Annotated in this window: 46 protein-coding genes and 2 pseudogenes; 8 read left to right on the top strand and 40 right to left on the bottom strand. The window is 61.6% G+C overall.

Going from position 1 to position 57,671, the window contains the following annotated elements; translation table 11 throughout:
• Positions 1-389: 389 nt before the first annotated feature.
• Positions 390-1,466, top strand: coding sequence for a 3-deoxy-7-phosphoheptulonate synthase (locus EZI54_RS12890; RefSeq protein WP_131482299.1), 1,077 nt, complete (start codon positions 390-392; stop codon positions 1,464-1,466).
• A 68-nt stretch (positions 1,467-1,534) separates the two neighbouring features.
• Here the strand turns inward: EZI54_RS12890 and cysG are convergent, their stop codons facing one another.
• The 21 genes and pseudogenes from cysG to leuC form a co-directional block, all read right to left on the bottom strand.
• Complete coding sequence (gene cysG, locus EZI54_RS12885) at positions 1,535-2,905, bottom strand: siroheme synthase CysG (RefSeq protein ID WP_131482298.1); 1,371 nt, start codon at positions 2,903-2,905, stop codon at positions 1,535-1,537.
• Positions 2,906-2,947: 42 nt separating this feature from the next.
• The gene (gene serS, locus EZI54_RS12880; RefSeq protein ID WP_131482297.1) at positions 2,948-4,225 is read right to left on the bottom strand and encodes a serine--tRNA ligase; all 1,278 of its coding nucleotides are present in this window, start codon (positions 4,223-4,225) and stop codon (positions 2,948-2,950) included.
• Between the two features lie 137 nt (positions 4,226-4,362).
• Positions 4,363-5,718: a replication-associated recombination protein A gene (locus EZI54_RS12875; protein ID WP_131482296.1), complete on the bottom strand. Its 1,356-nt coding sequence runs from the start codon at positions 5,716-5,718 to the stop codon at positions 4,363-4,365.
• Complete coding sequence (gene lolA, locus EZI54_RS12870; RefSeq protein WP_131482295.1) at positions 5,718-6,359, bottom strand: outer membrane lipoprotein periplasmic chaperone LolA; 642 nt, start codon at positions 6,357-6,359, stop codon at positions 5,718-5,720. The genes EZI54_RS12875 and lolA overlap by 1 nt, the downstream gene beginning before the upstream one ends.
• A 14-nt stretch (positions 6,360-6,373) precedes the next feature.
• A pseudogene (locus EZI54_RS25450) lies at positions 6,374-7,915 on the bottom strand (DNA translocase FtsK); the annotation flags it as partial.
• Positions 7,916-8,428: 513 nt separating this feature from the next.
• A pseudogene (locus tag EZI54_RS25445) lies at positions 8,429-8,827 on the bottom strand (DNA translocase FtsK 4TM domain-containing protein); the annotation flags it as partial.
• A gap of 174 nt (positions 8,828-9,001) precedes the next feature.
• Positions 9,002-10,225: an O-succinylhomoserine sulfhydrylase gene (locus EZI54_RS12860; RefSeq protein ID WP_131482293.1), complete on the bottom strand. Its 1,224-nt coding sequence runs from the start codon at positions 10,223-10,225 to the stop codon at positions 9,002-9,004.
• 18 nt (positions 10,226-10,243) lie between these two features.
• A complete protein-coding gene (gene purF / locus EZI54_RS12855; RefSeq protein WP_131482292.1) occupies positions 10,244-11,767 on the bottom strand; it encodes an amidophosphoribosyltransferase in 1,524 nt (507 codons plus the stop codon).
• 6 nt (positions 11,768-11,773) lie between these two features.
• Positions 11,774-12,340, bottom strand: a complete 567-nt coding sequence (locus EZI54_RS12850; protein WP_131482291.1) for a CvpA family protein — start codon at positions 12,338-12,340, stop codon at positions 11,774-11,776.
• 97 nt (positions 12,341-12,437) lie between these two features.
• On the bottom strand, positions 12,438-13,124 hold the full coding sequence (locus EZI54_RS12845) for an SPOR domain-containing protein (RefSeq protein WP_131482290.1): 687 nt from the start codon (positions 13,122-13,124) through the stop codon (positions 12,438-12,440).
• Positions 13,125-13,383: 259 nt separating this feature from the next.
• Positions 13,384-14,649 carry a bifunctional tetrahydrofolate synthase/dihydrofolate synthase gene (gene folC / locus EZI54_RS12840; RefSeq protein ID WP_131482289.1) on the bottom strand — a complete coding sequence of 422 codons (1,266 nt, stop codon included), beginning with the start codon at positions 14,647-14,649 and terminating at the stop codon, positions 13,384-13,386.
• The gene (accD, locus tag EZI54_RS12835) at positions 14,633-15,565 is read right to left on the bottom strand and encodes an acetyl-CoA carboxylase, carboxyltransferase subunit beta (RefSeq protein WP_131482288.1); all 933 of its coding nucleotides are present in this window, start codon (positions 15,563-15,565) and stop codon (positions 14,633-14,635) included. The genes folC and accD overlap by 17 nt, the downstream gene beginning before the upstream one ends.
• Before the next feature lie 55 nt (positions 15,566-15,620).
• The gene (trpA, locus tag EZI54_RS12830; RefSeq protein ID WP_131482287.1) at positions 15,621-16,433 is read right to left on the bottom strand and encodes a tryptophan synthase subunit alpha; all 813 of its coding nucleotides are present in this window, start codon (positions 16,431-16,433) and stop codon (positions 15,621-15,623) included.
• An 18-nt stretch (positions 16,434-16,451) separates the two neighbouring features.
• A complete protein-coding gene (gene trpB, locus EZI54_RS12825) occupies positions 16,452-17,660 on the bottom strand; it encodes a tryptophan synthase subunit beta (RefSeq protein ID WP_207389209.1) in 1,209 nt (402 codons plus the stop codon).
• Between the two features lies 1 nt (position 17,661).
• On the bottom strand, positions 17,662-18,282 hold the full coding sequence (locus EZI54_RS12820; RefSeq protein ID WP_131482285.1) for a phosphoribosylanthranilate isomerase: 621 nt from the start codon (positions 18,280-18,282) through the stop codon (positions 17,662-17,664).
• A complete protein-coding gene (gene truA, locus EZI54_RS12815; protein ID WP_131482284.1) occupies positions 18,279-19,184 on the bottom strand; it encodes a tRNA pseudouridine(38-40) synthase TruA in 906 nt (301 codons plus the stop codon). Before truA ends, EZI54_RS12820 begins: the two co-directional genes overlap by 4 nt.
• 90 nt (positions 19,185-19,274) lie before the next feature.
• A complete protein-coding gene (locus EZI54_RS12810; protein ID WP_131482283.1) occupies positions 19,275-22,388 on the bottom strand; it encodes a FimV/HubP family polar landmark protein in 3,114 nt (1,037 codons plus the stop codon).
• A 428-nt stretch (positions 22,389-22,816) separates the two neighbouring features.
• A complete protein-coding gene (gene asd / locus EZI54_RS12805) occupies positions 22,817-23,932 on the bottom strand; it encodes an aspartate-semialdehyde dehydrogenase (protein ID WP_131482282.1) in 1,116 nt (371 codons plus the stop codon).
• 119 nt (positions 23,933-24,051) lie between these two features.
• Positions 24,052-25,125, bottom strand: a complete 1,074-nt coding sequence (gene leuB / locus EZI54_RS12800) for a 3-isopropylmalate dehydrogenase (RefSeq protein ID WP_131482281.1) — start codon at positions 25,123-25,125, stop codon at positions 24,052-24,054.
• A 23-nt stretch (positions 25,126-25,148) separates the two neighbouring features.
• On the bottom strand, positions 25,149-25,802 hold the full coding sequence (gene leuD / locus EZI54_RS12795) for a 3-isopropylmalate dehydratase small subunit (protein ID WP_131482280.1): 654 nt from the start codon (positions 25,800-25,802) through the stop codon (positions 25,149-25,151).
• An 11-nt stretch (positions 25,803-25,813) separates the two neighbouring features.
• Positions 25,814-27,232, bottom strand: a complete 1,419-nt coding sequence (gene leuC, locus EZI54_RS12790; protein ID WP_131482279.1) for a 3-isopropylmalate dehydratase large subunit — start codon at positions 27,230-27,232, stop codon at positions 25,814-25,816.
• A gap of 147 nt (positions 27,233-27,379) precedes the next feature.
• Between leuC and EZI54_RS12785 the strand changes: the two genes are divergently transcribed.
• Positions 27,380-28,246: a LysR family transcriptional regulator gene (locus tag EZI54_RS12785; protein ID WP_131482278.1), complete on the top strand. Its 867-nt coding sequence runs from the start codon at positions 27,380-27,382 to the stop codon at positions 28,244-28,246.
• Here EZI54_RS12785 and EZI54_RS12780 read toward each other — a convergent pair.
• From EZI54_RS12780 to EZI54_RS12735, 10 genes are all read right to left on the bottom strand, one after another.
• Entirely contained in the window at positions 28,240-29,427 is a 1,188-nt protein-coding gene (locus EZI54_RS12780; protein WP_242674455.1) for an MFS transporter, read from the bottom strand. The two genes, EZI54_RS12785 and EZI54_RS12780, sit on opposite strands and share 7 nt — an antisense overlap.
• A complete protein-coding gene (gene aroC, locus EZI54_RS12775) occupies positions 29,424-30,530 on the bottom strand; it encodes a chorismate synthase (RefSeq protein WP_131482277.1) in 1,107 nt (368 codons plus the stop codon). The genes EZI54_RS12780 and aroC overlap by 4 nt, the downstream gene beginning before the upstream one ends.
• A gap of 25 nt (positions 30,531-30,555) precedes the next feature.
• Positions 30,556-31,491, bottom strand: a complete 936-nt coding sequence (prmB, locus tag EZI54_RS12770; protein WP_131482276.1) for a 50S ribosomal protein L3 N(5)-glutamine methyltransferase — start codon at positions 31,489-31,491, stop codon at positions 30,556-30,558.
• 38 nt (positions 31,492-31,529) lie between these two features.
• Positions 31,530-32,603 carry a patatin-like phospholipase family protein gene (locus EZI54_RS12765; RefSeq protein ID WP_131482275.1) on the bottom strand — a complete coding sequence of 358 codons (1,074 nt, stop codon included), beginning with the start codon at positions 32,601-32,603 and terminating at the stop codon, positions 31,530-31,532.
• 5 nt (positions 32,604-32,608) lie between these two features.
• Positions 32,609-33,517 (bottom strand): DUF4892 domain-containing protein, encoded by a 909-nt coding sequence (locus EZI54_RS12760; protein ID WP_131482274.1) that lies wholly within the window; start codon positions 33,515-33,517, stop codon positions 32,609-32,611.
• Positions 33,514-34,425, bottom strand: a complete 912-nt coding sequence (locus EZI54_RS12755; protein WP_131482273.1) for an alpha/beta fold hydrolase — start codon at positions 34,423-34,425, stop codon at positions 33,514-33,516. Before EZI54_RS12755 ends, EZI54_RS12760 begins: the two co-directional genes overlap by 4 nt.
• A 14-nt stretch (positions 34,426-34,439) precedes the next feature.
• Positions 34,440-34,790 carry a PilZ domain-containing protein gene (locus tag EZI54_RS12750; protein ID WP_123634379.1) on the bottom strand — a complete coding sequence of 117 codons (351 nt, stop codon included), beginning with the start codon at positions 34,788-34,790 and terminating at the stop codon, positions 34,440-34,442.
• Between the two features lie 141 nt (positions 34,791-34,931).
• Positions 34,932-35,942 carry a DNA polymerase III subunit delta' gene (holB, locus tag EZI54_RS12745; RefSeq protein WP_341352854.1) on the bottom strand — a complete coding sequence of 337 codons (1,011 nt, stop codon included), beginning with the start codon at positions 35,940-35,942 and terminating at the stop codon, positions 34,932-34,934.
• Positions 35,943-35,982: 40 nt separating this feature from the next.
• Positions 35,983-37,983, bottom strand: a complete 2,001-nt coding sequence (locus EZI54_RS12740) for a transglutaminase TgpA family protein (protein ID WP_131482272.1) — start codon at positions 37,981-37,983, stop codon at positions 35,983-35,985.
• Positions 37,980-38,972: a DUF58 domain-containing protein gene (locus EZI54_RS12735; RefSeq protein WP_165495748.1), complete on the bottom strand. Its 993-nt coding sequence runs from the start codon at positions 38,970-38,972 to the stop codon at positions 37,980-37,982. The genes EZI54_RS12740 and EZI54_RS12735 overlap by 4 nt, the downstream gene beginning before the upstream one ends.
• A gap of 140 nt (positions 38,973-39,112) precedes the next feature.
• Here EZI54_RS12735 and EZI54_RS12730 point away from each other — a divergent pair, with 140 nt between their 5' ends.
• Positions 39,113-39,730 carry a hypothetical protein gene (locus EZI54_RS12730; protein ID WP_131482270.1) on the top strand — a complete coding sequence of 206 codons (618 nt, stop codon included), beginning with the start codon at positions 39,113-39,115 and terminating at the stop codon, positions 39,728-39,730.
• A 211-nt stretch (positions 39,731-39,941) separates the two neighbouring features.
• Here EZI54_RS12730 and EZI54_RS12725 read toward each other — a convergent pair whose 3' ends face one another.
• Both EZI54_RS12725 and EZI54_RS12720 read right to left on the bottom strand, forming a co-directional pair.
• Entirely contained in the window at positions 39,942-40,766 is an 825-nt protein-coding gene (locus EZI54_RS12725; protein ID WP_131482269.1) for a DUF6160 family protein, read from the bottom strand.
• 146 nt (positions 40,767-40,912) lie between these two features.
• A complete protein-coding gene (locus EZI54_RS12720; RefSeq protein ID WP_131482268.1) occupies positions 40,913-41,476 on the bottom strand; it encodes a hypothetical protein in 564 nt (187 codons plus the stop codon).
• A 165-nt stretch (positions 41,477-41,641) separates the two neighbouring features.
• Between EZI54_RS12720 and pabB the strand changes: the two genes are divergently transcribed.
• Positions 41,642-42,928 (top strand): aminodeoxychorismate synthase component I, encoded by a 1,287-nt coding sequence (pabB, locus tag EZI54_RS12715; protein ID WP_242674454.1) that lies wholly within the window; start codon positions 41,642-41,644, stop codon positions 42,926-42,928.
• Between the two features lie 6 nt (positions 42,929-42,934).
• On the opposite strand, the gene thrH is transcribed toward pabB, so the two are convergent.
• A complete protein-coding gene (thrH, locus tag EZI54_RS12710; protein WP_131482267.1) occupies positions 42,935-43,543 on the bottom strand; it encodes a bifunctional phosphoserine phosphatase/homoserine phosphotransferase ThrH in 609 nt (202 codons plus the stop codon).
• A gap of 218 nt (positions 43,544-43,761) precedes the next feature.
• On the opposite strand from thrH, the gene EZI54_RS12705 reads away from it, so the two are divergent.
• Positions 43,762-44,496: a phosphoadenylyl-sulfate reductase gene (locus EZI54_RS12705; protein WP_131482266.1), complete on the top strand. Its 735-nt coding sequence runs from the start codon at positions 43,762-43,764 to the stop codon at positions 44,494-44,496.
• A gap of 74 nt (positions 44,497-44,570) precedes the next feature.
• On the opposite strand, the gene cysB is transcribed toward EZI54_RS12705, so the two are convergent.
• The gene (cysB, locus tag EZI54_RS12700; protein ID WP_131482265.1) at positions 44,571-45,545 is read right to left on the bottom strand and encodes an HTH-type transcriptional regulator CysB; all 975 of its coding nucleotides are present in this window, start codon (positions 45,543-45,545) and stop codon (positions 44,571-44,573) included.
• 217 nt (positions 45,546-45,762) lie between these two features.
• Here cysB and EZI54_RS12695 point away from each other — a divergent pair, with 217 nt between their 5' ends.
• Together EZI54_RS12695 and EZI54_RS12690 are read left to right on the top strand one after the other, a co-directional pair.
• A complete protein-coding gene (locus EZI54_RS12695; RefSeq protein ID WP_131482264.1) occupies positions 45,763-46,539 on the top strand; it encodes a sulfite exporter TauE/SafE family protein in 777 nt (258 codons plus the stop codon).
• Positions 46,540-46,770: 231 nt separating this feature from the next.
• The gene (locus EZI54_RS12690) at positions 46,771-49,464 is read left to right on the top strand and encodes a winged helix-turn-helix domain-containing protein (RefSeq protein WP_131482263.1); all 2,694 of its coding nucleotides are present in this window, start codon (positions 46,771-46,773) and stop codon (positions 49,462-49,464) included.
• Positions 49,465-49,765: 301 nt separating this feature from the next.
• Here EZI54_RS12690 and dinG read toward each other — a convergent pair whose 3' ends face one another.
• The 5 genes from dinG to EZI54_RS12665 form a co-directional block, all read right to left on the bottom strand.
• A complete protein-coding gene (gene dinG, locus EZI54_RS12685) occupies positions 49,766-51,901 on the bottom strand; it encodes an ATP-dependent DNA helicase DinG (RefSeq protein WP_131482262.1) in 2,136 nt (711 codons plus the stop codon).
• On the bottom strand, positions 51,901-52,689 hold the full coding sequence (locus EZI54_RS12680; RefSeq protein WP_131482261.1) for a general secretion pathway protein GspB: 789 nt from the start codon (positions 52,687-52,689) through the stop codon (positions 51,901-51,903). Before EZI54_RS12680 ends, dinG begins: the two co-directional genes overlap by 1 nt.
• Before the next feature lie 4 nt (positions 52,690-52,693).
• Positions 52,694-54,493 carry an ExeA family protein gene (locus EZI54_RS12675; protein WP_131482260.1) on the bottom strand — a complete coding sequence of 600 codons (1,800 nt, stop codon included), beginning with the start codon at positions 54,491-54,493 and terminating at the stop codon, positions 52,694-52,696.
• Positions 54,494-54,628: 135 nt separating this feature from the next.
• A complete protein-coding gene (locus tag EZI54_RS12670; protein ID WP_242674452.1) occupies positions 54,629-56,113 on the bottom strand; it encodes a DUF3336 domain-containing protein in 1,485 nt (494 codons plus the stop codon).
• Between the two features lie 46 nt (positions 56,114-56,159).
• Positions 56,160-56,924, bottom strand: coding sequence for an MlaA family lipoprotein (locus tag EZI54_RS12665; protein WP_131482259.1), 765 nt, complete (start codon positions 56,922-56,924; stop codon positions 56,160-56,162).
• 161 nt (positions 56,925-57,085) lie between these two features.
• Here EZI54_RS12665 and EZI54_RS12660 point away from each other — a divergent pair, with 161 nt between their 5' ends.
• A complete protein-coding gene (locus tag EZI54_RS12660; RefSeq protein ID WP_131482258.1) occupies positions 57,086-57,493 on the top strand; it encodes an acyl-CoA thioesterase in 408 nt (135 codons plus the stop codon).
• The last annotated feature ends 178 nt before the right edge of the window (positions 57,494-57,671 follow it).

The raw sequence follows: 57,671 nt of genomic DNA, 5'->3' as shown, positions 1-57,671 counted from the left end.
ACAGCAAAGCGTGCAGCTGACTATTGCAGCACGCAAGGCCATGGGAGTCCAGCATCCCCGGCCAACGACCTGGCAAAGAGCAACAACGGGACCATTCTAACCCTACGTCAATAGCCGGTATCGCCCCATGTAAGAATAGGCCAAAAACCGGGACGGGAAACCGTGGCCGAGTGCTTTGGCTGCCGTCATCACAAACACGGCCTGACCAATTGCATTGGCCAGTTTAATATCGCAGTATATTTGCCCCTTGATTCATCATAACAACGCCGGTAGTCCAGTGAGAGAGCCGAATCCGGGAAACCGGGCCATCTGACGACCGCCTATCTCATGATGCGACAGCTGACTTCAGGAGTCTGTCGCAAGCTGCTGATTTTGGAGAAGACAACGTCATGTCTGACAAGCAGATCGAAAACACCAACGTCGCTGCCCAGGAGCCGCTGATCACCCCGGACGCGCTCAAGCAGGAGATTCCCCTGTCAGAAACGGCAGCGGAGACTGTCGCCACCGGCCGTGAGACCATCAACAACATCCTGGATGGAAAGGATCATCGGCTGTTTGTCGTGGTGGGCCCCTGCTCCATCCACGACGTGAAGGCCGCCCGCGAATACGCCGAAAAGCTCAAGGTGCTGGCCGACGAAGTCAGCGATACCATCTACGTCGTGATGCGCGTCTACTTTGAAAAGCCGCGCACGACCATCGGCTGGAAAGGCCTGATCAACGACCCGCACCTGAACGATTCCTTTGACATCGAACAGGGCCTGCATATCGGTCGCCGCCTGCTTCTGGACATCGCCGAACTGGGCCTGCCGGCAGCCACCGAAGCACTGGATCCCATTTCACCGCAGTATCTGCAGGACACCATTTCCTGGTCCGCCATTGGCGCGCGTACTACGGAATCCCAGACTCACCGCGAGATGAGCAGCGGCCTGTCCATGCCGATCGGCTTCAAGAACGGCACCGACGGCAGTCTGGATGTGGCGATCAACGCCATGAAATCCGTCTCCCATCCGCACAGCTTCCTGGGCATCGACCAGAAAGGCCAGGTTTCCATCATCCGCACCAAAGGCAACCGCTACGGACACGTCGTCCTGCGCGGTGGCGGCGGCAAGCCCAACTACGACTCGGTGAATGTGGCCCTGTGTGAGAAGGAGCTGGAGAAATCCGGTCTGCGCCAGGCGCTGATGGTGGATTGCAGTCACGCCAACTCCAGCAAGGATCCGGCAATCCAGCCACTGGTAATGCAGGACGTCGCACACCAGATCCTGGAGGGCAACCGCTCCATCATGGGGCTGATGGTCGAGAGTCACCTGAACTGGGGCAACCAGTCCATTCCGGAAAACCTGGACGACCTCAAGTACGGCGTTTCCATTACCGATGCCTGCATCGACTGGGAAACCACCGAAAAAGCCCTGCGTGACATGCACGAAAAATTGAAGGACGTCCTGCCGAAACGCATCGGGAAGTAGCGTCCCAGCCGTCAGCGAAAGGCGCCTTCGGACACGTTGGCGCCCTTTCTGTCTGTGGGGAAAGGCGGTTAGCGAGCGCCAATCCAGTCGAGTTTTTCCCGCAGGCTCACCACATCGCCGATGATGATCAGTGTCGGTGCCTTGACCTCGCTGGCCGCAACCCGGTCCGCAATCGTTTCGATCGTACCGGTCACCACCACCTGGTCCGGTGTGGTTCCCTTCGACACCAGCGCCACCGGCATCGACGGCGCCATACCGTGAGCGACCAGTTCCCGGGCAATGACCGGCAAACCCACCAGCCCCATATAGAAGACCAGGGTCTGGTTGCTCTGGACAAAATCCCGCCAGGGCAGATCGCAGGTGTCGTTCTTGAGGTGCCCTGTCACGAATCGAACGGACTGGGCATGATCCCGGTGCGTCAGGGGAATACCGGCGTAAGCGGCACATCCCGAGGCCGCCGTGATGCCGGGCACCACCTGGAAAGGCACGCCGGCTTCGGCCAACGTCTCGATCTCTTCGCCACCCCGCCCGAAGATAAACGGATCGCCGCCCTTGAGCCGGACCACCGTATGCCCCTGCTGCGCCAGCTCGACAAGACGCTGGTTGATTTCTTCCTGGGGGACGGTGTGCTTCGAACGCTGTTTACCGACGTGGATCATCTCGGCATCGGCCCGCACCCGGTTCAGGATTTCCCGGGAGACCAGCCGGTCGTAGAGCACCACGTCGGCCTGGGCAATCACCCGCAGCGCCTTGAGGGTCAGCAGGTCCGGGTCACCCGGGCCGGCCCCGACCAGGAAGACCTCGCCCTGCGGTCCCCGTCCTTCGGCAAGGCTCAGTGCCTCATCGAGTTCGGCGTTGACGGCCTCTCCGGACATCTGATGAGCCCGACTGACCAGCGGGCCGTCCAACAGGCGATACCAGAAACTCCGGCGCTGATGGGGCGTACCAAGCACCCGGTTCAAATCGCCCTTGTTGAGCATCGATTGCAGTACATCGGCCAGACCTTCCGGGAGGAGCGTATCGAGACGCTGGCGCAGCCAGTTTGCCACCGTGGGCCAGCGCCCGCCGGTATCGACGGTAATACGCAGCGGCCCGCGCTGCACGGTTGCCGGGAACTGGACCCGCGCCCGGGGATGATGCCCCGGCATCCAGACCGGCAGATCCGTGGCAATCCGGGACAACCAACGCTCGTCGTCGCCGGCATCCCCGGTGTCGATCAGGATCAGCCCAAACTCATCGGACGATAAAACGGCATCGCTGGCCGGTTTCGGGCGGCATTCGCTGGAGGCGGGCGCCTCGTCCGGCAGGCTCTCATGACCGAGCCAGATGACACGGGCCCCCTGATCAGCGCAATAACGGGCCTTGGCAAGCAGCCGGGGCCCGCTGCCAAGGCAGCCGACGACAGGTTGGTCGATACGAAGGGAAACTGTCAGGCTCAACTCTTTCTCTCCTTTCCCTCGCCACCCGCGTCGGCAGGTGGCTTAAGGCGCAATAACGTCCAGGCCACCCATGTAGGGCTTGAGGACCTCAGGCACGCGGATGCTGCCATCCACCTGCTGATAGTTTTCCATGACGGCGATCAGCGTCCGGCCAACAGCCAGTCCGGAGCCGTTCAGGGTATGGACCAGCTCGGGCTTGCCGGTCTCGGGGTTACGCCAGCGCGCCTGCATACGACGCGCCTGGAAATCCCGTGTGTTGCTGCAGGACGAGATTTCCCGGTACTTGCCCTGCCCCGGCAGCCAGACCTCCAGGTCGTAGGTGCGGGCGGCCGCGAAGCCGATGTCACCACCGCACAGCTCGACCACCCGGTAGGGCAACTCCAGCTTCTGCAGGATGGCCTCAGCATGGCCGGTCAGCGTCTCGAGGGCCTCCTCGGAATCCTCGGGCCGCACAATGTGGACGAGTTCGACCTTGTCGAACTGGTGCTGACGGATCATGCCACGCACGTCACGACCGTAGGACCCGGCCTCGCTGCGGAAACACGGCGTGTGGCAAACCATGCGCAGCGGCAGTTCTTCCGCCTTGAAGATGGTGTCGCCCGCCAGGTTCGTGGCCGGCACTTCGGCCGTCGGGATCAGGTACAGCGGGTTGTCGCCGTCCATGCGGAAGAGGTCTTCCTCGAACTTGGGCAACTGGCCGGTCCCATACAGCGTGTTGGCATTCACCAGGTACGGCAGGTAGGTTTCGCTGTAGCCGTGCTCGTCAGCGTGGGTGTTGATCATGAACTGCGCCAGGGCACGATGCAGGCGCGCAATCGGACCGCGCATCACGGCAAACCGTGACTGGGCCAGCCGTGCCGCCGCATCAAAGTCCAGTCCGCCGATGGCATGGCCGAGATCCACATGATCCTTCGGCTCGAAATCGAACGTGGCCGGAGTGCCCCACTGGCGCACTTCAACGTTGTCGTCCTCATCTTCGCCTTCCGGAACGGTCGGGTCCGGCACATTGGGGATTCCCGACAGGAAGTCGTTCAGTTCCGCCTGCAACTCACGCAGTTGATCTTCCGCCTCGCTGCGCTGGCGTTTGAGGTCATCCACCGCTTCCAGCAGGGGCTGGATGTCTTCGCCGGCGGCCTTGGCCTTGCCGATGGATTTCGATCGCTTGTTCTGCTCACTCTGAAGCTCTTCGGTCCGGACCTGAAGGGAACGGCGACGGGACTCCAGCGACTGGAATGCCTCAATGTCGAAGGTGTAGTGGCGCACGGCGAGTCGCCGCGCAATGTCTTCAGTCTGGCTTCGAACAAGTTTGGGATCGAGCATGATCGTCCTGTTAACTTCGGGTGAATAGAACGCACCGTGCAACGCCGGCGCTGACGTTGCGCATAGTATACCTTCAGGAAATTCCTGTACCACCGGGGACAGCGACTCTCTTTGCGCCGGCAGCTATCAGGACAGGATCAGGACGGAGACTGTGGGGACGGATAACGCTGCTCGGTGCTCGCCTCGTTGCGGGCATCGAGCCTTTCCCGTTTTTCCCGCAGTTTGATTTCCAGGCCGCGGGGAACCGGGTCGTAATAACGTACCCCATGGATCGCCTCGGGTAAATAGGCTTCACCGGCGGCAAATGCATCGGGCTCGTCGTGGGCATAGCGGTATTCGGCGCCGTGGCCCATCGACTTCAACAGCGATGTGGGCGCATTGCGCAGGTGGACCGGCACCTCGTAGTCCGGCTGCTGCCGGATATCGGCGACGCACTGGTTGTAGGCCCTGTAGACGGCATTGCTCTTCGGAGCCAGCGCCAGGTAGGTCACCGCCTGGGCCAGTGCCAGTTCGCCCTCGGGCGATCCCAGCCGCTCCTGGGTATCCCAGGCATCCAGGCTCAGGCGCAGGGCCCGCGGATCGGCGTTGCCGATATCCTCGCTGGCAATACGGACCAGACGCCGGGCCACATAGACGGGATCGGCGCCGCCATCGAGCATGCGGCACATCCAGTAGAGTGCGCCGTCCGGATCGGACCCGCGAACGGACTTGTGCAAGGCCGAAATCTGCTCGTAAAACACGTCACCGCCCTTGTCGAAACGGCGCAGGCTCGATTGCATGACCTGTTCGAGCACCGCTTCGGTCAACTCGGCGGCGCCCTCGTCGTTGGGTTCGGCGAGATCGGAGGCCACTTCCAGCAGGTTCAGTGCCCGGCGGGCATCTCCGTCGGCCGCGGCGGCAATGATATCCAGCAGATCCTCGGGCACCTGAAGCCGGTTGGCCAGTCCCTCGTCGCTGGACAGGGCCCGACGCAACAAGGCCTTCAGGTCGTCGGCCTCCAGGTTCTTGAGCACATAGACCCGCGTGCGCGAGAGCAAGGCGCTGTTCAGTTCGAACGAGGGGTTCTCGGTGGTCGCGCCGACAAAGATCACGGTGCCGTCTTCGATATGCGGCAGGAAGGCGTCCTGCTGGCTCTTGTTGAAGCGGTGGACCTCATCCACGAACAGCAGGGTATCGCGGCCCTCGACCTGCTTCCGGTTACGGGCACGCGCTACCGCATCGCGGATATCCTTGACGCCACTGAGGACGGCGGACAGGCTCTCAAAGGCGATGTCGGCGGTATCCGCGAGCAGCTTGGCGAAGGTGGTCTTACCCACGCCAGGCGGCCCCCACAGGATCATGGAATGCAGCTGGCCATCCTCGACGGCGCGGCGCAGCGGTTTGCCCGGTCCGACCAGGTGCTGCTGACCGGCGTAATCGGCCAGGGTGCGCGGCCGCATCCGGGATGCCAGCGGCTGGAAACCGCGAGTTTCCTCGAACAGGCCGCCCTGCATTACTGGGCGCTCTTGATGACGTCCACCGAATCCGGGTAATCGAGGTGGAACACGCTGTTGTCGACAGGCTGGTTCACCTTGACGTCCTGGAAGCTGAGAACGCTGATCTGATCCAGGGAATCCCGCAGGCGCATTTCGGTCAGCACATCGTCACGGAAACGCAGGCGCAGCGACAGGAACAGTGAATCCTGGCTGCGGGGTTTGAGGATAAAGTCATCGGCGCCCGCCGTTTCCTCGTCCCGGGAGACATCGTAGGCTTCTTCGAGATTATCCACCTGCCCACTCAAGAGCAGCGCCGGGGTGGAGGACATCTGCTTTTCCATCGGCTTGATGGTGACCTGCTCCAGGTCCGGATCGTAGACTTCGACTTTCTTACCATCCGCGACGATGGTCTGGGAAAACGGGCTCTTCGACTCCCAGAAAAACAGCCCCGGACGCTTGGCCTTCAGGTTGCCGCGGGTCTCCTGAACCTTGCTGCCGGTGCCATCGACCACTACCTGGATAAAATCAGCCTGGTAGGTGCGGTACTTTTCCAGCTTGCCGGCCAGTGCCTTGGCCGCCTGGGCGTCCGCCCAGGCCGGTGATGTACTGATCAGCAGGACAGCCAGAACGGCCGATACGCGGCCCATAAACGTCTTCATGCGATTAACAACTCCTAGTCTCGCGGGGGTGGCGGTGCCAGCACTTCCCGGGCACCGTTATGACCGGCGGCACTGACGACGCCTGAAGCTTCCATGGCATCGACGAGGTTGGCCGCCCGGTTGTAGCCAATCTTGAATTTGCGCTGCACGGAGGAGATGGACACACGACGACCCTCGGTGACGAAAGCCACCGCCTCGTCATAGAGCGAGTCGCCTTCACTGTCCCCGCTCCCTTCGGACAGCGACGGAACGCCCGGCAACTTCTCACCTTCGGCGCCGTTGAGCACATCGTCCACATAGACGGGTTCGCCCCGGTCCTTCCAGGCACTGACGACACGGTGTACCTCGTCGTCATCAACGAAGGCCCCATGGACCCGAACCGGCAGACCGGACCCGGGCGGCAGGTACAGCATGTCGCCGTGGCCGAGCAATTGCTCTGCCCCGCCCTGGTCCAGCACCGTCCGGGAGTCGATCTTCGACTGCACCGAGAACGAGATCCGCGTGGGGATATTGGCCTTGATCAGACCGGTGATGACGTCCACCGACGGGCGCTGGGTCGCCAGGATCAGGTGGATACCGGCGGCCCGCGCTTTCTGGGCTATCCGCGCGATCAGCTCTTCCACCTTCTTGCCGACGATCATCATCATGTCGGCGAACTCGTCGATCACGACGACGATGAACGGCAGCGGCTCCAGCGCCGGACGATCCTCTTCGCCGTTCTCAAGGTACTCATCAGGCTTCCAGAGCGGGTCCGGAATCGGCTCGCCCGCCTCGATGGCGTCCTTCACCTTGCGGTTGAAGCCCGCCAGGTTGCGGACACCGAGCGCAGCCATCAGACGGTAGCGGCGTTCCATCTCGGCGACACACCAGCGCAGGCCATTCGCCGCTTCCTTCATGTCGGTGACCACCGGCGCCAGCAGATGGGGGATGCCGTCGTAGATGCTCAGTTCCAGCATCTTCGGGTCCACCATGATGAAGCGAACCTCGTCGGGCGTGGCCTTCAGCAGCATACTGAGGATCATGGCGTTGACGCCCACCGACTTACCGGAACCGGTGGTACCGGCCACCAGCAGGTGCGGCATCTTGCCCAGGTTGGCAGTCATCGGATTGCCACCGATGTCATTGCCCAGCGCCAGCGTCAACGGCGAACTGGATTCCTCGAAAGCACGCGACGACAGCACCTCACGCAGGCGCACCATCTCCCGCTCTTCGTTGGGGATCTCGATACCGACGACCGACTTGCCCGGAATGACTTCCACCACCCGCACGCTGATCACCGCCAGGGAGCGCGCCAGGTCCTTCGCCAGGTTGGAAATACGGCTCACCTTAACGCCCGGCGCCGGCTTGATCTCGAAACGGGTGATTACCGGACCGGGATTGACCTCGACCACTTCAACGCTGACCCCGAAGTCGGAGAGCTTTTCCTCCAGCAGCTGGGACATGTGCTCCAGCGACTCCTTGGAATAGCCCTTCTTCTTGTGGGGATCAGCCGGATCCAGCAAGGTGATTGGGGGCAACGGGCTGTCGATGTCATCGAAGAGCGAAGGCTGGCGCTTGGTGTCCTTGTCCCTGGGCCCGTCGTCCTTGCGCTTGAACGGTGAAATCTTCACGTTGCGAGCGTCCGCCGCCGGCTGTTCCGGCGCGGCTTTGCGGGCGGCCGGCTGGGGTCTGGGCGCAGGCTCATCATCGGTAGCGGAAAAGCCCGCCTCTGCCGGCGCGTCCAGCCGGGCGGTGGCAGCCAGCCCGTCTACGCTGGGCTCAATCCTGGTCGGCAGGGGCTCGTATTCGCCGTCATCCGCCTTGCTGCGCCGGAACCATCCGCGGATCCGCTGCATCAGCGAGGGTTTTTCCTCCCCATCGGCCGCGACCCGATCATTGACCAGCGGCGGCTCGCGGCGGGCAGCGGACGCCGGCTCGGCGTTCTTCGGCGGCTCCGGCGTGTCTTCGTCCGACTCAACATTGGTGTTGAAGTTGGTCTTGATCCAATCGGCAAAACGCAGGGTGTAGTCCCCCAGCGCATCCATCATCCCGAACCAGGACAGCCCGGTGAATACAGTCAGGGCAAACAGGAAGATCGCCACCAGCACCAGCGTCGCGGCCGGCAGGTTGAATGCCCCCACCATGGCATCGGACACCTCGGCCCCGAGCACGCCACCGGCGCTGGCATCCAGACCCATGATGGAATACAGGGACAGCAGGCTGGTGGCACTCAGCAGAATCAGGATGAAGCCGCCAAAGCGCAACAGGAAAAGCGGCCAATGCAGCTCAACGGAGTCGTTGCGGTGCTTGACCAGCAAGAAAGCGTAGAACGCCACCATGGCGGGAAACAGGAAAGCCACCTGACCGAAAAAGTCGATCAGCAGGCTCGCGATCCAGGCGCCGGTCCGCCCGGCGTAGTTGGAGACCGACACCTCGTGGCCGACACTCGCCCAGCCGGGATCGCTGGCGCTATAACTGACCAGTGCCATCAGCAGATAGATGCACAGTGCCGTCAGCGCGATCAGCGCCCCTTCGCGCCCGCCCTGGGCAAGCAGCTTACGGAAGCGCTGCTGCTTCTCTGTCAGCTGGGTCTCTTGCCCGGCTTTTTTTCGTTCTGACATGGATTGGCTACGGCTCATTTCAGAGCAGGCTTCCTTCTGTTATTAGCGCGTCAATGCGTCCAACCCTCGGGCCAGGTCCGCCTTCAGGTCTTCGATGTCTTCCAGGCCCACCGAAATCCGGATCAGGTTCTCGGTGATACCGGCTTCCGCCTTGTCCTCCGGAGACAGCCGGCCGTGTGTCGTGGTCGCCGGATGAGTCACCGTGGTGCGGGTGTCGCCCAGGTTTCCGGTAATGGAAATAATCCGGGTCGCATCGATCACCTGCCAGGCTTCGGCCCGCCCGCCCTTCACACGGAACGACAGGACGCCGCCATACCCCTTCTGCTGCTTGCCCGCCAGGACATGCTGGGGGTGCGACGCCAGGCCCGCATAGAATACACGCTCGACTGCAGGATGTTGCTCCAACCATTGCGCCAACTCTAACGCACTGGCGCAATGGGCGCGCATACGGATTGGTAACGTTTCCAGTCCCTTAAGAAAGACCCAGGCATTGAACGGGCTCATGCTCGGCCCGCCCGAACGCATGAAGCCGTACACCTCTTCCATCAGCGCGCTGGAGCCAACCACCACACCGCCGATGCAGCGACCCTGGCCATCCAGGTACTTGGTCGCCGAATGGATCACGATGTCCGCACCGTACTCGAACGGACGCTGCAGGATCGGCGTACAGAAGCAGTTATCCACCACAAACAGGGCATCGTTTTCATGGGCCAGATCGGCCAGCTCCTGCAGGTTGGCCACTTCACACAACGGGTTGGATGGCGTTTCCAGGAACAGCATACGGGTTTCCGGCCGTACCGCCGATTTCCAGGCATCCATATCGGTCAGTCCGACGAACGTCGTCTCGACGCCGAATCGCGCCAGGTACTTCTGGAACAGGACGTTGGTCGTCCCGAAAACGCCCCGGGAACAGACCACATGGTCGCCGGCCTGCAACAGGGCCATGCAGGTACTCATGATGGCGGCCATGCCGGAAGCGGTTCCGATGGCGCGTTCGCCGCCTTCCATCGCTGCGATGCGTGCCTCGAAGGCCTGCACGGTGGGGTTCGTGAAGCGGGAATAGATATTGCCCGGCTCTTCGCCACCAAATCGCGCAGCCGCCTGGGCCGCACTGCCGTAGACAAAGCTCGAGGTGGCGAAAATGGCATCGCTGTGCTCCAGTTGCGCCGTCCGCACCTGCCCTGCCCTCACGGCCAGCGTATCCACGGAAACCCCTTCCAGGTCGGATTCCGGGATAAATGCGTGCTCTTCTCGGATCTTGCTCATCGCCTTGGGCCCCGTGACTCAGTCTTCGTCGTTGTGGAGATCGATAATAGCGTTATCGGACGACATCTCCGGGTTTTTCTTCGCCTTGTTACTTTCGCCCCGCTGGGTTTCCAGGTTGGCGAGGTAGGCCGCATCGATATCGCCGGTGATGTAATTACCGTCGAACACCGAGCACTCCCAGGCCTCAATCTCGGGGTTCACGTCATTCACGCAGGTGATGAGATCGTCCAGGTCCTGGTAGATCAGCCAGTCGGCGCCGATCAACTGCTGGATTTCCTCAACGGTACGTTCATGGGCAATCAGCTCGCTGGCCGCCGGCATATCGATACCGTAGACATTGGGATAACGGACGGGCGGCGCAGCCGAGGCAAAATACACCTTGCGCGCGCCGGCATCCCGGGCCATCTGCACGATTTCCTCACAGGTCGTGCCGCGTACTATGGAATCATCCACCAGCATCACGTTCTTGCCCTTGAACTCCAGGTCGATCGGGTTCAGTTTCTGGCGCACGGACTTCTTGCGCATCTTCTGGCCAGGCATGATGAACGTGCGGCCGATATAGCGGTTCTTGATAAAGCCTTCCCGGAATTTCACGCCCAGGCGATGAGCCATCTGCATGGCCGATGTCCGGCTGGTGTCGGGAATCGGCATGACCACGTCGATGTCATGGTCCGGCCGCTCACGCAGGATCTTGTCCGCCAGGGTTTCGCCCATGCGCAGGCGGGCCTTGTAGACCGACACCTTGTCCAGGATGGAATCCGGACGGGCAAAATAGACGTGCTCGAAAATACACGGGATCAGGTGCGGTTCGCGGGCGCACTGCTGGGTGTAGATCGTGCCGTCGGTTTCGATATACACCGCCTCGCCCGGTTCGATGTCGCGCACCAGTTTGAAGCCCGCTGCGTTCAGCGCGACGCTCTCGGAGGCGATCATGTATTCCTTGCCGGCTTCGGTTTCGCGGACGCCGTAACAGGCCGGACGAATCCCCCGGGGGTCCCGGAAGCCGACGATGCCATAGCCGGTAATCATGGCAATCGCCGCGTAGGCTCCGCGACAACGCTCATGGACCGCACTGACGGCGGCAAAGATCTCGTCCTTGGTCGGGTTCAGCTTGCCCAGTTTCTGCAGTTCATGGGCAAAGACGTTCAACAACACCTCAGAATCGGAATTGGTGTTGATGTGGCGCAGATCGGTACGGAACAGGTCGCGGCTCAGGTCGTCGGCATTGGTCAGGTTGCCGTTGTGGGCCAGCGTGATGCCATAGGGACTGTTCACATAGAACGGCTGCGCTTCGGCGGAGCTGGAGGAGCCGGCGGTCGGGTAGCGCACATGACCAATACCCACATTACCGACGAGGCGACGCATGTGCCGTGTCCGAAAAACGTCACGAACCAGGCCGTTATCCTTGCGCAGATAAAAGCGATCGTCCTGGAAGGTTACGATGCCGGCCGCATCCTGCCCCCGGTGCTGAAGGACCGTCAACGCGTCATAGAGCGACTGGTTGACGTTAGAGGTACTTACGATACCGACAATGCCACACATGGGTGTTTACTTCTCCAGTACAGATATCATGGCTTCGTTGCCCGGTTGCGCCTGGACCGCCTTGGCGGACTCGTCGGCGGGTCCGAGGAAACGTTCAAATTCATCGCCCAGCATGCGCCGGGACCACTGCTCGACCATCGCCAGACGACCAATCATCACCGACTGCCTCCACCAGGTATCCTGGGAGAGCGGTGTATAGCGGACGAAAGCGATGGCAACAATAACGACGAGCAGCCCCCGCAGCAAACCGAACCCCATCCCGAGCACACGATCCGTGGCGGAAAGGCCGGTGACAACGACAAGCTGACCAATCAGATTATTGATAACGGCGCCCACGATCAGGGTACCAAAAAACAGGATTGCAAAGGCAGCAATCAGCCGGACCAACGGCGTCTCCACCGTGCTTTCCAGCAGCATCTGCATCTGCGGATGGAACGTGCGGGCGATAATGAAGGCGGCAATCCAGGTGACGAGTGACAGCGCCTCCCTGACAAACCCGCGCTTGAGGCTGATCAGGGTCGAAACAGCAATGATGGTAATGATGACCCAGTCTATCCAGATCAGCGCGTTCATGGTCGACCCACTAACGAATTCAGGAAGCGCGGATTCTATCAGGAAACCGGGTCACACCAAACCTTGACGACGCTGCCGGATCGCGGTTGCCCTACCCTCACCGATCGCCGGACATCACCAGACTGTTGAGGTTGAATGCCTTATCCAGCCTGGATTTGGCGGATTTTGCCTCATCCTCGCTGACGAACGGTCCGGAGAAGACCCGCGTCAGGGTGATATCGCCTCGCTTGACGTTTTCGGTGTACGCAGCGTATCCCTTGTCGCGGACTTCGTCGCGCAGGCGCAGGGCATTCTTCTCGTTACCGAAACTGCCCAACTGAACAAGCCAGGCGCCTTTCATGGTCTGCTTGTATTCGGCATCTTCGGTCGGCTCGGGCTCGCTGGGCGTCGCGGCGTTTGCCGCGGCCTTGGCCGTGTTCCCGGAAGGTGCCGGCTGGGGCTTCGGGGCCGGTTCCGGCGCGGGCGCGGGTGCGGGCGCAGTCTCCTGCTCTGCCGTCGGGGCGCTGCCCTCACTCGGCGTCGCCACCGTCGGCGCGGCGGCCTTGGGCTCTTCGATGGTATAGGCGGGAGCGCTGTCCTGGGAGGCTTCCTGGTCACCGGATGAAGCAGACTGCTGGCCAACCTGGCCCTGGATATCAACCGACGGGAAGGCGGGCTCTTCGGGCAGTTTTATTTTCTGGGTGGTTCGCTCTGTGTGCGGTTCATCGAACAGCATCGGGACAAAGATAACAGCCAGTGATATCAGTACCAGGGCGCCGACAATGCGCTGCTTCAGACCATCCACAGGAAGCGTTCCTCTCTGTTGGGGGAGATTCTGACCGGATACTAACGCCCACGGCTACAGAACACAAAGCCGTGCAGAGCGCATGACGGAAGTTTAAGGTTCTGAAAAGACCCGGAAACAGGGGCCGTGTTATCGCCCCACGAGCAGGGTTCGGCCCTGTTCAGGCCCGGGAAAACGGGGCACCGATACACACCATGCGCGGGCGTCATACCGGCCCCCGCTGCACCAGTTCAACGCCAGGAAACCCGTCCTGCGCCGCTCAGCCCGGCACCGCACTGCGAGCCTCGGCCACCGTAAAGAAGGAACCAAACACGATAATACAGTCGTTTTCCCCGGCCACCTCACGCGCTGCTTCGATGGCCTCGGCCACGCTCCCGGCCCGTTCGACAACCGCCTTGTCGCCCACAACCGGTTCGACCCGCCGGACCAGCGTATCGATATCCAGCCCCCGCGGCACATCCAGCGGCGCCAGGAACCACCGATCGACCACGGCCGCCATGGCGGCAACGACGCCCGCCGTATCCTTGTCCGAGAGGCAGGCGTAAACGGCATGAACCTTTCCTCTAACCGACAGCGCCGCGATACGCTCCCGGAGCCAGCGGGCGGCATGCGGGTTATGGCCGACATCGACATAGAGCGCCGGTGACGACAGCAGTTGCTCAAAGCGCCCGGCGACCCGCACATCGGCCAATGCCCGATGGATCGCTTCGGGAGACATCTCTGGTTCAAGCAGGCGAATGGCCTGCACTGCTGCGGCCAGGCTGCGCTCGGGCAGCGTTGTTCCGGGTAACGCAACCTGCCAGCCCGCCGTCACCACACGGCGCAAACCGGAATCATCCGATTCCAGCCGGTAGGCTTCCCCAAAACGGTAAAGCCGGACCTTTTGCGCCGCAGCCTGCTGCAGCACGGACCGGGGCGGATCTTCGTCGCCGTAGATCGCATTCTGCCGGTAGCGCAGGATGCCGGCTTTCTCGAAGCCGATCTGATCCCGGTCGTCGCCCAGCCAGGCGGTGTGATCGAGGTCCACGGATGTGATGATGGCGAGGTCGGCATCCAGCACGTTGACTGCATCCAAACGCCCCCCGAGACCCACTTCCAGGATCCAGTCTTCTATGCCGGCATCCCGGAACAGCAGAAAAGCGGCCAGGGTGCCGAATTCAAAATAGGTCAGACTGACATCGCGGCGCGCTGCCTCCACCGCCTCGAAGGCACCTACCAGAGCAGCGTCCGAAACATCCTCCCCGTTCAGCCGCACCCGCTCGTTGTACCGCTGCAAGTGCGGCGAGGTGTAGGCACCGACTTTCCGGCCGCGGGACAGCAGCAGGCGTTCGATGGCCGCGACCGTCGTCCCTTTCCCATTCGTCCCGCCGACTGTGATGATCCGGGCTTCCGGCTTTCCGGGAAAGAGGCGGCGCAGGACCAGTAACACCCGGTCCAGGCCCAGATCAATTTCGGTGGGATGCAGCGCTTCGAGATAGGCGAGCCACTGATCGACAGTGGCTCCAGGCTCAGGCGCTCGGGGCATCGGGGATGTCTGCTTCGGCGCCTTCAGCATCGACACGCGTCACTTCTTCGGGCTCGGGCGCCTCCTGGCCGGTGAACTTGGCCAGCACGGAAGCGATGCGATAACGCATGTCGTGACGCTCCACGATCATATCGATGGCGCCATGCTCAAGCAGGAACTCGCTGCGCTGGAAGCCTTCCGGCAGCTTCTCCCGCACCGTCTGCTCGATAACCCGGGGGCCGGCGAAGCCGATCAGTGCGTAGGGCTCGGCAATATTCAGGTCGCCCAGCATGGCCAGGCTGGCCGACACACCGCCGAATACCGGATCGGTCAGCACCGAGATGAACGGAATACCCGCTTGCTTCATGCGCTCCAGCGCCGCCGCCGTCTTGGCCATCTGCATCAGGGAGAGAATGGCCTCCTGCATACGCGCGCCGCCACTGGCCGAGAAACAGACCAGGGGGATACCTTCTTCCAGGGAGACGTTCACGGCCTGCACAAAGCGCTCGCCGACAACCTGCCCCATGGACCCGCCCATGAAGTTGAACTCGAAGGCACAGGCCACCAGCGGCAGCCCCAGGGTGCGGCCTCGCATCGCAATCAGGGCATCCTTCTCCCGGGTGCCTTTCTGGGCCGATGCCAAACGATCCCGGTAGCGCTTGCTGTCCTTGAACTTGAGGCGATCCCACGGCTCCAGATCGGCACCGATCTCCTCACGGCCGTCTTCATCCAGAAAGATATCCAGCCGGCGGCGTGCCGTGACACGCAAATGGTGCGAACACTTCGGACAAACATCCAGGTTCTTGTCGAGTTCCGGCTTGTAGAGGAAGGCACCGCACTTGGGGCATTTCTTCCAAAGCCCTTCCGGCACACTGGTTCTCTGCTTGGAGTCCGAGCGAATCATGCTCGGCATGATCTTGTCCAGCCAGTTACTCATGATGTCTTCCCGTTATTCGTTCCTGTTGGGCCTGTTCCGTGCCAAACGCCCCGTCTCAGGACGCCAGTTCGTCCAGGGCTTCGCGCATCGGTTTCAGGAGGCTGACCAGTGAGGACTTCAACGCCTCAATGTCATCCTGATTTTTGGCAATTGTATCGACCAGGATACTTCCCACAATTACACCATCGGATACCCGACCCACGGCAGCGGCAGTTTCGGCGTTGCGAATACCGAAACCGACACCCACCGGGACAGAGGTCAGTGCATGAATCCGGCTGACTTTTTCGGCGACATCGTCAACATTCAGTTGGGCCGAGCCGGTCACACCCTTCAGGGAAACATAGTAGATGTAGCCGGAGCTGTGTGCACTGATTGCCCGGATACGATCCTCGGTGGTCGTCGGCGCCAACAGGAAAATCGGGTCCAGCCCGCGCTCGGCAAACAGCGGAGCGACATCCTCTGCTTCTTCCGGGGGCAGGTCCACGGTCAGGACACCGTCCACACCGGCTGCCTTTGCCGCATCGGAGAAGACTTCATAACCCATGGCCTCAACCGGGTTCAGATACCCCATCAGGACAATCGGGGTCTTGTCGTCACGGCTGCGGAAGGTTTTTACCATCTCCAGCACCTGGCGCAACGAGGTCCCGTGCTTGAGCGCCCGCTCGCAGGCCAACTGGATCACCGGGCCGTCGGCCATGGGGTCCGAAAACGGTACCCCAAGCTCGATGATATCGGCGCCGGCCTCGACCAGCGTGTGCATCAGTTCGACGGTCCGGTCCGGATGTGGATCACCGGCCGTGATGTAGGGAATCAGTGCTTTGCGGCCCTGCCCTTTGAGTGTCTGCAGTACAGTTTGAATACGACTCATGCGATTCCCCAGATCCAGTTAAACCTCAATACCATCGAGCTGCGCGATGGTATGGATATCCTTGTCGCCGCGACCGGAGACGTTGATCACCACCATCTGGCCCTTGTCCATGGACGCCGCCAGTTTGGTCGCGTAGGCCACCGCATGGGCGCTTTCCAGCGCCGGCATGATGCCCTCGACCCGGGTCAGTTGGCGGAAGCCCGCCAGGGCCTCGTCATCGGTCACCGAAACATACTGGGCCCGGCCGATATCCTTGAGCCAGCTGTGCTCGGGACCGACACCCGGATAGTCGAGGCCGGCACTGACCGAGTGGGTTCCCGCGATCTGGCCGTTCTCGTCCTCCATCAGGTAGGTCCGGTTGCCGTGCAACACGCCCGGACGGCCGGCAGAAAGCGGCGCCGCGTGCTGCCCAGTTGACAGCCCCAACCCACCGGCTTCCACGCCGTACATGGCCACACTCTCATCGGTCAGGAAGGGATAGAACAGGCCAATGGCGTTGGAGCCGCCACCTACGCAGGCCACCAGCGCATCCGGCAGACGCCCCGCCTGCGCCAGCGCCTGGCGACGGGTCTCACGGCCAATGACCGCCTGGAAGTCGCGTACCAGCATTGGATACGGGTGCGGACCGGCGACCGTGCCAATGATGTAGAAGGTATCGTCGACGTTGGTGACCCAGTCCCGCATGGCTTCGTTCATGGCGTCCTTGAGGGTTTTGGTACCACTCTCGACGGCGTGCACCTCTGCCCCCAGTAGTTTCATGCGGTAAACGTTCAGCGACTGCCGCTTGACGTCTTCCGATCCCATGAAGACGTGGCATTCCAGACCCAGGCGGGCACAAACCGTAGCGGTGGCGACACCATGCTGGCCGGCGCCGGTTTCCGCAATCACACGCTTCTTGCCCAGGAAACTCGCCAAAAGCGCCTGACCAATGGTGTTGTTCACCTTGTGGGCGCCGGTGTGATTCAGGTCTTCACGCTTGAGCCAGATCTGCGCGCCACCGGTCTCCCGGGTCAGCCGTTCCGCGAAATAGAGTGGGCTCGGGCGACCGACGTAATCCGCCAGATCCTTGTCGAACGTGGCCTGGAATTCAGCGTCGTCACGCAGCTTGAGATATTCCGTCTCCAGCTGCATCAACGAGTCCATCAGCGTTTCGGACACAAAGCGGCCACCATAGGCTCCAAAATGGCCCCGGGTATCCGGCAACGCACGCAGCATCTCTTCAGTCAGCTTAACCGACACGGTTCACCTCTCTGATAAATTCAATGATACGGGACGGGTCCTTGATTCCCTTTTCCCGTTCAACGCCTCCACTGACATCGACCGCCCAGGGCCTGACGGCCGCCACGGCGCCCGCTACGTTAGCAGAGTTCAAACCACCGGCCAATATCAAGGGTTTGGGACGCTCATCGGGAATCAGCGACCAGTCGAATGTCTGTCCGGTCCCGCCGAAACGGTGTGGGTCATAGGCATCCACCAACAGACCGGAAGCTTGATGATAGGTCCGGTAGGCGGCTTCGATATCCGCCCGCCCCTGTACCCGGACCGCTTTCATCCAGCGGCGCCCGAACTGCTCACAGAAGCCGGGCGTCTCGTCGCCATGAAACTGCAGCAGCGACAGCCCCACGCTGTCCATGACACGACGTACAAGCGACGCTTCCGGGTTGACGAACAGACCAACGCTTTCAACGAAGGGCGGCAATTCGCGGACGATGGCCGCCGCCTGTTCAATGTCGACGGCCCTCGGGCTGGGCGCATAGAACACCAGGCCGATGGCGTCCGCCCCGGCCTCAACGGCGACCAGCGCATCTTCCAGGCGTGTGATGCCACAAATCTTGACCCGCGTTCTCATTCCAACGCACTCCGTTGTTTCCTGAAGACCGGACCTTCAACCAACGCCTGCTGCTCCGCCGTAAACCACGGCTGCATAAACTCGGGGCCGGGCGCCTCGCTGGGAATACCCGCATCGTCAGGATAACCGACGCTGACCAGGTAAAGGCCGTGGGCCGGTCCCGTGATGTCCGCCTGACGCCGGTCCCGTTGTTCCAGTATCTCACGGATCCACCCGACTGGCTGCTTGCCGTTGCCAACCGCCATCAGCGCTCCGGCGATATTGCGGACCATATGATGCAGGAAAGCGTTGGCCTGGATATCGATGACGACATAGTCACCATGACGGGTGATGCGGATGAAGTGCACGTTCCGGTTGGGCGTGCGGGATTGACACCCTGCCGCCCGAAAGGACGAAAAGTCATGCTCGCCCACCAGCGCTTGCGCCGCTTCATGCATGCGGTTCGCGTCAAGGGGGCGAAAGGTCCAGGCCACCTGGTTTCGCAGGATGCCCGGCCGTACCGGGTGATTAAAAATCACGTAGCGGTAGCGGCGGCTGATGGCGCTGAAGCGGGCGTGGAAATCGTCCGCCATCTGTCCGGCCCAACGCACAGCAATGTCGCCGCGCAGTGCGGTATTGATGCCCATGATCCAGGAACGGTAGCTGCGTACGGACTGCGTTTCGAAATGAACCACCTGGGCCGAGGCATGGACACCGGCATCGGTGCGTCCAGCACAGACCAGATCGACCGTTTCATTGGCCACCCGGGAAACGGCCTGCTGCAACTGGCCTTCCACCGAAGGCACACCTGATTTCTGCTGCTGCCAGCCATGGAAGGCGGCACCATCGTACTCGAACAACAGGGCAACCCGTCCGTTGCCGATCGGCGCGTCCTGATCAAATTCTGCGGATGTGGATAACAACGTGGATTAAACCATTCGGGGTATCGCGGAAACAAAAACGCCGGAGGGATTCCCTCCGGCGCTCCATAGCATTGCGGACAGTATAACGGATCAGGCCAGGTTTTTAAGCAGATCCTGGGCTTCCGCCTTCTGATCGTCGCTACCCTCGATGGCAACCTCCTCCAGGATATCGCGGGCACCGTCGGAGTCGCCCATTTCGATATAGGCTCGGGCGAGATCCAGCTTGGTGGCCGCTTCATCCGTGCCGGCGAGGAAGTCGAAATCGTCCTCGTCGTCCAGTGACGTTTCGTCGAAATCCATCATGTCGCCATCCTTGCGGGTCTCGTCCGTCGACTTTTCCTCGTCAGCGGCAGGTTCAGCCGGCTCCTCGGCCACCGGGATATTGTCGTCGTCATCCACGCCCGCCAGGGAATCATCGAGATCCAGCTCTTCGTCCAATTCCGGAATTTCGTCGTCGGTCAGCGGCTCAACCTGATCGTCCTCCGGCGTTTCCGCCACCTCTTCCATCAGCGCCAGGTCTTCGTCGGAGACATCCAGTTCCAGCTCGTCCAGCGTGTCTGCAGATTCGGATTCGGTCGGCTCGTCTTCCGTTTCATTGGCCACTTTCTCCAGCTCGGCGTCCAGGTCATCCAGGAAGGACTCGTCCAGGTTACCCTGCTCGTCGGCGGCCAGCTCCGGTTCCTCCTCCAGCGGCGGCAGTTCGTCGTCACTGGTGGCGCGCTCGGATTCCGGCTCCGCCTCGTCCTCCAGCAGACTGTCGTCCAGCTCCAGCGAACCGAAATCCTCCTCGGTCAGCTCAGGCTCTTCGGCGTTGTCCGCCGACTCGTCTTCAAAGTCGATATCAAGGTCCAGGTCGTCAGCCGTGGCGGATTCCTCTACGCCCTGTTCCGGCTCGGTCGAGGTGTCGCTGCTCTCGATCTCGTCCTCATCGAAGCCCAGATCCGATATATCGTATTCGACGGGCGATTCGGGCCCCGCCCGGGACGCCTCATCTTCCCCCTCGCCGGCAATAGGCTCCTCGTCCAGCTCCAGGGAATCGAAGTCCAGGTCGTCCCCAGCCTTGGCCGTTGCTTCATCCTGCGGTTCGGATTCGGCCTCAGACGTTTCGCTGTAAAGACCGGCAAACGAGTCCTCCGTCACCTCCCCGGTCGGCGCCGAACCCACATCCGAACGCAACTGCGATTCCAGATCATCGATACTGGGTGTGGATTCCACTTCATCGAGCCGGTTGCGAAGCGTCTGGGCCTCGGTCATGGCAGACTCGTCGTCGAGGGCTTCCAGTTCGCCATACTGCTTCTCGAACGCTGAACGATCCTCAGTCTCAGCGTAGACGGCCAGTAGCTTGAGGCGAAGGTCCGTCCGGCTCGGCTCCCGGGAGATGGCCGATTCCAGAACCTCAACCGCCTGATCGTGACGGCCGTAGGCGATGTACGCATCCGCCTCGGCCAGGGCATCCTTCTCTTCACCCTCTTCGCCACTGGCGCCGACGCCCAGGTCGATATTGCCATCGTCCTGGGCCGACTCTTCGTTCAACTGCTCGTAGAACGCCTTCTCACGGTTCGCGTTACGGCGGGCCAGCAGACCGAGCAGGAGCAGCGCGAGGATCGCCGCGCCCCCGCCGGCAATCTGGTACATCCGGTTGTTCTTGAACGCTTCAACGATATTGCCGACGAAGCCCTTGTCTTCCACCTCCGGCTCGCTCGGCTGAGCGGCTGCCGGCTTGGCCGGCTTCGGTGCCTGTTGCCCAGGCTCCGCCGGGGCCGCAGCCGTGGTATCAGACTGGGCTTCCGGGGCGGTCTTCTCCTGGTCGGCCGGTGTCTGTTCGGATGACGCGGTTTCGGAACCAGTGCCGGCCGCTTCGGCGGTCATGCCCTCAGCCGATGCCGTGTCGTCACTTGCGGCCATCTGGTCTTCAGCCGTGGACGACTCCGACGCGGCGGTGGCGTCCGTCATCTGCTCGCCTTCAGGCGCTGCTGCCGATCCGGCTTCGGCGGCGGCACCTTCGCCGGTCGCAGCTGCCTGGGCGGCGTCCTTCGGCTCACCTTCACCGCCGCCTGCCGCCTCGGCATCGCCTGATTTTCCGGCCTGCGCCTGAAGTTCGGCCAACTGGGAATTCTTCAGTTCAACCAGACGTTGCATGGTCGCCAACTGCGACTGGAGATCCTCAACCCGGGAGTTGAGCTCCTCATTCTCGCGCTGGGCCTTGTCCAGTTGCTCCATCACCACTTCGGTGCTGCCTTCCCTGCCACCGGCAACACCCTCAGCGCCGCCGGATGACGCGCCCTTCTCCGGGCTGGTCGAGTCGTTACCCGCACTCAGGCGAAGCTCGTCGCCACCCTGGGTCTGTGCCGGCGCGCCCTGTGCTGGCTGCTGGCCGGTCGCGTCCACCGTCTGCTGCGCCTGCTTCAGCGCCTGGTTCTGGGCAACGACCTCCTGGTAGGCCTGTTGACGGGTGCGTGCTTCAATCTGCTCCGCCGTGGGTATACGCAACACCTGGCCACGCTTGAGGCGATTGATATTGCCGTCCATGAAGGCATCCGGGTTCAGGTCCTGCAGTGCCAGCATGACCTGTTGCGGCGTATAACTGGCATTCGGGCGCACCTGTTGGGCGATGCCCCAGAGCGTGTCGGAAGGTCCCGTCGGCCCGAAGGTGCGTCCGTACGAACCGGACTGGCCTGATGTCGGTGCTGCGGTGTTGCGCGATGGCTGCCGGGCCGTGCCGGACGCCTGCGATGGCGTGCTGGCCTGGCGATCGGTCGACGGCGCCTGGACCGGCTGGGCCACGGAGTCGCCGACTTTCTCCGCGTAGACGGGCGGATCCAGCAGCATCGAGTACTCACGCAGAAGCTTACCGTTCGGCCAGGTCACTTCAATCAGGAAGTTCAGGTAAGGCTCCCGAACCGCCTGCTTGGTGGAGACGTGGATCATCAACTGGCCGTTTGGTGCGGTAGCCACGTTGAATTTGAGATTGGTAAGGAAAAATTCACGATCGATCCCGACACGATCAAAGACGTCCTGCGACGCCAGGTTGACGTATACCTCGTTCGGGCTCACACCACCTGTGTTACGCAGCTCGATATCCGCGTCGAGGGGTTGATTGAGATAGGATTGAAGCTCCACTTCGCCGAGCCCGAGCGCATTAGCAACGCCTGAGCCGAGCCCTCCTACCAGAGCCAGCGCAACCGCAAGTTTGCGTACCTTCATGCTTTTTCCTTACCAGTCTCCGTTATTCGTTACTGCCGTCTGTAATTCAGACTCGGACGAGGTTGGATGACTTCCGACTTTCGCTTTATTGTTGTCAGGGAGCCTCTGATTGATCTGAGGATTACATTTGCGAAAGTATTGTTGATAAAGCCCTCTTTATCAATCGATCAGCGATAATGTTTGTAATTGTTGTTAAACAAATGTTCGGAAGATGCTGTTCAGGTGGCGAAAATTCATCCACCACTGTACGTTTTCACCCCGAAAACAACCGGTTCTGTCCCGATTGTCCGACTTGTCACCGAAACGATCCTGTGACCAAAAATAACAGGGGCGAAAGCCTAATGCAGCTTTCGCCCCTGACTCAACGCCCCAAAAGGGGACGCAGTTAGCATTTCCACCCCGCCCTGGCGACGTGAAAATGGCGCTCATCAGCGCTCCTGCAGGATCCGCAGCATCCGGCGCAGCGGTTCAGCCGCGCCCCAGAGCAACTGGTCGCCGACGGTAAACGCGGAAATGTACTCCGGCCCCATGGCCAGTTTGCGGATACGGCCGATCGGAACGCTCAGAGTGCCGGTGACCTTCGCCGGTGTCAGCTCTTCCATGCTGGCCTCACGGTCGTTGGGAACGACCTTGACCCAGTCATTGGATGTCGCCAGCAGCGATTCGATCTCGCTCACCGGGATGTCCTTGCGCAGCTTGATGGTCAGCGCCTGGCTGTGACTGCGCATGGCGCCGATGCGCACGCAGATACCGTCGATCGGGATCGGGCTGTCGCTGCGTCCCAGGATCTTGTTGGTCTCGCTCTGCGCTTTCCACTCTTCCTTGCTCTGACCGCTTTCCAGCTGCTTGTCGCAGTAGGGAATCAGGCTGCCGGCCAGCGGCACGCCGAAGTTGTCGGTCGGGAACCCGGATGACCGCATGGTTTCGGTGACCTTGCGATCGATTTCCAGGATCGCGGAACCCGGATCGGCCAGGAGGTCGGCGACGTTGCCATGCAGTTGTCCCATCTGGTTGAGGAGCTCGCGCATGTTCTGGGCGCCGGCGCCGGATGCTGCCTGATAGGTCATCGGTGAGATCCACTCGATCAGGTCGTTCTCCAGCAGGCCGCCGAGGGCCAGCATCATCAGGCTCACGGTGCAGTTGCCACCGATGTAGTCCTTCACGCCACGGCTCAGCGCATCGTCGATGACGTTGCGGTTGACCGGGTCCAGGATGATGACGGAGTGGTCCGCCATACGCAGTGTGGAGGCGGCATCGATCCAGTAGCCGTCCCAGCCGGATTCGCGCAGCGGGCCGAAAACCTTGCTGGTGTAGTCGCCACCCTGGCAGGTCACGATGACGTCCATTTCCCGGAGCGCGTCCAGGTCAAAGGCGTCCTTCAGTGCCGGTACGTCAGCCTTGCCCACGTCGGGCGCCGGCTGACCGGCCTGGGATGTTGAGAAAAAGACCGGATCGATGTCCGCGAAGTCATTTTCTTCCTGCATGCGCTGCATGAGGACAGAGCCCACCATGCCGCGCCAGCCAATAAGTCCAACTCGCTTCATGTGCGACTTTTGAACCTCGTTCTGTGCCGGCCCGCTTCCCCTTTTGCAGGGACCGGACCGGATGAATGATCCTGCGGCGGCAACATCCAGCCGTCGTCAGGTCTCTGGAGTATGTCCGATCAAAGCGCTTCCAGCACCGCGTCACCCATTTCCCGGGTGCTGACGCGGGATGCGTCCTCGGACATGATGTCGGCAGTTCGCAGGCCCTTATCGAGTACCGCACTGACGGCCGCTTCGATCGCCTGCGCCGCCTGTTCCGCTCCCAGACTGTACCGCAGCATCATCGCGGCCGACAGGATCGTTGCCAGCGGATTGGCAATGCCCTGACCCGCAATATCCGGGGCGGAACCATGGCAGGGCTCGTACATGCCCTGCTTTTCCGCATTCAGTGATGCAGACGGCAACATGCCGATGGAACCGGTCAGCATGGCCGCTTCGTCGGAAAGAATATCACCAAACATGTTGCCGGTCACAATCACGTCGAACTGTTTCGGCGCCCTGACCAGTTGCATGGCGGCGTTGTCGACGTACATGTGCGACAACTCGACATCCGGGTAGTCCCTGGCCAGATCCGTCATGATCTCGCGCCACAGCTCGGTGACTTCCAGCACGTTGCACTTGTCCACCGAACACAGCTTACCGCCCCGCTGTTGCGCGGCTTCGAAGGCAACGCGACCGATCCGACGGATCTCGGATTCACTGTAGACGTAGGTGTTGTAACCCTGGCGTTCACCGTTTTCCAGCTCGCGCACACCGCGGGGCTGGCCGAAATAGATACCGCCGGTCAGCTCCCGGACAATCAGGATATCCAGGCCGGATACCACTTCCGGCTTCAGTGACGACGCGGATGCCAGCTGCGGATACAGGATCGCCGGACGCAGGTTCGCAAACAGCTCCAGGTTGGAGCGCAGGCCCAGCAACCCCTTTTCCGGGCGAATCGCGATCTCCAGACCCTCCCACTTGGGACCGCCGACAGCACCCAGCAGGATCGCGTCGGACTTCTGGGCCTTCTCCAGGGTGCTGTCGGGCAGCGGCACGCCGGTGGCGTCGATCGCGGCACCGCCCACATCGGCGCTGTCGAAGTGGAGGTCCAGGTCGAATTTCTCGTTCACCCGGTGCAGGACCCGCTCCGCCTCGGCGACAATTTCCGGGCCAATGCCGTCACCCGGCAGCAGCAAAACTGACTGACTCATATCCTTGTTTCCTGTGGTCTCTGTTATGAATGGGTGATGGCGTCGAACAGCCAGGGCGCACTCTGGCGGCGCGCTGCTTCATAGGACTTGATGGCATCGCTGTCTTCCAGGGTGACGCCGATGTCGTCCAGGCCATTGACCAGGCAGTGCTTGCGGAACGGGTCCACCTCGAAGCTGAAGCGCTCACCGGAGGGCGTGACCACTTCCTGTGCCGGCAGATCGACTTCGATCTGGTAGCCTTCCTGTTCGGCCACTTCAGCGAAGAGCTTGTCGACGGTTTCTTCATCCAGAACAATCGGTAACAGACCATTCTTAAAGCAGTTGTTGTAGAAGATGTCGGCAAAGCTCGGTGCGATAATCACCCGGAAGCCATAGTCGTCGAGCGCCCAGGGGGCATGCTCGCGACTGGAGCCACAGCCAAAGTTACGCCGGGCCAGCAGGACACTGGCGTCCCTGTAACGCGGCTGGTTGAGGAAGAAATCCGGGTTCAGCGGGCGCTGGGAGCAATCCTGGTCCGGCCTGCCTTCGTCCAGGTAACGCAGCGCGTCGAACAGGTTCGGACCGAAACCGGTGCGCTTGATCGACTTCAGGAACTGCTTGGGAATGATCAGGTCGGTGTCCACGTTGGAGCGATCCATCGGGGCCACGACGCCTTTATGATGACTGAATGCACGCATGGTTGGGCTCCTTAGTGAACGAATTCACGAACGTCAGTGAAATGACCGGCAATCGCGGCCGCGGCGGCCATGGCCGGGCTGACCAGATGGGTGCGGCCGCCAAAGCCCTGCCGCCCCTCGAAATTCCGGTTGGAGGTGGACGCGCAATGCTCGCCCTGGCCGAGCTTGTCGGCGTTCATCGCCAGGCACATGGAGCAGCCCGGATCCCGCCATTCCAGGCCGGCTTCGATAAAGATCCTGTCCAGCCCTTCCTGCTCGGCCTGCGCCTTCACCAGACCGGAGCCCGGCACCACCATGGCCTGCTTGAGCGTCGGTGACACCTTGCGGCCCTTGACCACCGCCGCCGCTTCGCGCAGGTCTTCAATGCGCGAGTTGGTGCAGGAGCCGATAAAGACACGGTCCAGCTGGATCTCGGAAATCGGCATATTGGGCTTCAGGCCCATGTACTGGAGTGCCCGCACAATGCCTTCACGCTTGATCGGGTCCGCTTCCTGCCCGGGATCGGGAACCTGACCGTCGACACCGGCCACCATTTCCGGCGACGTCCCCCAGGTCACCTGCGGCTTGATGTCGGCGGCGTCCAGCTCGACCACTTTGTCGAACTCGGCATCCGCATCGCTGTGCAGGTCCTTCCAGGCCGCAACGGCGGCTTCCCACTGCTCACCCTTCGGCGCGTACGGACGGCCCTTCACGTAATTGATGGTGGTGTCGTCCACGGCCACCATGCCCACCCGGGCGCCGGCCTCGATGGACATGTTGCAGATGGTCATCCGCGCTTCCATGGACAGATTGCGAATCGCCTCTCCGCCGAACTCGATCGCGTAGCCGGTGCCGCCGGCGGTGCCGATTTTACCGATGATCGCGAGAACCACGTCCTTGCCGGTGACGTAGGGTCCAAGCTTGCCGTTCACCTTGACCAGCATGTTCTTCATCTTCTTCTGGACCAGGCACTGGGTGGCCAACACGTGTTCGACTTCAGACGTGCCGATACCGTGGGCCAGCGTGCCGAAGGCACCGTGGGTCGAGGTGTGGGAATCGCCACAGACGATGGTCATACCCGGCAGTGTCGCGCCCTGCTCCGGCCCGATGACGTGAACGATGCCCTGGCGCTGATCCTTGATCTTGAATTCCAGGATGCCGAACTCGTCGCAGTTCCTGTCGAGGGTTTCCACCTGGATGCGGGAGACCGGGTCCACGATGCCGTCGATACCGCGGGCACGGTCCGTGGTCGGCACGTTGTGATCCGGCGTCGCCAGGTTGGCATCCAGGCGCCACGGCCGGCGACCGGCGAGACGCAGCCCCTCGAACGCCTGGGGCGAGGTGACTTCGTGCAGCAGGTGGCGATCGATATAGATCAGCGCCGAACCGTCGTCGCGCTGCTTCACCAAATGATCGTCCCACAATTTGTCGTATAAGGTCTTTCCAGCCATAGGGCCTCCCTCAAATGCGATGCAGGCATCGCGTCTCATCAGCTCATCGTTATTGATGATTCATCATAACGCCACGGCTGTGATAACCTCAATTCATGTTTTTTATAGATTACATTCCATTATGGAATCCACCAGGGATGACGCATCATGGACACCCAGGCCCTCGCCGCATTCGTCGCCATTGTTGACCACCAGTCCTTTTCCGAGGCGGCCGAAGCGCTGCACCTGACCCAGCCGGCCGTCAGCAAACGCCTCGCCTCACTGGAGAATCAGTTGGGCGCCCCCCTGGTTGAGCGGGGCCAGCGCAACTTCAACCTCACCGAATCCGGTCAACGCCTGCTGCCCTATGCGCGGCGCATCCTGGACGAACTCCACAATGCCCGGCTCGACCTGTCCTCTACCACCGGCCAGATTGGCGGCCGGCTTCCCGTGATCGCCAGTCATCACATCGGCCTGCATCACCTGCCGGCCTGGCTTCGGCGCTTCAATCGGGATTACCCCGACGTCACCCTGGAACTGCAGTTCATGGACTCGGAAAGCGCGTTCGATCACCTCAAGCGACGCACCTGCGAGCTGGCTTTCGTGACCCTGAATGACGCCATGGACCAGCAGTTCGACATCAAGGCGCAGTGGGAGGATCCCATGGTCTTCGTCACCGGCACCACGCATCCGCTGGCCAGCCAGCCCGAACCGGAACTGGCCGACCTGGCGCGCTACGATGCGCTATTGCCCGACACCAGGACAGCGACCTACCGCGTCATCAGCCGGCTGTTCATGGCCGAGAACCGGACGCTCAAGCTGCAGATGCCAACCAATTACCTGGAAACCATCAAAATGATGACGAGCGTCGGGCTGGGCTGGAGTGTCCTGCCGCGCAGCATGGTGGATACCACTCTCACCGTGCTGCCCATCCGCCACGACGTATCACGGATGCTGGGCGGAATCGGCCTCGAAGGTCGCCATCTCAGCCCCGCAGCCGAGGCTCTGGTGGCAATTGCCCGCGAGCTTCACTGAGGGGCCGGGGTCTCGCCGGGCGGTGACCGCAGCCAGACAGCGGCAATCACCAGCGCCATCCCGATCGCCACCGCACTGCCCCAGAACGCCAGTGCCGTGCCCTGCCATTCCACGAGCAGCCCGGACAGCCAGGCGCCGACCGCCCCGCCCGCGCCGTAGGTCAGCCCGCTGTACAGCGCCTGGCCCTGGCCATGGTGCTGATGACCGAAATAACTGTGGATGTAGTTCACCGACACCGCGTGCAGCGCCCCGTACGAAGCCGCATGCAGTAACTGGGCAAACACGAGGATGGGCACATCAGCCGAATATTCGGCGATCAACATCCAGCGCAGGCAAGTCAGTACCAGCGCGCCAATGGCAATGGCCCGTGCGGAATAACGCTGGAAAACCCGGTGCATCACGATGAACAGGACAATCTCGGCCGCCACACCCAGCGACCAGAGTAAACCGACACTGAACTTGTCGTAGCCCAGGCTTTCCAGGTGAATGCTGAAGAACGTGTAGTAGGCGCCGTGGGAAAGCTGCAGCAGGAAATTCATCGCGAAGAACGCCAGTACCGTCGATTGCAGGACAATCGCCCGCAGGCCACCGGGTGACACCTGTGGCCGGATCTGTCCCTGGCGGGATGGCACACAGAAAGCCGCTACCGCGATGCCCAGGAACAGGGGCATCAGTATGGCCGGCAGCCACTCGAGGGGCAGGTATTCGAGAATCAGGCCAATCAGCGCGACCGAAGCGATGAAGCCCACGCTGCCCCAAAGCCGTACGCGTCCGTAGCGGGCGCGGTCTTTTCCGAGTCCCTGCAGGGTAATGACTTCATAGAGCGGCAGGATGGCGTTCCAGAAAAAGGTAAACGCCAGCATGACCAGCATCAGGCCATAGAAGCCGGGCTCCAGGAACACGCCGGTGAAGCAGATCGCGCCAACGACAGATCCCAGGCGAACCAGACGGACCCGCTGACCCGTCCGATCGCCGAGCCAGCCCCAGACATTGGGCGCCACGATTTTGGTGAGCTGGATGGTCGCCATCAGGGCGGCGATCTGCAGGTAACTGAACCCCCGATCCTCCAGATAGAGGGACCAGTAAGGCAACATCGCGCCCAGCAGCGCAAAGAACCAGAAATAGAGGTTGGACAGACGCCAGTAGATAGATGCTCCCGCCTGTTTCCGTCCCCGATTCAATCCCGGCTGCGCCCTTTCTCGATGTCCGGCGTGTCGATCTGCACGTCGCCATTCTGGGCCCGGTGGCGCAGGTAGTGATCCATCAGCACGATGGCCATCATGGCCTCGGCAATCGGCGTGGCGCGGATACCCACGCAGGGATCGTGCCGCCCGGTGGTGACCACCTCGACCGGATTACCGTGCACATCGATACTCTGACCCGGCAGCCGCAGGCTGGAGGTGGGCTTGAGGGCAATGCTCGCCAGGATTGGCTGACCGGAGCTGATGCCCCCCAGTACACCGCCGGCATTGTTGGACAGGAAGCCGTCCGGTGTCAGCTCGTCACGGTGCTCCGTGCCCTTCTGGGTGACGGATCCAAAACCCGCGCCGATCTCCACGCCCTTGACGGCATTGATGCTCATCAGTGCATGGGCGAGGTCCGCATCCAGGCGGTCGAAGACGGGCTCGCCCAGCCCCGGCGGCACGCCTTCGGCCACCACGTTGATACGGGCACCGATGGAGTTGCCCTCCTTGCGCAGGTCGTCCATGTAATCTTCCAGTTCCTGCAGGCGGTCCGCGTCCGGGCAGAAGAACGGGTTCTGGTGCACCTGGGACCAGTCCAGCCTGTCGATCACGATCGGGCCCAACTGGGACAGGTAGCCCCGAACCCGGATGCCCAGGCGCTCCTGCAGGAACTTGCGGGCAATTGCGCCCGCGGCCACACGCATCGCCGTCTCCCGCGCCGATGAACGCCCACCACCGCGGTAGTCCCGCACGCCGTACTTGTGCATGTAGGTGTAGTCAGCGTGAGCCGGACGGAACTGGTCCTTGATTTTGGAATAGTCCTTGGAGCGCTGGTCGGTATTCTCGATCAACAGGCCGATCGGCGTGCCGGTGGTCCTGCCTTCGAACACACCGGACAGGATCCGCACCTCATCGGGCTCGCGACGCTGCGTGGTGTGACGCGAGGTACCCGGCTTGCGCAGGTCCAGATCCTGCTGCAGGTCCGCTTCGGTCAGTGACAGGCCCGGCGGGCAGCCATCGACAATGGCCCCCAACGCCTGGCCGTGGCTTTCGCCGAACGTGGTCACCGTGAACAGCTTTCCAAAAGAATTTCCAGACATAAATCAGTTTCTTATCGATGAATCTTCAGATATTTTCGAGGTCTTCGCGGGTCAGGACAAAAACGCCGTCCCCGCCATGTTCAAACTCGATCCAGGTAAACGGGATATCCGGCCGTGCCTGTTGCAGGGCCACCCAACTGTTGCCCACCTCGACGACCAACAGGCCGTTTTCGGTCAGGTGATCCCGGGCCTTGGCCAGGATCCGGTAGGCGATGTCCAGCCCGTCCTCACCGGCCGCCAGCCCCAGTTCCGGCTCGTACTGATACTCGTCCGGCATATCGGCCAGATCTTCAGCGTCCACGTAGGGCGGGTTGCTGACGATCAGATCATAACGCCCTTCCACCTGATCGAGCACGTCGGACTGAACCGCCCTCACCCGGTGGCCAAGCCCATGCATGGCAATGTTGGCGCGGGCGACGTCCAGGGCGCCCTCGGAGATATCGGCCAGGTCGACTTCGGCATCCTCAAAGACCGTGGCCGCGGCGATACCGATGCAACCACTGCCGGTGCAGAGATCAAGGATCCGGTGCACCGGCCTGTCGGCCATCCAGGGCTGGAAGCCCTGCTGGATCAGTTCGGCAATGGGTGACCGCGGTACCAGGACCCGATGATCCACCTGGAAAGGCAGGCCCATGAACCAGGCCTCGCCCAGCAGGTAGGCGACGGGCACACGTTCCTCAATACGCTGCTTCACCCGTTCCAGGATCAGGGCCCGCTCTTCACGGGTCAGCCGGGCATCCAGGAACACGGTATTGTTCTCCAGCGGCAGATTCACGCTACGCAGCACCAGATGGACCGCCTCATCCCAGGCGTTATCGGTACCGTGACCGTAGTAGATATCCGATCCGGCAAAGCGGGAAGTGACATAGCGCAGCAGGTCGCGGATGGTAAACAGTTCGTCAGCAGGCTCGGAGGACACCGGATACAGTTCCTTGGGTACATAAAAAATGAGAGCCTGCATTATACGCAGGTTTGCGGGGATTTGTGGCCTCTGCCCGACTACGGAGACAGCAGACCGGAACTGGCTTCCTCGTTCTCGAAACGGTCCAGTGCCTGTTCCATGCGTTCCCGGCCCAACTGGATCATTTCCGGCGCCTTGTGATAGTCGTAGGTCCGGCAAGCATCCTTGGGCACGTTCACCAGCATATCGGGCGGGTAGCCGGCAATCTTGTACTGGATCAGCGCGCTCTGCATGGTCTCGATCGTCATGTTCATGATGTCAAACTTGCCGATACCCAGCTTTTCCCAGGCAATCGTTTCGGTACCATCCTCCAGGGAGCGGGTCTCATCGGGCGCGTCGTGAGCCAGTTCCTCCCGGGCCTCGCCAGTGGGCTCGGCATCGGTTGCGCCCTTGCCGCCGAAGGAACGCAGCAGATCCCAGTCGAACCACCGGGAAGCCTTGGTCCGCATACGGTCCATCCAGTCGTCGAAATCGCTCTCGCCGGTTTCGTTGTAGATATCGTCGGGCAAGCGGTAGGTACTGCGGTCCTCGCCAGCCAGGTTGATGGCGAAGATGTAGTCCGCATGGGCGGCAATGGTCGGAATGATCGGCAGCGGGTTCAACAAGGCGCCATCCACCAGGACACGTCCGTTAAGGACGACCGGCGTGACCACGCTGGGAATGGCGATAGACGCGCGAATCGCCTGGTGCAGCGAACCTTCCTGGAACCAGATCTCCTTGTGGGCCAGGAGGTCCGTGGCCACCGCCGTAAACGCAATCGGGAGATCTTCGATCCGGGTATCGCCGATCATGTCCCGCACCACGGAAAACACCTTCTCGCCACGGATCGCGCCGGCGGGCGACAGGGACACGTCGAGCAGCTTGAGCACGTCAAACTGTTTGAGCCCGGTTACCCAGTCCTTGTAGGCCTGCATCTGGCCCGCTGAATAGACGCCGCCAATCAGCGCCCCCATGGAGCAACCGGCAATGGCGATGATGTCATAGCCGCGCTCATCCAGAACCTCAATGGCGCCGATGTGTGCGTAGCCCCGCGCTCCGCCGCTTCCCAGGACCAGGGAGCAGGTCCGGCGACGCTTTTCGGCTTTTGGGGTTGGCTGCTGTTCCGTCGGCATCGTGTCTATCCTCCTCCGGATGCCACATCCTTGATCACCACAATCTCCAGGCGATTGCCCTTACTCCGGCCAGACTGGATTGCCGACTGGGCGGGGCCGGCGTTGATCAGCAACTGCTGCTCGCGGGGAATACCCAGTTTCTCCAGCAGGGCCTGCATGGTATCCGCCACCCGGGCCGAGCGCTCAAGGGCTTGCTTGACCGTTTCGTTCATACCGAGCACCACGTGACTGACGATCATCACGGTGGCGCCCGGGTTCCCCGCCCAGCCAACAAGCTTTTCCCGCGCCTCGGCGTCCCAGTCAAACCGGTACGTGACATTGCCGGTCCAGGATACCTGTAATGGCCCCAGTATACGCCCGGCATCCGGTGACAGGTTGGCCACCTCGGATTCATCCTGGATGGCCAACTCCTCCAGCCAGACGTAATCCCGCTGGTTACCGCGGGTTATGCTGTAGAGCAGCACCAGTTGCAGCGTGCCCGCCTCGTCACGGTACGAGTAGGCCGCATAGCTCTGATCCTCGTCGCGACCATACAGCGTCGCCTGGTGAAAGACCCGGTTGGCCCAGACGTTGCTGCGACCGCAATCCCGCCCACTGCAGGTGAACAGGGTCCGCCCGCTGCGCTGCGCCATGGCCTCCCGGTAGAACTCGCCCACCCGGTCCAGTGAGGAATCCGGATCGATTTCCATCAGGCGCCCGTGGCCGACCACATCCAGGCGAAATTGGCGGTCGGCGCGGATTTCGTCATTCACTTCCCTGACGGGACTGAGCAATACATGGTGGTTGGGCGCCTTGATGGTCACATCGCTTTCCACCGACGCCATCGGGAATACCTTGAGGGGCTCCGCCACGGCCGATACGGAGCACAGGACGGCTGCGACGGCCGCCCACATCATCACGCAGTATCTGATCATGATGTCAGGAACGCCGAGATGGCGTCGATAACCGGCTGCACCTCACCGTCCAGGTGGCAGTGATGGGAGCCCGGCACGACAGCCTCCTGCAAATGCGGAATCAGCTCGATCCGCTTCCGCCAGCTTTCGCGGCCTCCCAGCAAACCGTCGCTGGCCCGTACAAATAGCGTAGGCGCTTCGATGGCCTGCAGGAAGCCGGCCACCTGTGCTTCGTCGAGGCGGCTCAGGGAGGGATAGCGCAGGCGCGCATCGGTACGCCACTGATACCCGCCCTCGACCGGCCTGAGGTTGCGTGGCACAAGCAGGGCGGCGGCTTCCGGTGACAGGGGGCTGAGACCACCGGCCCGGATGCGGGCGGCATCCTCGACACTGCCGTAGGTCATGGCGGCGCCGGAACCCCGCAGGTGCTTGCGGATTCCCTTGCGCAACTGCTCGGGACCGCTCTCCGGGGACTGCGTCAGCGGTCCCAGACTGTCGATCATCACCAGGCGGTCTACCCGCTCCGGGAAGGTAGCTGCGTATAGCGAACCCACGATACCGCCCAGCGAATGCCCGACGATGACGACCGGCTGCTGGAAGTGGCGTTCAACCAGACCGGCGATGTCCTTCACATAGTCCAGCAACGGATAGGACTGCCCGGCGCCCCGGTGATCCGAATGCCCGTGACCGGCAAAATCGATTCCGTAGAATGGACGCGACCACCCCAGGGCCGGGGCAATGCGACTGAACGTGGCGGCGTTATCGAGCCAGCCGTGCAGGCCGATAATGGGCGGCGCGACCTGGCTGGTTTCCGGCCGGGACCAGGTCAGACCGCGCAGTACCAGGTCATCCAGTGGCCAGTCGGATTCCTGCGGCGCAGGCAGCTCCCTGCCAACCACCGCCGGTGCAATATCAACGGGTGTAGTCATACCGCTCACTGACCTTACATGGTGTGCGTGGGCCGGTCGGAGCCCAGTGCACCGGCCAGGTAGGCTTCAATCTTGTTCTTGGCGCTCTCATCATCGCCATTGAACTGGACACCAATCCCGGCAGCCCGGTTGCCCTGCGCGCCCTTGGGGGTAATCCAGACGACCTTGCCGGCAACCGGTATCTTCTCGGGTTCATCCATCAGGTTCAGGAGCAGGAACACCTCATCACCCAACTGGTACTGTTTCTGGGTGGGAATGAACAACCCACCGTCCTTGATAAACGGCATATACGCCGCATAGAGCACGGCCTTGTCCTTGATGGTGAGTGTCAGAATACCGCTGCGCGCGCCAAAGCCTGGACCCATAAATCACCTTTGTTTCTTTGGGCTCCGCCTGCTGACGGAGCCTGAATCCCTAAATTTACCTTAATGTTAGCAGGTGGCGAAGCGTCGAAGCACGGCAAGTGACGCATTTTGGCGACACTCGCGCTGCCTTTGCCGCCCCGCCTAACCCGCCCGCCGCCGGGGCATCAGGTCAAGCCAGTGCAACAGCAGGCGTTCCGTTTCCAGCTCGGCGTTCAGGTTGTACGTCAAGCCGGCACGGACCTCCGCAATGTGCGCGAGAATCCCGTGTGCCCGGTGGGGCGGGTTCTGTCTGGTCAGGTAGCCGAGGATATCGGCCACTTCCGGGTTTTCCGGCGCGCCGCCAACGCTGATCCGTGCCAGGTCGGCCGCCCAGCGTTCCATCAGGCCCAAGGTGGTCTCGAGCCCCAGCTTGACGAAAGGCCTGGCCGCGTCCTCCGGTGGCAGCTTCGATTTCAGGAACTGCCGAAAATTCTCCAGACACTGGTCAACCGCTTCGACATGTCCCTGAGCAAGGAACGCCAGCGCCCGGATCGGGGCACCGCTGGCCAGCCGCAGTGCCCGCGCCTGGGTTTCAGCATCGGCCGGGGACTCCTCAAGGGCAGCCTGCGTTCCCAGCCAGGCCTGCGCCTGCTCCAGTGTCGGACCCGCCAGCAACACCGACTGACAACGGGATCGAATCGTCGGCAGCAGCGGGCGGCCGGATTGCTGGAGAAGGATCAGGGTGACATCCCGATTCGGCTCTTCCAGCGTCTTCAGTAACGCGTTGGCCGCGTTGATGTTCAACTGATCGGCGCTGTCCAGGATGATGACCTTGTGATGCGCCACCTGGGGTGAAGCCACCGCAAACTCGCCCAGTGCCCTCACCTGGTCCACCTTGATCACCTTCGAATCCTCGGGCTGGTAGGTCCGGATGTCCGGATGCGTGCCGGCGGCCACCAGCTCGCACTGCTTGCAGTGCCCGCAGGCCTGGATGGCCTCTCCGGCTCCCTCGCAGACCAGCCGTTGGGCCAGCTCCCGGGCAAATACCGACTTGCCGATGCCGTCCGGACCTTCCAGCAGGATGGCATGGGGCAGACGTCCGCTGAGCCAGCGCTCGGCCAGCCGGGACCAGGCATCGGTCAGCCAGGGCATGGAGGTTATCGAGGAGGACAAGGCAATCTCCGACCAATTCCGTTAATAGAAGGCGCCGACATCAGCGCCGCATCTGCCGCAACAGGAAACGCAACCGGCGCCGATCTTCGGGAGTGAATGAACCCGAGCCATAATAGTGATTGTTGACCGCCCGGGCAAAAGCCAGATGCATGCGGGCGCGTTCCGGGTCCGCTTTGGCCGCTTGTGCGGCCAGCTCAAGAGGCGTCCGGGCGGGCCGGGGCTCCAAGCCCTGGCGCCTCAACAGCCGGAGCCAGTCGTTGAACAGCCGCTGCACCGGATCCGCTGATTGGCCACTGCGCTGGCGCCAGAGTGACCACGCGGCCGCCAGCAACACCGCCACGCCCACCAGCCCGGCAGACAGATACCCCAGATCCCGCAGCGACGGGTTGCCCGGCAAATGGGACATAAGGTTCATCTGGGTCTGCCCCTGGTAGCCCACCACCCAGCGCTGCCACTGATAGTTGATGGCATCCAGCTTCAGGGACATCCATTGAACCAGGGCGATATCGCCGTATTTGGCCGGGGACGCCCACTCATTCTCCAGAAAGGATCCTTCATCGGCGACGGCTTCGCGCAGGCCGGACTCGATGCGCGCCGGCGAGATCGCCGCGGTGGGATCCACCCGGACCCAGCCCCGATCCGGAAGCCACGCTTCCACCCAGGCGTGGGCATCGTACTGGCGAACGATCAGATACCGGCCATCCTCGCCGGGACTGCCGCCCTGGTAGCCCATAACAATGCGCGCCGGAATGCCGGCCGCCCGCAGCAGGAACGCGGTAGCCGACGCGTAGTGCGCGCAAAAGCCCCGCTTGGCCTCGAACAACAGCGTATCAATGCTGTTATCCGGCATTTTGGGTGGTCTGAGCGTGTAGAAGTAGGCCTGATTTCGGAATCGCTGCAAGATGGCGTTTACGAAACCCCGATCCGAATCGTGCTCCTGACGTAACGACTGCGCCAGTGCGCGCGCTCGAGGATTACCCTTCGGCGGCAGGTGCAGGTAGCGCTGTCGATCCAGTTGGGACAGCGTTTGTACATTGGATTTCGGGTCCGTCCGCGCCAGTCGGTAACGCACAGCCGTATCCGCCGGACGACGGAAACGGAATAATCCGTTAGCTGTTTCTTCCACGTTCCGGGAAACCGCCCGGGAATCGTCCAGCCCAAACGCCCAGCGCTGGTAGGTCGGCTCCATCAGCACATCGTATTCGTCAGCCTTGAGCGCTCCCACGCCGCCGTCCGACAGGACCCGCCCGGCGGGCCGGCTCGGTTCCGGCTGCCATTGCGTCCATTTGCCGTCGTCAAAACGGTCGAGAATCAACCCACGCCAGTAACGCTCGCGCGGTGGAGGCATCTCGCCCCCAAACGTGACGCGAAAGGCCCGCTCGCTGCTCTGCGCCAGGCTGGAGATGCTGCCGGGCGCCATCTGGTCGGAGAGACCGGTTCTGGCCTGACCGGATACCAGCGGCACGCTCCACAGTGGCGCCATGCGCGGAAAGAAAATAAACAGCAACACCACCAGTGGCAATGTTTTCAGCAGCAGACCGCCCAATCGTTTCCAGCCAGCCTTGAGCGCATTCGGCGCCTGCGGCGCGTTCAGCAACTGCAACCCGACCAGCAGTACGAAAGTGGCTGTCAGGTTCAACAGCGACCAGAGCACGCCCTGCTGGAACAGGAAATTCACCGCGGCCAGGTAGCAAAGGATGAAGAACAACACGTAGAAATCCCGGGACGTGCGGGTTTCCAGCCACTTGAGCCCGACCGCCAGGACAAAGAACGACGCCGCCGTCTCCACCGTGAACCGGCCATGCACCGTTGCCACATAGGCCCCAATCAGGCCCAGCATGATGACCAGCCGCAACCATCGGCCCGGCAATCCGAACCGACCGCCCTGTCCCAGCCAACGCCAGAGGGCCAGCACCGAGCAGGCCGCAATCAGCCAGGGCGGCAGGCGGTCCCATTGCGGGACCAGCAGCAACCCGAAGCTCACCAGCAACCAGACCAGCGCCTTGGCCGGAATGGTGTCTTTCGGCACCGTCTCCGTCATACCGTGCTCCCGAGGTAATCCGCCGCAGCGGATGACGCTGAAGACACACCGCGTTCCGGCGCCTCAAAGCCACAGGAGCCCAGCGCATGCAGGCATTGTTGACGGTGTACCGGGCCCGTGTCCGGATCGATCTTCAAGCCAGGCAACCGCAATCCGTAGGGCTGATGGGCGTGGCTTCGGGACTCCACCAGGGCCGCGAGATAACTCAACCTCAACTCCCTGTCGGCCCCGGGAAAAGCATCATAATCCAGCCACACGGGATTGCCCTGCTCGCCTTCCCATTCCGCAATCACCATCTCCCCGGTTCGCGCATAGCGCTTCCAGAGTACCCGCTGGCTCAGGTCCCCTCGCCGCCAGGGCCGGATATCCGCATGATCGGGATCGGCGGCTTTCTTCGACTGTGCGGTGTCACCGTCATCGTCGCCTCCGGCATCGTAGGGTGGCGTCACCGGTTTCGGATAGCACAGGCCCGGACTGCGCAGGCGCATCCAGGACCAGGCGGTCAGCAGGCCGAACGGGAACCGGGTCTCCACCCGAATGTCCGGTAGCCGGACCGGGCCCCGTCGACGGGCCACAGTCGTCATATCGAATTCCACGGGGCCGTCCGGGCCCACATCGATGCTGACAGGCGTTTCCGGATCCGATCGCAACAGGAGGCTGTACGACTGCTGCCTGGCGCTGGCCCTCAGGCGGAAAACGACCGGGCTCCCCGGAAAGGCCTCACCCGCGCTGACCAGAGCCAGCTGCAAACCCGCCAGGTTACGATGGGTCTGATGCATGGCGGCCACGAAAATCGCCCCGAGCACGAACGTCAGCAGGTAGATCAGGCTGTTCTGGTAGTTAATGCCGGTCAGCAGCATGATGACCAGCAACGCGCCGAACACCACGCCGGCACCGGAGGGCAGGATAAAGATGTTGTTCTGGGTGAACGTCTGCTCGTCCGCCCGGGGAATCCGCCGATTCACCCAGCGGCGCCAGCGCTGTCGCAAACTTTTTATCATTTGTTCAGAAATCCCGGCTCCGCCGCACAAACGTGGTCACATATTCACCAAAAACCGCTTGAAAACACCCGTTCCACCTCAAATACTCTACCAGAGGACGTCCTGTTTCTCCCCAGAGGAGCCCCGCAATGTTAACCCGCACACTACTGGCGACCGCCGTTGCCGGCGCCGTGACGCTGCCCGCCTGGGCTGGCGTCGAGTCCATGACCTCCGACGAGATGGTGGATACGTACATCGAGGATTCCGCGATTATCGTCGTACCGCGGGCCCGACAGAAGTCCGAGGAAGAAAAACAGCGGGTGATCCGTTCGCTCACCATTTCCCCGGGCGAGCCGGCCATCCTCGAATCCGACGAACAGGCCGAAGCCTACATCCTACGCAAGACCCGCGATGAGGATGAGGAATCGGCCCTGGCCAACGCCGAACAGGAATTCATTCGCCGTACACTACTGTTCCCGCTGGATCAGGTCGAGAAAACGCAGCCTGCGCCCTACATCATTCCCAGCGTTCCGACCCTGGTTTACGGTCGCCAGGTCCAGATTCCGGATGAGCCCTTCACGCAAAGCTTCCTGAACGATCAGCTCAGCCTGGGTTTCGACGGGCAGAATGTGAATTTTTCGATTGGCAACGTGCCGGGGGTGGATCAGATCCAGGTGCCGCAGTCGATTAATGAGGCAGGGATTGTGCTAACACCGCGGGCTGGTGGCGGGTTCGATCTTTCTATTCCGGTGCCGGATGCGCAGTAGCGTTTATACAAAACCGACTTTTCTTATGGGCCAGTCTTCGAACTGGCTTTTTTGTGGCTATTGATCTTGTACCCGATGGCACTGAGGGTGTCGCAAAAGCTCCAGGGGTGTAGGTTGAGCTTCCTGCGTCAACTCAATCTACGATACTTTTTCCTGGACTAAAAAAACGCCCCGCAAAGCGGGGCGCTGTATCACTCAGGTAACGATCAACTTAGTTGTGACCGTATACTTTCATGCTGGTGTTGCTGATGGTCAGGTTATCCAGCTGGATAGTACCGATGTTGGCGCCGCCAATGTTGGTTTCGGCCACATTGATATCCGTGGTGAAGTCAGACACGTTGATGCCCAGAGCTTCGCCGCTGGTAGAACCGGCCGCCGTGGTCTTGGCGATGGTCAGAGTCGCTGCCGCGAACATACCGGCCGCATCAGTCGGCTGGCCGCTAGCCGCAACCTGCTCGAAGAACTGACCACCCATGACCTGCATGCCGCGAACGTTCACACCCAGGAAGTCGATGTCCATATCCATGTTGGTGATGTTGAACGCCACATCAGTGATCAGGGAGTCGGTTGCAGTGTCAACCTGGATGTCCAGCTTGCCCAGATTACCGACGATGCCGATGTTGGAGGCCAGCAGGGTGCTGTCGGTGTCGCCACGCAGGCTGACTTCGTTCACAGCTACTGCGAAGTCGATGGGCACCTGGCCATTGACGTTACCAACATGAATCAGTGCATCACCGTCGGCAGCGACGTCAATGTCGATTTTCAGGTCGTCCAGGAGACCGTCTGTGGTGATGCCACCGTTACCATCATCAACGATGCTGCCGCCACCGATGGAGACGCCAGTCATTGCGAAGGTGCCTTCGTCCTGGTAGCGGACTTCACCGATATCGACCTTGGTTTCGAGCTCGATGGTCACACCAGCCTGACCGGTGACATTACCCATCGCACCGTCATCCAGAGCCTTCAGCTCGGCATGGGCAGCGAACGGAGCGGCGGCAACAGCAGTCGCCAGTACAAGTTTCTTCAGGCCTTTCATAGTGTTCTCCTTAACGGAAAATTGTTGTTGTTCCAATGCGGATTGTTTTGTTTTGTGTCCGCACCGTTAAAGAGTAGTGGGCCGGGGCTGTTGAATCCGTGACCACATTCACAGTCCCAATAATCGCATTGTCTGACAAAACATGATTATTCCGCCGGCTCCTCATTTTTGTCCTTTTCGGGCACCTTGAAGATCGAGTGCCTGGACTTCACGGTCACCGCCTTGCCAAAGACCATCTTGCCGTCTTCCCTGGCAAACGGCGTGATTTCAGCCAACGTCGGCCCGAAGACATGCTCCATCTCGGCAACGAGCACCTGCTTCGCTTCCGCTTCCTTGTTCGGGTTGGCAGCCACATAAACGAGGCAGGTCGCCCCGATCTTTCCGTTTTCGACCATCGCCCGAAGACTGCGACGCATGATTTCCAGGGCGACGTCCGGCTTCATTTTCTCGGCTTCCTCAAGTCGAACGAGACGTACATTGCCCTGCCGATCCGTCACCACCGAGAAAGCCTTGATGGGCTCGCCCTTCTCAAGCCGGGATGACGCACTTTCCATCGCGCGCTTGTACATCTGCTCGAACTGTCCCTGGACGTATTCCTTCAACTCTTTCTCGGACATCCCGTTCTGTTTGTCCTGAGCATGGACGGCCAGAGGAACCAGGGAAGAAATGAGGAAAATCGCGAAGACTGTTTTGAGGAAGGTCTGGATCATTCGCATGCGGTACTCCATTGAATTGTTCTTTTAGCTTCACCTGTGCCCATCCGATTGCGGTATCATGCGTTTCCAATCCGCGCCGGCAATCGCAAGCTATTCAGGTTTACTGTGTCATCTTCCCCCAGATCTTTTTCCGTTTCTGCCAAACATGCGGCACTTTGGGTGAATCACCTCTCAACCCAGGCGGGCTTCTGTCACGTTGCCCGGCCGGGCGGTTCTTCCTTTATATCCGCGTGGCCGATCAAGAGCTGGGTGTTGCCCCGGGATCCGCAAGCCTGGAACGACGTGGTTGGTGAAATCCGCCAAGCGGAAGCCGGCTTTTCCCGCGGAACAGATAAGGACGTTACTGCAGGCGCTTTCAGTGGCGGTCTTGTCGGCGTGCTGAACTACGATGCGGGCGATATGACGGTGCCGGGATTCCGCGCGCGGCAGCGGTCCGACGCACTCCCCGATCTGGGCTGGGTCGGCCATTACGAATGGGCTCTCAACCTGCCTGTAGACGGCGATGAACCGGCGACACTGCTGGTTGACAACCGCTGCTCGGCGGAAACACGGGAACGACTGCGGCCCATGATTGACGGCCAACTGCCTGCCGGCGTGAAAGCACCCGCCTTTAACCTGACCTCACACTTTACCCCGCAACAGGATCCGGCCACCTACACCCGTGCCATCCGGCGCATCCTGGAATACATACACGCCGGCGATTGCTACCAGGTCAATTACGCGCAGCAGTTCACGGCGGCTTTTGAAGGACAACCGTTTGCGGCCTATCGAACCTTGTTGCAGGCCATTCCCGTTCCGCACGCGGCCTATATCGATACAGGGCGCTATCAGGTGCTCAGCATTTCGCCCGAGCGTTACCTGAATATTCGCGACGGGCAGGTTGAGAGCAAACCTATCAAGGGAACGCGCCCTCGCGGAGAATCGGCGCAGGAGGACGCCCGTTACCGGGACGAGCTGACGGCAAGCAGGAAGGACCGCGCGGAAAACCTGATGATCGTGGACCTGATCCGCAATGATCTGTCCCGTTTCTGCAAGCCGCATTCCGTGCGGGTGCCGAAGCTGTTCGAGATTGAGAGCTTCCGCAACGTCCATCAACTGGTCAGCACCGTCACCGGCGAGTTGAAGCCAGATACCCTTGCTTTCGATGCCCTGCTCTCCGCTTTTCCCGGCGGTTCCATTACCGGCGCCCCCAAACGACGTGCCATGGAAATCATCGATGAGCTGGAACCCAGCGCGCGCGGGCCCTACTGCGGCAGCGTGTTTTCGATCGGGAATGACGGCTCTCTGGACAGCAACATTGCGATCCGCACGCTGCTGGCGGAACCCAACGGTCGGATCAGTTGCTGGGGTGGCGGCGGGATTGTGGCTGACTCCGACCCGGCGGACGAGTTTGCGGAGTCAGTCACCAAGGTCCAGCGCCTGATGCAGACGCTGGAAAATCTCTAAGCGAACTCAGTAGCGCTCGCTCAGCTCCAGGAATTTCTCGCGCAGGTCGTCGTAGTTATGGACGGCCGGGAACTGCGGGAACTCGTCGATCACGTTCTGCGGCGCGTGGAACAGGATGCCGGCTTCCGCCTGCTTCAGCATGGTGGTGTCGTTGTAGGAATCACCGGCCGCGATCACCCGGTAATTCAAGAGCTGGAACGCCCGCACCGACTGTCGCTTGGGATCTTTCTGGCGCAGCAGGTAATCGGTGATCCGGCCCTTGTCGTCCACTTCCAGCTTGTGGCACAGCAGTGTCGGGTGGCCCAGTTTCGCCATCAGCGGCATGGCGAACTCGTAGAAGGTGTCGGACAGGATCACCACCTGGAAACGCTCGCGCAGCCAGTCGATGAACTCGCGCGCACCCGGCAGCGGGTCGAGGGTACCGATGACCTCCTGGATCTCAGGCAGGCCGTAGCCATGCTGGTCCAACAGTCGCAGGCGCTGTTGCATGAGCACATCGTAGTCGGGGATGTCCCGGGTGGTCGCCTTCAGTTCTTCGATGCCGGTTTTTTCGGCGAAGGCGATCCAGATTTCGGGGATCAGCACCCCTTCAAGATCCAGGCAGGCAAGTTCCACAGGACACTCCTCTTTCAATTCGGTCATCAGCCCGGCAGGGGCAATGGTTCAAAACAAGCACTTCCGACACACCTTCGGCTCCTCAACAGCCGGCGCCGGAGCGGGCCCTATCATATGAAAATGCGACAGGAATTGCATCGCGGATATAACCTTATGAAAGCTGGTTACTTTTGATTGGCCGGTCCCGGTGGTATGTTCTCTGCACATCTACTGACACGATGACTGTAATGGAATCCATAAAAGTACTGAATGAGAGACTGAGCGACCAGTCACCGCGTGCGATCCTGAAGCACGCGCTGGGGAGCTATGATTCGATCGCCGTGTCCTTCAGCGGGGCTGAAGACGTGGTGCTGATCGAGCTGGCCCACAAGCTGACCGACAACCTCAAGGTGTTCACACTGGACACCGGCCGGCTCCACGCCGAAACCTACGCCTTTATCGAGAAAGTGCGCAAGCACTACAACATCGATATCGAGGTCCTCTTCCCCGACGCGGCGGAAGTGGAGGAACTGGTCTCCAAGAAGGGGCTGTTCAGCTTCTATGAGGACGGCCACAAGGAATGCTGCGGCATTCGCAAGGTCAATCCACTGCGCCGCAAGCTGGCTACGGTGGATGCCTGGATTACCGGCCAGCGCAAGGACCAGAGCCCCGGCACCCGCAACGATGTGCCGGTGGTGCAGGTCGACGATGCGTTCTCCACGCCGGAAAAACAGCTGGTCAAGTTCAATCCGCTGGCCAACTGGACCTCCAAGGACGTGTGGGATTACATCCGCATGACGGAGGCGCCCTACAACGAATTGCACGAGAAAGGCTTTATCAGCATCGGCTGCCAGCCCTGCACCCGCCCGGTGCTGCCGGGACAGCACGAGCGCGAGGGCCGCTGGTGGTGGGAGGAAGCAACTCACAAGGAATGCGGACTGCACGCCGGCAACCTGATTGCCAGCGACAAGTAAGGAAAGCAGCCTGACCGATATAAAGAAGGCGGGACATCCATCCCGCCTTCCTTGTTTTCGAATCGGGCAACCGACTAGTGAGTGGGTAGCTCGATACCTTCGAACAGGGCTTCAACGTCCGCCCGGTTGGACTGGTGGGTCGCTTCGTCCACCATTTCCCGGGTCAGGTGCGGCGCAAAGCGTTCGATAAAGTCGTACATGTAGCCTCGCAGGAAGGTGCCCTTGCGGAAGCCGATCTTGGTGATGCTCGGTGCAAACAGGTCGCGTGCGTCCAGGGCCACCAGGTCGCTGTCGGTCTTCTCGTCGAAGGCCATGCTGGCGATGATGCCAACCCCCAGCCCGAGCCGGACGTAGGTCTTGATCACATCCGCATCGGCCGCGGTAAACACCACCTTTGGGGTCAGCCCCTTGCTCTGGAAAGCCTCGTCCAGGCGGGAACGTCCGGTAAAGCCGAAGACGTAGGTCACGATCGGGTACTCCGCGACAGCCTCCAGCGTCAGCGGCCGGCACTGGGTCAGCGGGTGATCCCTGGGAACGATGATGCTCCGGTTCCAGCGGTAGCACGGCATCATGATCAGGTCGTTGAACAACTCCAGCGCCTCCGTGGCGATGGCGAAGTCCACCGCGCCGTTGGCGGCCATTTCCGAGATTTGCATGGGCGTCCCCTGATGCATGTGCAGGGACACCTCGGGATAGGACTCGATAAAGCCCCGGATGATCGGCGGCAGCGCATAGCGCGCCTGTGTATGCGTTGTGGCGATGCTCAGGTCGCCTTTCCGCTGGTTGCTGAACTCCTGGGCGATCTTCTTGATGCCTTCCACTCGGCGCAGGATTTCCCCGGCTTCGCGAATAATGGTTTCGCCGCCCGGGGTAATACGCGTCAGGTGTTTTCCGCTACGGGCAAAGACTTCCACCCCCAGTTCATCCTCGAGCAGACGGATCTGTTTGGAAATACCGGGTTGCGAAGTGAACAGGCTCTGCGCTGTTGCGGACACATTCAGATCATGATGCGCTACCTCCCAGATGTAGCGCAGCTGCTGTAATTTCATCGACCGTCTCGCTCCATCGTCGTTATTATTTGCATAAAAATATAAGTAATAATTCTTTTTAAGAATAGATCCAAAGGTCTACAGTTGAAACCCTCCGGATGCAACGGATTTCCCGGCGGCGGCATTCCTCGTTGTTGTCATCATTATCCAGGCCACCAGCGCTGCCGGTTCAGCTGGTTTTTCGACGGCTCACGGATTTCAGTGTAGATCAAAATTTATGGATATCGTCTTTTATATTCTTGCAGGTGCGGGTGTCGGTCTTGCCGTCGGCCTCACCGGCGTCGGTGGCGGGTCGTTGATGACGCCCCTGCTGCTGATGTTCGGATTCCCGCCCCATATCGCGATCGGTACCGACCTGATCTACGCCGCCATCACCAAGGGGACCGGCGTTTTCACCCACCATCGCCAGAAAACCATCGAATGGCCGATCGTCCGCCGCCTGTTGCTGGGTTGCGTACCCGCGTCGCTGTTGTCGATCGTGCTCCTGTCCCACTTTTTCACGAATCCGGAGGATTACCGCAACCTGCTGGTGTCCATGCTGGGGACGATGCTGATCCTGACCTCGGTGGTGCTGATTTTCCGGCCCTGGCTCCTGCGCCATCGTGATCTGGAAACCAACGACAGCTTCGTGGTCCGCCATCGCAACGGACTGACCACGCTGGCCGGCATTTTCCTGGGCGTCGCCGTTACCCTGTCGTCCGTCGGCGCCGGCGCGTTCGGTACGGCAATCCTGATGATGCTCTATCCCCGGCTGACCGGCGTCCGTATCGTCGGGACGGATCTGGCCTATGCCGTGCCGCTGACCTTTATCGCCGGCATGGGCCACTGGCAACTGGGTAACATCGACTGGCAGTTGCTCGGCGCGCTGCTTATTGGCTCGATCCCCGCCATCCAGATCGGCACCCGGATCGCCCGCAAGCTGCCGAACCGTGTGCTGCAATCCACCCTGGCCGCCATCCTGATGGCGATCGGGCTGAAGTACACCTTCTTCTGAACCGGGCCCGGAACTTGCCTCCGATCCGCGGGTCCTACCGGTCACCGCGAATGGCTATCCGGCCCGGCAACATCTTGACTTCCCTACGTTAAGGCCGACAATCGGTAAGTCGGCCGGTACTCATGCCGGACCGCCCACAGGCAACGACCGGTGAATGCCGCTCGCTGGCAGACATCGATCGTTCCAGGAATCGCCCATGCTTCACCAGAAAAGCGGATTCGCACGCACCCGATGTTGCTGACCACCAAATTCCTGAGACCCGCCGCCGACGCCCGGGCCGTTCGCCGCGAGCGACTGTTGCAGATCCTCCAACGGCGCCCGGGCAAGCGGCTGGACCTGGTGATTGGCCCCGCCGGCTTTGGGAAAACGACACTGGTCAACCAGTGGTGTGCCGACCAGACGTTGCCGGTCGCCTGGCTTTCCCTCGATGAGAACGACGACGATCCCCGGCGTTTCTGGCAGTACGTCACGGGGGCACTGATCCACGCCGGCTTCGCCCAGCTCGAACCCTGCCAGAAGGCCTTCAATACCTACGCCAGCCATGAACTGGAAGGCGCCATCACCGGACTGATCAACGCCCTGGTGGACAGTGCCGGCGAGGGGCTCAACCTGGTCATCGACGACTACCATCAGATTCAGGATCCGGACATCCATCGCCAGTTGGCCTACCTGATCGGCTATCTGCCGCCCGGGATGACCGTTGTGCTGATCTCCCGAACCGAGCCCGACCTGCCGGTGGCCAAGTGGCGGGTCCGCCAGTGGGTGGACGATATCCACCCGCAGTTGCTGGCCTTTTCCGAGGACGAGTGCCGACGCTTCTTTAATGAGTGCATGGCGCTGGATCTGTCCGAGAAGGAAGCCCATCGCATCTGGAAGAAGACCGAGGGTTGGGTAGCGGCCATGCAGTTGAGCGCGCTCTCCCAGCGTGACGGTGTCGGCCATGACGGCACACCACCCCCGAACCCAGTGCCCGAGACGTCACGCCAGATCAACGACTACATCCTCAGCGAGATCCTCGACCAGCAGCCGCAGGCCGTCGCGGCTTTCCTGCTGGATACCGCCTGCTGTCTCCGGCTTACCGCCTCCCTGTGTAACGTCGTGCGCGAATCGACGGACAGCCAGGCCATGCTGGAGTCCCTGAGCCAGCGCAACCTGTTCCTGATTCCGCTGGACACCCGCGACGAATGGTTCCGCTATCACGACCTGTTCCGGGAGGCCCTGTTCCAGCGACTGCAACAGACCCAGCCCGAGCGCATCCAGACCCTGCAGTCACGGGCCGTCACCTGGTTCCTGGAGCACGACCACATCCAGGAAGCGATCGCCCAACTGGTGCAGTTGCAGGACTGGGAATGGCTGGCGGGCGTGCTGGAGCAACACGGCAACAACCTGATCCATGGCGGCTTTCACCTGCCGGTGCTGGACTGGCTCGACAAGCTGCCGGACGGCACCGTTGAAAGCAGTCCGCGACTGTCGATGCTCCGGATCTGGGGCCATTTCTTCGCCAACAGGCTGGATGCCATCGAACCAAGACTGGAGCGACTGGAAGACCTGCTGGATCGCCGCGTAGCCGACTCGCATCCGGATGCCGAAGGCGCCCTGGCCCTGCAAAGCGAAATGGCGCTGATCCGATCCTACCTTGCCCGCACCCGCAGCGACCTCAAGAGTGCCGCTGACCTGACGCAGCAGGTGCTGCGGGACATTGACCACACCCAGATTCCCCTGAAGTCCGTCACCTATTACGGTCTGGGACTGGATTATTTCGGCCGGGGTGACCTGCCCGCCGCCGAGGAAGCCCTGCAGTCGGCCGTATCCCACGGCCAGATCGAGCGAAAACCGTCGACCGTTCTCTCCAGCGGCGGGCTCCTGGCCTGGATCCAGTTCAATCGCGGGCAGATCGAACAGGCGCTGGAAAGCTGTGTCAGCATCCGCAAGTGGATCGATCGCCACTACACCGATCCCAAGCAGCCCAAACTGATCTCCTGCTGGCAGAATTGCACGTTGATCGAGATCTACCGTGAGCGGGACGAACTGGAACTGGCGGATACCCACCTGGCCCCGTTAATGAGTCACCTGGAAAACGGCACAGAACCGGGCCAGCACGTGATCATCCAGTACGCCCGCGCCCGGCTCGCCTTCACTCGCGGCGACTACGGACTGGCGGTCCAGGCGCTTGACGATGCCCTGTCCGTACTCGAACGACGGCGGGAGCACATCGTCTTCGAACCACCGAACCTGACGGCCCTCAAGGCGCGTGTGCAGCTCGCCCAGGGGCACACGGAGGCCGCCCGGGAATGGCTGGAGGCACGCCACCCGGACCGTTTCCGCAACCCTCTCAACGCCGAGCAGGACACCATTACGGCGGCCCGGGTGCTGATCGCCCTTGGTCGTCCCGATGAGGCCACGCCTCTGCTTACGCCCCTGCGGCTGTCGACGGAAACCGGGCAACACCATAAGCACCTGATCGAAGTGCTGACGGTCTATGCCGACGCGCTGGCCACTGAGGGCAAGGCGCAGGAAGCCCTCCCGGTGCTGTCAGAGGCCCTGAAGCGCGCGGCCCGTGAACAGCTTTACCGCACGTTCGTCGAAGAAAGCCCGCAGGTCCACTCCCTGCTCCGGCAGATGAGTCGGCAACAGGTGGATGGCGCCTTCCTGGAGCACCTTCTCGAGCTGCTGCCGGCCAGTACGCCAAGCGCTGCACCCTCCGCACCATCCCGGGCGGAAGGACTGGTCGAACCCCTGAGTGCGCGGGAAACGGAAGTCCTGGAACTGATCAACGAAGGGCTCGCCAACAAGGAGATCGCGGTGCGTATGGATGTCGCCGGCACGACCGTCAAGGCGCACATCCGCAACCTCTATGGGAAACTCCAGGTGAAAAGCCGGACGGAGGCGCTGGCGCGGGCGCGGCAGCTGGAATTACTGGACTGACCGGCTGGGTATTTTGTGACGAGCGTCACACTTTATTCGAATTTATTCGCCCCACTACGCCCTTTGGACGATCCGCCTACGCCCCTACTCCCTCTATTATTATTTCGACGGTGAGGGAAACCTCACCACGGAATCTGAAACTTCAGGCCTTTGGATTCCATGTTCCGTGTTGCTTATTCCAGGGTCATCAAGTCAGAGCCCTGTTTCTCGAAAGGCGTTATTCCGATTGGATTAACGCCTTTTTTTTGTTTGCGGGAAGTAACGCCGGCCCCCGCTTCCGCCACGGGCCGACGCCATTGGATCAGGTGATAACCCGCCGAAATGGCGGCAAGGCATCCAGCAGGAGCTGGCCGTAGCGGCGGGTGACGATCCGGCGATCCAGGATGGTGATGCGGCCGGTATCCTGTTCCGTTCGTAGCAGGCGGCCTGCCGCCTGAACCAGGCGAATCGAGGCATCCGGCACGGTGATTTCCATGAAGGGATTGCCACCGCGAGCCGTCACCCACTCCGCCAGGCTGGCATCGATCGGGTCATCCGGAACCGCAAACGGCAGCCGGGTGATGACCACATGCTGCAGGTAGTTGCCCGGCAGGTCGATCCCCTCGGCAAAACTCGCCACGCCAAACAGCACGCTACGATGCCCCGCATCGATGCGCTCGCGATGATGCCGCAGGACTTCCCCCTTGGCCATGTCGTCCTGGGTGGTAATCAGCTCCGGCCACGCCGGGGCCAGTTTGTCGCGCACCGCGTTCATCTGGCGGCGGGACGTGAACAGGACCAGTGTGGCCAAACCGTCCTCCCAGAGCTCGGGAAGACGCTCCACCAGCGCCTCGGTGAAAGCGTCGGCATCCGTCGGCAACGCCGACATGGCGGGCACCTCCACCGAGGCCATGTCACCGTAACGGAAGGCGCTGGGAACGACCAGGTATTTGCTGGCTTCCGGCAGGCCGGCACGGCTTCGCAGGCGATCGAACCTGCCCAGCGCCGTCAGCGTGGCACTGGTCAGGATCACGCCATAGGCCCGCGACCAGAGGCGCCCATAGAGCAGGCTGTCCGCCAGGACCGGGCTGCTGTAGAAGGTAATGTCCTCGCTGTGGTCGAACCGCTGACGCACCGCCCAGCGTGCCGGTGGCGGCCCCTTCTCTTCCCGGGCGGCCTGCCAGGCCATCCAGAGGCGGTGCTGGTCCTCGGCCCGGCTGTGCAGGCCACCCACCACCGGGAACCAGGCCTCGGCGGTCTGGCGGTCCACGTCGTGATCGCGCTTCTCATCGAATGCCTTCTGCATCTCATCGACCAGCACGCCCAGTTGACGAGTCAGGGTGGCGCTGGCGGTACCCGCTTCGACCGCCGCCCGCGCCATATCCTCCGGCAGTTCGCCGTCGGGGTAACGCCACTGGGCGCTGTTCCGGTCGTCCTCGAAGGTCCACTCAACGCTCTTGTCGGCCAGTTCAAAGACCTGGCCCAGCAAGGCGTCGTAGTCGCGGGATGCCTCACTGATGCGGTCGAGCGTCTTGGAGGCATGGGACGCCGGAGCCAGGTGCGGCTTCATCTTGACGATGACCTGGGCCAGTTGTTTCAGCCAGCTGCGGGTGCCGTTCAGCGACACCGAGGCCGCGAAGTGATTGAGCGCCTTGTCCGGCAGGTGGTGGGCCTCATCGAAGATGAACACGGCGTCTTCCGGCCTGGGCAGGATCGCCCCGCCCCCGAGCGCCAGGTCCGCCAGCACCAGGTCGTGGTTGGCGACGATCACATCCACCTCGTCGACGCCCTTGCGGGCCTCGAAGAAGGCACAGGTATCGAAATAGCTGCAATGACGGTTGGTGCACTGCCGGTGATCGGTGGTCACCTGGCGCCAGATGTCATCCGGAATCTGCTGGGGCCAGTGATCGCGGTCGCCATCCCAGTTGCGGGAAGCGTACTGACCGAGCATTTCCTCGAAGAACTCCCGCGTGCCGGGCTCGTCTTCCTGCTCCTTGTCCAGCAGGAACAGGGGCATGGTGTCGCTGTCCTGGACGCCCTCGTCGTGCAGGCGACCCTCAAGGCGCGACAGGCACAGGTATCGCCCCCGGCCCTTGGCCAGCGTCCAGTCGAAGTCCAGTTTGGTGTGCTGGCGCAGGTCCGGCAGGTCTTTCTGTACGATCTGGTCCTGCAGGGCCACCGTCGCGGTGGAGATCACCAGCTTCTTGCCCAGCGCCTGCGCCATGGGGATGGCGGCCAGCAGGTAGGCCAACGTCTTGCCGGTACCAGTGCCCGCTTCCACCACGCAGGCCGATGCCGGCGATGTGCGCTCGCCATCGTCCTCGGTAATCCCACCCAGGTAACGGGCAATCTCAGCAATCATCAGCCGCTGGCCATAGCGGGCCTTGACGGACTTGCCGTTCAGGAGATCCCGGTAACCCTGCTGGATACGCTGTTTGACGTCGTCGTTCAGGGCCATTAGCGGGGACTGGTCCAATCGCGGACGACACCCACACGGAAGGTCTCGCCATAGGCACTCAGGACCACCCCGTCGGAGGTGATCGCCTCCACCCGGATACCGGAGAAACTGTCGCCCGGCCGCAGGTAGTTGCCGTTGATCATCACCCGCCGGGCAGCGGGATCCGACGCGTAGATATGACTGCTGAAATGCAGGTCGGGAATCTTGCGCTGGAAGGCGATCGGTTTCTCAACCAGGTGCTCCACCGGAGGTCCATCGGCAAAATCGAAATTCGAAGCCGGCAACGCGGGCGTGGAGGCATCGGACTGCGACGGGACGATCAGCGTGGGTTCGTCGGAATCGGTTGCGGCGCTGCCAGCCTCCGGGAACGCCTTCTCGGCGTAGGTGGGTGCGGGCTCCTGACTCGGCGTCGAGGGTTTGATGACGGTAGGCTCAGGCTCAATCACCTCCGGGGCGTCGGCCGTTTTCTCCTGTGCGGCCCCGGAGGGCTCCGAGCGCGACCCGTTCTCACTGGCCGCATCAGCGGTGCTGGATTCCGGAGTCTGCTTGACAGACGCGGCAACGGTCCCCTGCTTGTCCACGGAGGTTGCCAGGAACCCGCTTCCCGGCCAGAAAATGGCCGCCAGGATCAACCCGTTGAACAGCAGCGCCAGCGCCACCCAGCTGCCGACGGGTATCGACCGGCGCCGGGGTTTGTGGACCATCTGCACGGATTGGGCTAGATCCGGCACCCGTCCCTGTTGGCGGTCGCTTTCGGACTTACGGAGCGCATCGAGAATATACGACATGCGATCAATGAACCTCCGCCGTCTGCCGGCGCGCGGGTGAAAGTCGTGGAATCGAGGGGTACAGGTCGGAATTCATCTGGATCAGGGTCTTGGCGCCGGCAATGCCGTCCGGGATCAGCCCCTTGAGCGACTGGTACCAGGCTATCTGGTCCTTCAGGCTGGCGGCCATCAGCTCGTCCTGCTTGCTGACGTTGCTTTCCAGCGTGCTGATCAACTGCATCAACTTGGCGCTAAGCCAAGCCTCCTCGCCGACCGCTTCGTCGTTCGGGACCAGACTGGAGCGATAAGGCGGCAGGCGCCAGACCAGTGAATAATCCCCCAGCCAGTAACGATCCACCAGGTCCGTCGACAGATCGAGCGTCTGCTCGCCCAGCATCAACTTGGCCTCATCCCCTTCCAGACCAATCAGCGTGGCGTAGCGCGGGTCGCCCTTGTCATCAAACAGTTTCAGGATCACCGGCCGGTTGAGCTGTTCGACACTGCGCCAGTTACCCCGGCGATGCAGGCAGCTCAGCCCGACCGTTTCCGCAAAGTCACAGGCGTAGTGATACTGGTGGACATCGTAATCGAATCCCCAGCGGGCAAACAGCTGGGAGTAGGCCTCGGCCTGATCGCGCCCGGCATCCTCGGCCAGCGACAGCCAGTTCTGCGGCACATTGCCATCGCCATTGGCACCGTTGGGATTGCCGGTAAAGGGCTGCTCGGCAACCGCCTTGACGACCTGGCCGTCCGCCGCCGGCGGGTTGGGATCCTGTTCGGCGACCGGGTCGGTGGTGTCGGCCACGACGTCAGCAACGGTTTCCGATCCCCCTTGCGGAGCGGCTGCCGGTGCATCTTCTGGGACCGTCGCTGCCTCGGCCGCGCCAGCGACGGGTTCCGCCGACCCGGGACTCAAGGGGTCAACGGCATTCCAGCCAAGAATCAGCGCCAGCATCAGGCCCGCAGCACCGGCCGCGACATAGCCTAGCTTCAGCTTGTTGACCGGCAGGAGCGGATGGGGCCGCCCCAGGACCTCACGGGCCGCCTGGGCGATATGGTCGCGGGTAACCTCATGGGTGCCTTCCGAGTAGGCGCCCAGCAGCGCCCGGTCACAGATCAGGTTGATCACGCGGGGAATACCGCCGCTCAGGCGATAGAGCTGGGCCATCCGTGAGGTATTGAAGAACTCGCTGCGCTGGCCGGCCACACTCAGGCGATAGCGCAGGTACGCCGGCAACTCGCTGCGGTCGATGGCATCGAGATGGTAGCGGGCGGTAATCCGTTGGGCGAGCTGCCGCAGTTCACGGGTTTCCAGCATCTCCTGCAGTTCCGGCTGCCCCAGCAGGACGATCTGCAGCAGCTTCTTTTCTGCCGTTTCCAGGTTGGTCAGCAGGCGCAACTGCTCCAGCACATCCGCCGACAGGTTCTGGGCTTCGTCGATGATCAGCACCGGGTGGCGTCCGCGGGCATGGGCATCCAGCAGATGCTGGTTGACCAGGTCGATCAGGCGCTTGATGGAACTGCCGGCGGGATGGCGAATACCAAGCTCGTCGCAAATACTGGACAGCAGTTCCCGGGCAGACAGCCGGGGGTTGAGCACCAGCGCAATGTCGACATTCTCGGGCACGTTCTCGATAAAGCAGCGGCAGACGGTGGTCTTGCCGGTCCCGACTTCGCCGGTAATAACAATGAACCCGCCCTGCCCCTGAACGCCATACATCAGGTGCGCCAACGCTTCCTTGTGCCGTTCGCTCAAATAGAGATAACGGGGGTCCGGCGCGATCGAGAATGGAGGTTCCCGAAAGCCGAAAAACTCGTAGTACATGGGTGTCCAGTCTGTAACGGGATATAGCCAGGAACCCTGTATGATACCGTCCCGTTCTCATCACTGTCACCACATGTCACCACTTGTGGCACCTTTCTGTGATCCAGGTGATCCGGGCCGCGCCAACCGGCATGTTCAGGTATCCTGTGACGACACCAGCCTCAGATCGCCGCGACAGCCCTGCATCCGGTCGCGTACGCGCTGGATACAACGCTCCAGCGTCTTGGAAATCTTTGCGTGGGATCGGATCATGGAAATCTTGGGCCATGTGGCCCGCTCGCCCTCCAGCATCATCTGGCGGATAAACACCGGGGAGGGATTGGAGAGCATCTGGATGTAGTGGTGCCATGAATAATGCGGCGCGATGGTGACATCGCCGGAGTAACGCTGCGCCATGATGGTATAGAGATGCCCGGAAACCTGGCGGAAGAGCTCCGGTTGAACCCGCTTTCGCAGGTAATCGAACAGACCACGGCCATGGAATTGCATCTCGGATTTCAGCGCATGCATGGGCAGCTTCAGCAGACCCAGTTTCTCGTCCCGGCCGCGCCGATTGAGAAACGGCACCACGTGCGGGTTGCTCTGGCTGACGATCGTGAAGTTGACGTCGTAGAGATGCATCAGCCGCTCTATGGGCAGGTCGCTGACGACCGACCCGTCAACGAACTTCAGGCGCGGCATGTACGGCAAGACCGCGCCTCGCAGATCCTTCTTCATCAGGGTGACGGGCGGGAAGATGGCCGGGACCGCCGCCGAGGCCAGCGCCGCACTCCAGACCAGCAGGTAGGGTGACGTATAATCGCACAGCAGACGGGGTTTTTGGTTGGCCTGCACCGGCGATACGCTGATGTTGATGGAGCGTCCGGTCCGGTCGTAAGCTTCCTCGAAGGTGTACTCACCCATGTTGGCGCGCAGGTTGGCCATCAGTTGTTTCTGGTCCATAAAACCCTGGCCGTTGATGCCCCGCAGCAGCCCGTTCCACTTCCAGGCCTTGAGGTGATGGGTCTCAGGATTGAACAGTTCGGGAATTTCAGCATCGGTATGGGTGCCCAGGATACCGGCCATGATCGCCCCGACACTGGAGCCTGCAATGGTCTGTGGCAGCAACCCTCTTTCCCACAATGCCTTGATGACCCCCAGGTGGAAGGTTCCCAGTGAAGCCCCGCCACTGAGCAACAGCGCCGGCCGTCCATAACTGGTCAGCGTGTCCTCGAAGAAGCGCAGCTTGGCTTCGGGGGTAAAGCCGGGGATGGCCTGGTCGCAGAGAAAATCGAGGGATTCGCACACCTGATTGATGTAGGTCTCGATCAGGTGCTTGGTTCCAACCCTTGAACGGGAATAGAGCGCGGGATTGCCCATGTTGCCCAGATCATGGTGAAGTCCCTCGCGCAACGCGCGGCGAAGACGCTCATAATCATGGTTCTGGTGGTATTCCCGCAGGTGCGTCAGCCGGTCGAAGATGAGCTCGTAGTGATAGAGATCGGACGGATTCTCCTCTTTCCACTCAACGTTACCCTCGAGATAGTCCAACTCGAGGGCAGCGGCCTTCCACATCTCATAGTTCGGCGCCTGGGCCAGGCGCTTGCGGTACGTCTCGATCCTGCCGGCTGCAATCATCATCGTCCCCTGCTGGAGCCAACACCCTGCACTCGGCTACCGGTTCTGCCTAGAAATTCTCGAACATCACGTCGCCATCGTCGTTGGCAAACGGATCATTTTCAACTTTGCCATCGTTGATCAGGTATTGGCGACGCTGGAGATAGGCACTCCTGACGAAAGTGTAGCTGTCTCCGGAGATAAAGCTCTCGGCCGGAATGAGATCCGCCCTCGTGTCCACGGCCTGCAGTCCGCGCATGTAGTATTTTTCCGGGCTATCGATATAGTCCCAGGTGCTGGGCATGACCGTCAGGTCCCCGACCAGCCCCCCGAAGTCACGCCCCGTGGACGGCCCCAGGAACGGCAGCACAAGATAGGGGCCGCTGCCCATTCCCCAATAGCCGAGGGTCTGTCCCAGGTCCTCCGGGCGTTCAGGCAACCCGAACGCCGTGCCCACATCGATCAGGCCACCCAGACCGAAAGTGGTGTTGTAGGTGAAACGACCCAGGGCGACGACCGCCGATTCGCCCTTGAGCTGCAACACGCTGTTGGCGAAGTTGTTCAGCTCGCCCAGGTTCGTGAAGAAGTTGGTGACCCCCTTATCGACAAAATCCGGGGTGATGAAGCGATAACCTTTCGCCACGGGACGCAGGAACCAGTCGTCGACAAACTGGTTGAACGCGTACACGTTTCGGTTCCACCCTTCCCAGGGATCGCGAGCATCCTGGGGGTGTTTATCTTGCTGAGCCAGCGCCTGATTGGCGGCGAGAACGGTCACGATAACCAGCACGACACGTAGGTGGCGGGCTCCGGCGAAAGCAGTCAGGAATTTCATTTAGCAGCCTGATATTTTGACTTCAAACAAGTTTTATCGAAAATAGCCCGTCACGCCGGATACGGTCATCCGCATATACCGCAATTGAAGCTGCCCCGGATCGCGTCTCTCGACGCTGGCGGGCAACAGAAACAAACAGCTCCAATGAGGAAAGACAAGCCATGTCAGAGTTCGGTCGTCTCGTCCACTCCCTGGACATTCCCATGCGCTGGGGAGATATGGATGCCTACGGGCATGCCAACAATACGGTTTATTTCCGCTTTTTTGAAGAAGCCCGTATCACGTGGCTGGATTCCGAGAACCTGCGCAACCTTCCGGACGGCACCGGGCCGGTCATCATCAAGACCAGCGCCACCTTCCTGAAGGAGCTGAATTATCCCTCAACCGTGACCATCAGGACCTACGTCGGAAAGGCCGGCAACAGCAGTCTGGAGACCTTCTACGAGCTTCATGACAGCGAGACCGGTGACAAGTACGCTGACGGCTATGCCAGGATCGTCTGGTTCGATCACCAGACGCGGAAGTCCACGCGGCTGCCGGACAGATTACGCGCCCTGGCCGCAGAATAAATGCCTGATCCTGCCAAATTAACGGACAATCCTCTCCCGCTACGACGCTTTATCGAGTAGGAGGGGGAGTTGCCTCCCCCGTCCTCTCACACCACCGGGCATACGGTTCCGTACCACGGCGGTTCATGATTGGCTCTGAAGCCGGTTTATCGTATCCAGCAAACTGACCAGAGACAGG

Source organism: Marinobacter halodurans, assembly GCF_004327985.1.
GTDB lineage: Bacteria > Pseudomonadota > Gammaproteobacteria > Pseudomonadales > Oleiphilaceae > Marinobacter_A > Marinobacter_A halodurans.
This window is presented reverse-complemented; position numbering and strand designations above follow the sequence as displayed.

What these genes read in the sequence shown, in the direction of transcription:
- EZI54_RS12890 (WP_131482299.1), top strand. Translation starts at nt 390, where the DNA reads ATGTCTGACAAGCAGATCGAAAACACCAACGTCGCTGCCCAGGAGCCG.
- serS (WP_131482297.1), bottom strand. Translation starts at nt 4,225, where the DNA reads ATGCTCGATCCCAAACTTGTTCGAAGCCAGACTGAAGACATTGCGCGG.
- EZI54_RS12875 (WP_131482296.1), bottom strand. Translation starts at nt 5,718, where the DNA reads ATGCAGGGCGGCCTGTTCGAGGAAACTCGCGGTTTCCAGCCGCTGGCA.
- lolA (WP_131482295.1), bottom strand. Translation starts at nt 6,359, where the DNA reads ATGAAGACGTTTATGGGCCGCGTATCGGCCGTTCTGGCTGTCCTGCTG.
- EZI54_RS12860 (WP_131482293.1), bottom strand. Translation starts at nt 10,225, where the DNA reads ATGAGCAAGATCCGAGAAGAGCACGCATTTATCCCGGAATCCGACCTG.
- purF (WP_131482292.1), bottom strand. Translation starts at nt 11,767, where the DNA reads ATGTGTGGCATTGTCGGTATCGTAAGTACCTCTAACGTCAACCAGTCG.
- EZI54_RS12850 (WP_131482291.1), bottom strand. Translation starts at nt 12,340, where the DNA reads ATGAACGCGCTGATCTGGATAGACTGGGTCATCATTACCATCATTGCT.
- folC (WP_131482289.1), bottom strand. Translation starts at nt 14,649, where the DNA reads ATGCCCCGAGCGCCTGAGCCTGGAGCCACTGTCGATCAGTGGCTCGCC.
- accD (WP_131482288.1), bottom strand. Translation starts at nt 15,565, where the DNA reads ATGAGTAACTGGCTGGACAAGATCATGCCGAGCATGATTCGCTCGGAC.
- trpA (WP_131482287.1), bottom strand. Translation starts at nt 16,433, where the DNA reads ATGAGTCGTATTCAAACTGTACTGCAGACACTCAAAGGGCAGGGCCGC.
- EZI54_RS12820 (WP_131482285.1), bottom strand. Translation starts at nt 18,282, where the DNA reads ATGAGAACGCGGGTCAAGATTTGTGGCATCACACGCCTGGAAGATGCG.
- EZI54_RS12810 (WP_131482283.1), bottom strand. Translation starts at nt 22,388, where the DNA reads ATGAAGGTACGCAAACTTGCGGTTGCGCTGGCTCTGGTAGGAGGGCTC.
- asd (WP_131482282.1), bottom strand. Translation starts at nt 23,932, where the DNA reads ATGAAGCGAGTTGGACTTATTGGCTGGCGCGGCATGGTGGGCTCTGTC.
- leuB (WP_131482281.1), bottom strand. Translation starts at nt 25,125, where the DNA reads ATGAGTCAGTCAGTTTTGCTGCTGCCGGGTGACGGCATTGGCCCGGAA.
- leuD (WP_131482280.1), bottom strand. Translation starts at nt 25,802, where the DNA reads ATGCGTGCATTCAGTCATCATAAAGGCGTCGTGGCCCCGATGGATCGC.
- leuC (WP_131482279.1), bottom strand. Translation starts at nt 27,232, where the DNA reads ATGGCTGGAAAGACCTTATACGACAAATTGTGGGACGATCATTTGGTG.
- EZI54_RS12785 (WP_131482278.1), top strand. Translation starts at nt 27,380, where the DNA reads ATGGACACCCAGGCCCTCGCCGCATTCGTCGCCATTGTTGACCACCAG.
- aroC (WP_131482277.1), bottom strand. Translation starts at nt 30,530, where the DNA reads ATGTCTGGAAATTCTTTTGGAAAGCTGTTCACGGTGACCACGTTCGGC.
- prmB (WP_131482276.1), bottom strand. Translation starts at nt 31,491, where the DNA reads ATGCAGGCTCTCATTTTTTATGTACCCAAGGAACTGTATCCGGTGTCC.
- EZI54_RS12765 (WP_131482275.1), bottom strand. Translation starts at nt 32,603, where the DNA reads ATGCCGACGGAACAGCAGCCAACCCCAAAAGCCGAAAAGCGTCGCCGG.
- EZI54_RS12760 (WP_131482274.1), bottom strand. Translation starts at nt 33,517, where the DNA reads ATGATCAGATACTGCGTGATGATGTGGGCGGCCGTCGCAGCCGTCCTG.
- EZI54_RS12755 (WP_131482273.1), bottom strand. Translation starts at nt 34,425, where the DNA reads ATGACTACACCCGTTGATATTGCACCGGCGGTGGTTGGCAGGGAGCTG.
- EZI54_RS12750 (WP_123634379.1), bottom strand. Translation starts at nt 34,790, where the DNA reads ATGGGTCCAGGCTTTGGCGCGCGCAGCGGTATTCTGACACTCACCATC.
- EZI54_RS12740 (WP_131482272.1), bottom strand. Translation starts at nt 37,983, where the DNA reads ATGACGGAGACGGTGCCGAAAGACACCATTCCGGCCAAGGCGCTGGTC.
- EZI54_RS12730 (WP_131482270.1), top strand. Translation starts at nt 39,113, where the DNA reads ATGTTAACCCGCACACTACTGGCGACCGCCGTTGCCGGCGCCGTGACG.
- EZI54_RS12725 (WP_131482269.1), bottom strand. Translation starts at nt 40,766, where the DNA reads ATGAAAGGCCTGAAGAAACTTGTACTGGCGACTGCTGTTGCCGCCGCT.
- EZI54_RS12720 (WP_131482268.1), bottom strand. Translation starts at nt 41,476, where the DNA reads ATGATCCAGACCTTCCTCAAAACAGTCTTCGCGATTTTCCTCATTTCT.
- EZI54_RS12705 (WP_131482266.1), top strand. Translation starts at nt 43,762, where the DNA reads ATGACTGTAATGGAATCCATAAAAGTACTGAATGAGAGACTGAGCGAC.
- cysB (WP_131482265.1), bottom strand. Translation starts at nt 45,545, where the DNA reads ATGAAATTACAGCAGCTGCGCTACATCTGGGAGGTAGCGCATCATGAT.
- EZI54_RS12695 (WP_131482264.1), top strand. Translation starts at nt 45,763, where the DNA reads ATGGATATCGTCTTTTATATTCTTGCAGGTGCGGGTGTCGGTCTTGCC.
- EZI54_RS12690 (WP_131482263.1), top strand. Translation starts at nt 46,771, where the DNA reads ATGTTGCTGACCACCAAATTCCTGAGACCCGCCGCCGACGCCCGGGCC.
- dinG (WP_131482262.1), bottom strand. Translation starts at nt 51,901, where the DNA reads ATGGCCCTGAACGACGACGTCAAACAGCGTATCCAGCAGGGTTACCGG.
- EZI54_RS12680 (WP_131482261.1), bottom strand. Translation starts at nt 52,689, where the DNA reads ATGTCGTATATTCTCGATGCGCTCCGTAAGTCCGAAAGCGACCGCCAA.
- EZI54_RS12675 (WP_131482260.1), bottom strand. Translation starts at nt 54,493, where the DNA reads ATGTACTACGAGTTTTTCGGCTTTCGGGAACCTCCATTCTCGATCGCG.
- EZI54_RS12670 (WP_242674452.1), bottom strand. Translation starts at nt 56,113, where the DNA reads ATGATGATTGCAGCCGGCAGGATCGAGACGTACCGCAAGCGCCTGGCC.
- EZI54_RS12665 (WP_131482259.1), bottom strand. Translation starts at nt 56,924, where the DNA reads ATGAAATTCCTGACTGCTTTCGCCGGAGCCCGCCACCTACGTGTCGTG.
- EZI54_RS12660 (WP_131482258.1), top strand. Translation starts at nt 57,086, where the DNA reads ATGTCAGAGTTCGGTCGTCTCGTCCACTCCCTGGACATTCCCATGCGC.